52 protein-coding genes (2 of these 52 running past the window's edge) are annotated in these 56,052 nt (G+C 62.0%); 27 read left to right on the top strand and 25 right to left on the bottom strand.

The genetic code is table 11. The features are described from left to right. Positions 1–864 carry the 3' end of a dermonecrotic toxin domain-containing protein gene (locus AC3WP7_RS16360; protein WP_102592207.1) on the top strand. The gene continues 3,792 nt to the left of window position 1, outside the view, so the window shows 864 of its 4,656 coding nt (coding positions 3,793–4,656); its start codon lies beyond the left edge, outside the window; the stop codon is at positions 862–864. Between the two features lie 7 nt (positions 865–871). Here the strand turns inward: AC3WP7_RS16360 and pdxR are convergent, their stop codons facing one another. After that, the gene (pdxR, locus tag AC3WP7_RS16355) at positions 872–2,416 is read right to left on the bottom strand and encodes a MocR-like pyridoxine biosynthesis transcription factor PdxR (protein ID WP_093120294.1); all 1,545 of its coding nucleotides are present in this window, start codon (positions 2,414–2,416) and stop codon (positions 872–874) included. A gap of 87 nt (positions 2,417–2,503) precedes the next feature. Between pdxR and AC3WP7_RS16350 the strand changes: the two genes are divergently transcribed. From AC3WP7_RS16350 to AC3WP7_RS16340, 3 genes are read left to right on the top strand one after another with little or no spacing between them, the layout of a single operon-like run. After that, a complete protein-coding gene (locus AC3WP7_RS16350; RefSeq protein WP_102592206.1) occupies positions 2,504–3,142 on the top strand; it encodes an FMN-binding negative transcriptional regulator in 639 nt (212 codons plus the stop codon). Then, positions 3,139–3,585, top strand: coding sequence for a GNAT family N-acetyltransferase (locus AC3WP7_RS16345; RefSeq protein ID WP_093514226.1), 447 nt, complete (start codon positions 3,139–3,141; stop codon positions 3,583–3,585). Before AC3WP7_RS16350 ends, AC3WP7_RS16345 begins: the two co-directional genes overlap by 4 nt. 10 nt (positions 3,586–3,595) lie before the next feature. Beyond that, positions 3,596–4,267 (top strand): GNAT family N-acetyltransferase, encoded by a 672-nt coding sequence (locus AC3WP7_RS16340; protein ID WP_102592205.1) that lies wholly within the window; start codon positions 3,596–3,598, stop codon positions 4,265–4,267. Between the two features lie 70 nt (positions 4,268–4,337). Here AC3WP7_RS16340 and AC3WP7_RS16335 read toward each other — a convergent pair whose 3' ends face one another. Further along, the gene (locus AC3WP7_RS16335) at positions 4,338–4,613 is read right to left on the bottom strand and encodes a helix-turn-helix domain-containing protein (RefSeq protein WP_092241585.1); all 276 of its coding nucleotides are present in this window, start codon (positions 4,611–4,613) and stop codon (positions 4,338–4,340) included. Further along, positions 4,610–5,935: a type II toxin-antitoxin system HipA family toxin gene (locus AC3WP7_RS16330; protein ID WP_102592204.1), complete on the bottom strand. Its 1,326-nt coding sequence runs from the start codon at positions 5,933–5,935 to the stop codon at positions 4,610–4,612. The genes AC3WP7_RS16335 and AC3WP7_RS16330 overlap by 4 nt, the downstream gene beginning before the upstream one ends. Positions 5,936–6,191: 256 nt before the next feature. Between AC3WP7_RS16330 and AC3WP7_RS16325 the strand changes: the two genes are divergently transcribed. Further along, a complete protein-coding gene (locus AC3WP7_RS16325; RefSeq protein ID WP_092241581.1) occupies positions 6,192–7,484 on the top strand; it encodes an autotransporter outer membrane beta-barrel domain-containing protein in 1,293 nt (430 codons plus the stop codon). Positions 7,485–7,558: 74 nt separating this feature from the next. Here AC3WP7_RS16325 and oadA read toward each other — a convergent pair whose 3' ends face one another. Together oadA and AC3WP7_RS16315 are read right to left on the bottom strand one after the other, a co-directional pair. Next, positions 7,559–9,367: a sodium-extruding oxaloacetate decarboxylase subunit alpha gene (gene oadA, locus AC3WP7_RS16320; RefSeq protein ID WP_102592203.1), complete on the bottom strand. Its 1,809-nt coding sequence runs from the start codon at positions 9,365–9,367 to the stop codon at positions 7,559–7,561. Between the two features lie 11 nt (positions 9,368–9,378). Next, positions 9,379–10,794 carry an acetyl-CoA carboxylase biotin carboxylase subunit gene (locus AC3WP7_RS16315; RefSeq protein WP_003195732.1) on the bottom strand — a complete coding sequence of 472 codons (1,416 nt, stop codon included), beginning with the start codon at positions 10,792–10,794 and terminating at the stop codon, positions 9,379–9,381. A gap of 195 nt (positions 10,795–10,989) precedes the next feature. On the opposite strand from AC3WP7_RS16315, the gene AC3WP7_RS16310 reads away from it, so the two are divergent. Further along, the gene (locus AC3WP7_RS16310; RefSeq protein WP_093120277.1) at positions 10,990–11,964 is read left to right on the top strand and encodes a LysR family transcriptional regulator; all 975 of its coding nucleotides are present in this window, start codon (positions 10,990–10,992) and stop codon (positions 11,962–11,964) included. Here the strand turns inward: AC3WP7_RS16310 and AC3WP7_RS16305 are convergent. The 3 genes from AC3WP7_RS16305 to AC3WP7_RS16295 all read right to left on the bottom strand — a co-directional run bounded on the left by AC3WP7_RS16305 (position 11,894) and on the right by AC3WP7_RS16295 (position 16,141). Next, on the bottom strand, positions 11,894–12,091 hold the full coding sequence (locus tag AC3WP7_RS16305) for a PA3496 family putative envelope integrity protein (protein ID WP_083351517.1): 198 nt from the start codon (positions 12,089–12,091) through the stop codon (positions 11,894–11,896). The two genes, AC3WP7_RS16310 and AC3WP7_RS16305, sit on opposite strands and share 71 nt — an antisense overlap. Positions 12,092–12,239: 148 nt before the next feature. Beyond that, positions 12,240–13,106, bottom strand: coding sequence for a transcriptional regulator HexR (gene hexR / locus AC3WP7_RS16300; protein ID WP_003177007.1), 867 nt, complete (start codon positions 13,104–13,106; stop codon positions 12,240–12,242). Positions 13,107–13,267: 161 nt separating this feature from the next. After that, positions 13,268–16,141, bottom strand: a complete 2,874-nt coding sequence (locus tag AC3WP7_RS16295) for an EAL domain-containing protein (protein ID WP_102592202.1) — start codon at positions 16,139–16,141, stop codon at positions 13,268–13,270. Between the two features lie 247 nt (positions 16,142–16,388). Here AC3WP7_RS16295 and uvrD point away from each other — a divergent pair, with 247 nt between their 5' ends. The 3 genes from uvrD to AC3WP7_RS16280 all read left to right on the top strand — a co-directional run bounded on the left by uvrD (position 16,389) and on the right by AC3WP7_RS16280 (position 20,174). After that, complete coding sequence (gene uvrD / locus AC3WP7_RS16290; protein WP_093527129.1) at positions 16,389–18,572, top strand: DNA helicase II; 2,184 nt, start codon at positions 16,389–16,391, stop codon at positions 18,570–18,572. Positions 18,573–18,761: 189 nt separating this feature from the next. Beyond that, complete coding sequence (locus AC3WP7_RS16285; protein WP_071490847.1) at positions 18,762–19,631, top strand: Tim44 domain-containing protein; 870 nt, start codon at positions 18,762–18,764, stop codon at positions 19,629–19,631. A 135-nt stretch (positions 19,632–19,766) separates the two neighbouring features. Further along, entirely contained in the window at positions 19,767–20,174 is a 408-nt protein-coding gene (locus AC3WP7_RS16280; RefSeq protein ID WP_028618538.1) for an SMI1/KNR4 family protein, read from the top strand. Between the two features lie 81 nt (positions 20,175–20,255). Here the strand turns inward: AC3WP7_RS16280 and AC3WP7_RS16275 are convergent, their stop codons facing one another. Then, positions 20,256–22,019, bottom strand: coding sequence for a cation:proton antiporter (locus AC3WP7_RS16275; RefSeq protein WP_092241573.1), 1,764 nt, complete (start codon positions 22,017–22,019; stop codon positions 20,256–20,258). A gap of 291 nt (positions 22,020–22,310) precedes the next feature. Here AC3WP7_RS16275 and AC3WP7_RS16270 point away from each other — a divergent pair, with 291 nt between their 5' ends. Beyond that, positions 22,311–22,796, top strand: coding sequence for an acyl-CoA thioesterase (locus AC3WP7_RS16270; protein ID WP_033897247.1), 486 nt, complete (start codon positions 22,311–22,313; stop codon positions 22,794–22,796). A gap of 36 nt (positions 22,797–22,832) precedes the next feature. On the opposite strand, the gene AC3WP7_RS16265 is transcribed toward AC3WP7_RS16270, so the two are convergent. Both AC3WP7_RS16265 and pdxY read right to left on the bottom strand, forming a co-directional pair. Continuing rightward, positions 22,833–23,861: a hypothetical protein gene (locus AC3WP7_RS16265; protein ID WP_102592201.1), complete on the bottom strand. Its 1,029-nt coding sequence runs from the start codon at positions 23,859–23,861 to the stop codon at positions 22,833–22,835. Positions 23,862–23,943: 82 nt separating this feature from the next. Beyond that, the gene (pdxY, locus tag AC3WP7_RS16260; protein WP_102592200.1) at positions 23,944–24,816 is read right to left on the bottom strand and encodes a pyridoxal kinase PdxY; all 873 of its coding nucleotides are present in this window, start codon (positions 24,814–24,816) and stop codon (positions 23,944–23,946) included. A gap of 117 nt (positions 24,817–24,933) precedes the next feature. On the opposite strand from pdxY, the gene AC3WP7_RS16255 reads away from it, so the two are divergent. Continuing rightward, positions 24,934–25,329 carry a DUF3301 domain-containing protein gene (locus tag AC3WP7_RS16255; protein WP_092241567.1) on the top strand — a complete coding sequence of 132 codons (396 nt, stop codon included), beginning with the start codon at positions 24,934–24,936 and terminating at the stop codon, positions 25,327–25,329. On the opposite strand, the gene AC3WP7_RS16250 is transcribed toward AC3WP7_RS16255, so the two are convergent. The 4 genes from AC3WP7_RS16250 to dksA are packed head-to-tail and all read right to left on the bottom strand — an operon-like array spanning position 25,323 to position 28,614. Beyond that, positions 25,323–26,285 (bottom strand): CobW family GTP-binding protein, encoded by a 963-nt coding sequence (locus AC3WP7_RS16250; RefSeq protein WP_102592199.1) that lies wholly within the window; start codon positions 26,283–26,285, stop codon positions 25,323–25,325. The genes AC3WP7_RS16255 and AC3WP7_RS16250 overlap by 7 nt on opposite strands. Positions 26,286–26,329: 44 nt before the next feature. After that, the gene (locus tag AC3WP7_RS16245; protein WP_093120262.1) at positions 26,330–26,974 is read right to left on the bottom strand and encodes a DUF1826 domain-containing protein; all 645 of its coding nucleotides are present in this window, start codon (positions 26,972–26,974) and stop codon (positions 26,330–26,332) included. Then, a complete protein-coding gene (gene zigA, locus AC3WP7_RS16240; protein WP_092241563.1) occupies positions 26,974–28,182 on the bottom strand; it encodes a zinc metallochaperone GTPase ZigA in 1,209 nt (402 codons plus the stop codon). Before zigA ends, AC3WP7_RS16245 begins: the two co-directional genes overlap by 1 nt. A 27-nt stretch (positions 28,183–28,209) precedes the next feature. Further along, positions 28,210–28,614, bottom strand: a complete 405-nt coding sequence (gene dksA / locus AC3WP7_RS16235; RefSeq protein ID WP_058424325.1) for an RNA polymerase-binding protein DksA — start codon at positions 28,612–28,614, stop codon at positions 28,210–28,212. Positions 28,615–28,741: 127 nt separating this feature from the next. On the opposite strand from dksA, the gene AC3WP7_RS16230 reads away from it, so the two are divergent. Then, positions 28,742–29,110, top strand: coding sequence for a glutamine synthetase (locus AC3WP7_RS16230; protein WP_102592198.1), 369 nt, complete (start codon positions 28,742–28,744; stop codon positions 29,108–29,110). On the opposite strand, the gene AC3WP7_RS16225 is transcribed toward AC3WP7_RS16230, so the two are convergent. Next, positions 29,107–30,309 carry an N-acetylmuramoyl-L-alanine amidase gene (locus AC3WP7_RS16225; protein WP_093120256.1) on the bottom strand — a complete coding sequence of 401 codons (1,203 nt, stop codon included), beginning with the start codon at positions 30,307–30,309 and terminating at the stop codon, positions 29,107–29,109. The two genes, AC3WP7_RS16230 and AC3WP7_RS16225, sit on opposite strands and share 4 nt — an antisense overlap. Positions 30,310–30,436: 127 nt before the next feature. Here AC3WP7_RS16225 and folE2 point away from each other — a divergent pair, with 127 nt between their 5' ends. The 7 genes from folE2 to AC3WP7_RS16190 are packed head-to-tail and all read left to right on the top strand — an operon-like array spanning position 30,437 to position 36,062. Further along, entirely contained in the window at positions 30,437–31,333 is an 897-nt protein-coding gene (gene folE2, locus AC3WP7_RS16220; RefSeq protein ID WP_093527127.1) for a GTP cyclohydrolase FolE2, read from the top strand. After that, positions 31,330–31,998, top strand: a complete 669-nt coding sequence (locus AC3WP7_RS16215) for a metal ABC transporter ATP-binding protein (protein WP_102592197.1) — start codon at positions 31,330–31,332, stop codon at positions 31,996–31,998. The genes folE2 and AC3WP7_RS16215 overlap by 4 nt, the downstream gene beginning before the upstream one ends. Beyond that, complete coding sequence (locus AC3WP7_RS16210) at positions 31,998–32,864, top strand: metal ABC transporter permease (RefSeq protein WP_071490858.1); 867 nt, start codon at positions 31,998–32,000, stop codon at positions 32,862–32,864. Before AC3WP7_RS16215 ends, AC3WP7_RS16210 begins: the two co-directional genes overlap by 1 nt. Before the next feature lie 11 nt (positions 32,865–32,875). After that, a complete protein-coding gene (locus AC3WP7_RS16205) occupies positions 32,876–33,754 on the top strand; it encodes a metal ABC transporter substrate-binding protein (RefSeq protein ID WP_092241553.1) in 879 nt (292 codons plus the stop codon). Beyond that, positions 33,751–34,164, top strand: coding sequence for a phosphoribosyl-AMP cyclohydrolase (hisI, locus tag AC3WP7_RS16200; protein WP_093120249.1), 414 nt, complete (start codon positions 33,751–33,753; stop codon positions 34,162–34,164). Before AC3WP7_RS16205 ends, hisI begins: the two co-directional genes overlap by 4 nt. Beyond that, positions 34,161–34,721: a gamma carbonic anhydrase family protein gene (locus AC3WP7_RS16195; RefSeq protein WP_093120247.1), complete on the top strand. Its 561-nt coding sequence runs from the start codon at positions 34,161–34,163 to the stop codon at positions 34,719–34,721. Before hisI ends, AC3WP7_RS16195 begins: the two co-directional genes overlap by 4 nt. 3 nt (positions 34,722–34,724) lie before the next feature. Then, complete coding sequence (locus AC3WP7_RS16190) at positions 34,725–36,062, top strand: dihydroorotase (RefSeq protein WP_093120245.1); 1,338 nt, start codon at positions 34,725–34,727, stop codon at positions 36,060–36,062. Here AC3WP7_RS16190 and AC3WP7_RS16185 read toward each other — a convergent pair. Further along, complete coding sequence (locus AC3WP7_RS16185) at positions 36,059–36,580, bottom strand: DUF3617 domain-containing protein (protein WP_092241545.1); 522 nt, start codon at positions 36,578–36,580, stop codon at positions 36,059–36,061. The two genes, AC3WP7_RS16190 and AC3WP7_RS16185, sit on opposite strands and share 4 nt — an antisense overlap. 131 nt (positions 36,581–36,711) lie before the next feature. On the opposite strand from AC3WP7_RS16185, the gene cls reads away from it, so the two are divergent. Further along, entirely contained in the window at positions 36,712–38,151 is a 1,440-nt protein-coding gene (gene cls / locus AC3WP7_RS16180) for a cardiolipin synthase (protein ID WP_071490864.1), read from the top strand. A gap of 74 nt (positions 38,152–38,225) precedes the next feature. On the opposite strand, the gene cfaB is transcribed toward cls, so the two are convergent. From cfaB to hflK (AC3WP7_RS16140), 8 genes are all read right to left on the bottom strand, one after another. Next, positions 38,226–39,410, bottom strand: coding sequence for a C17 cyclopropane fatty acid synthase CfaB (gene cfaB, locus AC3WP7_RS16175; RefSeq protein WP_102592196.1), 1,185 nt, complete (start codon positions 39,408–39,410; stop codon positions 38,226–38,228). A gap of 87 nt (positions 39,411–39,497) precedes the next feature. Then, positions 39,498–40,286 carry an HvfC/BufC N-terminal domain-containing protein gene (locus tag AC3WP7_RS16170; RefSeq protein WP_102592195.1) on the bottom strand — a complete coding sequence of 263 codons (789 nt, stop codon included), beginning with the start codon at positions 40,284–40,286 and terminating at the stop codon, positions 39,498–39,500. Further along, the gene (bufB, locus tag AC3WP7_RS16165; RefSeq protein ID WP_092241537.1) at positions 40,277–41,122 is read right to left on the bottom strand and encodes an MNIO family bufferin maturase; all 846 of its coding nucleotides are present in this window, start codon (positions 41,120–41,122) and stop codon (positions 40,277–40,279) included. The genes AC3WP7_RS16170 and bufB overlap by 10 nt, the downstream gene beginning before the upstream one ends. A gap of 65 nt (positions 41,123–41,187) precedes the next feature. Continuing rightward, a complete protein-coding gene (bufA2, locus tag AC3WP7_RS16160; RefSeq protein WP_071490868.1) occupies positions 41,188–41,439 on the bottom strand; it encodes a BufA2 family periplasmic bufferin-type metallophore in 252 nt (83 codons plus the stop codon). A 118-nt stretch (positions 41,440–41,557) separates the two neighbouring features. Next, on the bottom strand, positions 41,558–43,444 hold the full coding sequence (locus AC3WP7_RS16155) for a cation-translocating P-type ATPase (protein ID WP_092241535.1): 1,887 nt from the start codon (positions 43,442–43,444) through the stop codon (positions 41,558–41,560). Continuing rightward, entirely contained in the window at positions 43,441–44,475 is a 1,035-nt protein-coding gene (gene hflK, locus AC3WP7_RS16150) for a protease modulator HflK (protein ID WP_092241533.1), read from the bottom strand. Before hflK (AC3WP7_RS16150) ends, AC3WP7_RS16155 begins: the two co-directional genes overlap by 4 nt. Further along, positions 44,472–45,461: a protease modulator HflC gene (hflC, locus tag AC3WP7_RS16145; protein WP_071490871.1), complete on the bottom strand. Its 990-nt coding sequence runs from the start codon at positions 45,459–45,461 to the stop codon at positions 44,472–44,474. The genes hflK (AC3WP7_RS16150) and hflC overlap by 4 nt, the downstream gene beginning before the upstream one ends. Before the next feature lie 12 nt (positions 45,462–45,473). Then, positions 45,474–47,378, bottom strand: coding sequence for a protease modulator HflK (gene hflK, locus AC3WP7_RS16140; RefSeq protein ID WP_102592194.1), 1,905 nt, complete (start codon positions 47,376–47,378; stop codon positions 45,474–45,476). Between the two features lie 320 nt (positions 47,379–47,698). Here hflK (AC3WP7_RS16140) and AC3WP7_RS16135 point away from each other — a divergent pair, with 320 nt between their 5' ends. The 7 genes from AC3WP7_RS16135 to AC3WP7_RS16105 form a co-directional block, all read left to right on the top strand. Further along, a complete protein-coding gene (locus tag AC3WP7_RS16135; protein WP_071490873.1) occupies positions 47,699–48,322 on the top strand; it encodes a CDP-alcohol phosphatidyltransferase family protein in 624 nt (207 codons plus the stop codon). Between the two features lie 11 nt (positions 48,323–48,333). Further along, positions 48,334–50,082 carry a bifunctional alpha/beta hydrolase/class I SAM-dependent methyltransferase gene (locus AC3WP7_RS16130; RefSeq protein WP_071490874.1) on the top strand — a complete coding sequence of 583 codons (1,749 nt, stop codon included), beginning with the start codon at positions 48,334–48,336 and terminating at the stop codon, positions 50,080–50,082. Positions 50,083–50,084: 2 nt separating this feature from the next. After that, the gene (locus AC3WP7_RS16125) at positions 50,085–51,383 is read left to right on the top strand and encodes a phosphatase PAP2/dual specificity phosphatase family protein (RefSeq protein ID WP_093120231.1); all 1,299 of its coding nucleotides are present in this window, start codon (positions 50,085–50,087) and stop codon (positions 51,381–51,383) included. Then, positions 51,373–51,816 (top strand): hypothetical protein, encoded by a 444-nt coding sequence (locus AC3WP7_RS16120; RefSeq protein WP_102592193.1) that lies wholly within the window; start codon positions 51,373–51,375, stop codon positions 51,814–51,816. Before AC3WP7_RS16125 ends, AC3WP7_RS16120 begins: the two co-directional genes overlap by 11 nt. A 9-nt stretch (positions 51,817–51,825) precedes the next feature. Continuing rightward, positions 51,826–52,446: a lysophospholipid acyltransferase family protein gene (locus tag AC3WP7_RS16115; protein WP_102592192.1), complete on the top strand. Its 621-nt coding sequence runs from the start codon at positions 51,826–51,828 to the stop codon at positions 52,444–52,446. Between the two features lies 1 nt (position 52,447). Further along, on the top strand, positions 52,448–53,380 hold the full coding sequence (locus AC3WP7_RS16110; RefSeq protein WP_017528659.1) for a phosphatidate cytidylyltransferase: 933 nt from the start codon (positions 52,448–52,450) through the stop codon (positions 53,378–53,380). 225 nt (positions 53,381–53,605) lie between these two features. Continuing rightward, positions 53,606–56,052 carry the 5' end (the start) of an MG2 domain-containing protein gene (locus tag AC3WP7_RS16105; protein WP_102592225.1) on the top strand. Its footprint extends 3,358 nt past the window's final position, so only the first 2,447 of its 5,805 coding nucleotides appear in the window; it begins with the start codon at positions 53,606–53,608; its stop codon lies beyond the right edge, outside the window.

Below are 56,052 nucleotides of genomic sequence, written 5' to 3'. Positions count from 1 at the left end.
CCCAAGCCAGGCCCTTCTCGCGCTGCGCCGCCGGCACGCCGCAAAATCATCAAGACACGCTTTCACGGGGTGATCGTGGGCGAACCGCGCGAGGCGGACCCGACATTGGTGGATGTCATAGCACCATTGACCGGCAATGTGATCGCCACCTTCCACGAAAAGTCGCCGACCGTCTGGGTCAAGCACATCGAGGAACGCTCCCGCCCCTCAACCTCCCGACCCGTCAACCTGGACACCAGCCTCAAGGAGGGCCAGTCCCTTCTCGACGGCGTGCCCACCGTGCTCAAACGGCTCGAGAAGTCAGGCAAACCCTGGCGCCTGCCGCTGGATGTCGAAGGGCTGTACCACTTGGAAGTGCCGCCCCTGGAGCGGGCCATCGAGCACATCGAAGATGCACTCACCCAGCGCAACCTAACGGAAATCGACCACCCCCAGGCCGCAGAACTCAAGCGCAAGCTCAATGACGCGGTGCAGCAGTTCTATGCGCAAGGTAAAAGCACGCGTATCAGGATGATCAAGCAGCAGCCGCCTGTGGCCGATCGTGTGGAGTGGCTGTACAAGCAGGGCGAGATAACCGTGAGAAAAACCCTCACGCGCAAGCGCCTGAAACGCCGTAACGACTTTCTGGACGAATATGAAGTGCTCGATCACAAGACCCGTGCCGTGCTGTGGTACGCCCACTTTCACTATCCCTCGGCGCAAGCAGAGGTGAGGGACTTTGTCGCTGGCCACTTCAAGACCGTGGAACAACAAAAACTTGGCGGGGCCGTTCAGTACACCAGGCTGAACGATAAGCAGCAGATTGAAATTGAGCGAGCCGCCATCGGCCCCTCACTGGCCACAGAGATGTTTTTCAACACTTGATGCATCGTCAGTGAACACCCTGCCATACCGTACGCAGGCGCTCCAGGGCCTGCACGATGGCAGGTTCCGGCACGGCGGCGAACCCCAGCACCAGACCGGCGCGCTGGTCCGCAGGCGGGCTGGATTGCGCGAGCCAATAACTGCTCAAGCCATTGATTTCAACCTCTACGGCCCGCGCCAGGTCGAGCAGCTGTTGCTCGCGGGCGAGGCTGTCCACGCGCACGGTCAAATGCAGCCCTGCCGCGACACTGGGCAGTTCACCCACGCCGGCCAACCCGCTTGGCCAGCCCGCCAGCAAGGCATTGCGCCGGCTCAGCGCAGCACGGCGCATACGGCGGATATGCCGCTGGAAATGCCCGGCAGCCATGAACTCGGCCATCACCGCCTGGGTGCTGACTTCGGAGTGGCGCATGTCGACGGCACGGCGCCGGGCGAACGCATCCACCAGGCCCGCCGGCAACACCAGGTAACCCAGGCGCAACGCGGGAAAGGCCACCTTGCCGAAGGTGCCGACATAGAGCACGCGCCCACTGCGATCCAGCGCGGCCAGGGGCGACAACGGTGCACCGCTGTAGCGGTACTCGCCGTCGTAGTCGTCCTCGATGATCCAACCGCCCGTGCGCTCGGCCCAGGCCAGCAGTTCCAGGCGGCGCGCCAGGCTCATCACCACACCCATCGGATACTGGTGGGAAGGCGTGACGTAAGCCACCCGACAATCCTCCAGGCTATTGAGCACCTGGCAATCAATACCCTCGCCATCCACCGGCACGCCGTGCAATTTGCCGCCCGCCAGGGCGAACGCATGCCCCGCCGCGCGATAGCCGGGGTTTTCCACCGCCACGCCGTCCCCTGGCTCCACCAGCAACTGTGCACAAAGGCTGATTGCCTGCTGCGCGCCACTGGTGATCACTATTTGTTCAGCCGTGCACTGCATGCCTCGTGAGCTGCGCAAGTAGGCGGCAATCAGGCCCCGCAGTCGGCCGTCGCCCGCGGGGTCGCCGTAGCACAGCAGCTCCAGGTCCGGCTTGCGCCAGAAGGCCCCGTTCAGCTTGGCCCAGACCTCGAACGGGAACAGATCGAAGGCTGGCACACCCACGCGAAATGCCCGTGGCGGGCCGGCTGGAGGCAGAGACAGGTGGTTGGTTTTTATCCGTGCCAAGCCCGCGCTGTGGATAACTTCACTGTCCAGGTCTTCCGGCAAATCCGTCCACTTTGTGGATAAGGCTGGGGATAAGCCTGTTGAAAACCCTGTGGATACTTTTGTGGATAGTTTTTTTGCGGTGGGCAATTGGGCGACATAGGTGCCATCGCCGACCCGACTTTCAATAAACCCTTCTGCATACAGCTGATCGTAGGCGCGTACCACGCTGTTGCGGGAAATCGACAACGCCGTCGCCAGGTCACGGGTGGCGGGAAGGCGCGTCCCGCTGACCAACCGACCGTCCAGCACCCGCTGGCGCAGGGCGTCATACAGCTGGCGCGTCAGGCCTTGGCGGCGATCCAGTTCAATACCAGCGGGGTTGAACGACAGGGGCGGCGAGACAGGCGACATATTGGACCTATGAAATGGGTGCCAGATGGCTCTTTCAACGAGCCATTAGCCTGCCTAGGATGCAGGCATTCGCCAAGGAATTTTTCCATGTACACACCTCGCGCCTTTGCCCTCGACGATTTGCCCGAACTGCAGCAACTGATCCAGCACACCCGCCTGGCGCAGTTGGTGACCTTTGGCGAGCAAGGCCTGCAAGCCAGTCACTTGCCCTTGCTGCTCAACCCGGATGAAGGCCCCAACGGCATGCTCTACGGGCACCTGGCCAAAGCCAATCCGCAGTGGAAAGACCTGCAGAACGGCAGCGAAGCGCTGGTGATCTTTGCCGGTGCCGAGGCCTACATCAGCCCGGCGTTCTACCCGGCCAAGGCCGAGCACGGCAAAGTCGTGCCTACCTGGAACTACATCGCCGTGCACGCTTATGGCAAAGCCGAGGTATTCAACGATGCCGAGCGCTTGCTCGCGGTGGTCACTGCGCTGACCGATCGCCATGAAGGCGGCCGCGCCCAGCCCTGGAAGGTCAGCGACGCTCCAGCCGATTACATCGACGGCATGCTCAAGGCCATCGTCGGCTTCGCCCTGCCGATCGAACGCCTGATCGGTAAACGCAAACTCAGCCAGAACCGCAGCGCGGCCGACTTGGCCGGCGTTCGTGCTGGCCTGGCAACCAGCGCCGATGTGCGCGACCAGACCCTCGCCCGCTTTATTCCCCAAGGAGACCCAGAATGAGCCCGATCAATATCCGCCAGGTCACCGCCGCCGACCACGCTGCCTGGTTGCCGCTGTGGCAGGCGTACTTGAAGTTCTATGAAACCGAACTGCCGGACGCGGTCAGCCAAAGCACCTGGCAACGCTTGATCGACGCCAGCGAACCGACCCACTCGGCCCTGGCCTGGCAGGACGGCAAAGCGGTGGGCATGGTCAACTTCATCTACCATCGCTCCAATTGGAGCATCGAGAATTCCTGCTACCTGCAGGACTTGCTGGTGGACCCGGCCCAACGTGGCACCGGCGTCGGTCGCAAGCTGATCGAGTTCGTCTACGCCACCGCCAAGGCCGATGGCTGCGCCAAGGTGCATTGGCTGACCCACGAAACCAATGCCACCGCGATCCAACTCTACGAACGCATCGCCGAACGCCCTGGGTTCATCCAATTTCGCAAAGGTCTTTAAGGAGCGCAGCATGACTACTTCCCTCGCCGACTGGAAAGGCGCACCGGCCCCTACCGTCACACTGCTTGAAGGACGCTTCATCCGCCTGGAAAAACTCGACCCGGCCCGCCATGGCGACGAATTGTTCCAGGCCCTCCAGGGCCCCGGTGCCGACCCCAAGCTGTGGGACTACTTGCCATACGGCCCCTTCCCGGAGCGCAGCGCCTTCAATGACTGGCTGAACAACCACGCGTCCCACAGCGACCCGTATTTCTTCTGCGTGATCGACCGCCAGACCGGCCAGGTACAGGGGCTTCTCAGCCTGATGTCCATCGTTCCCGCACAGGGCCGCATCGAAATCGGCCACGTCACCTTCGGTGCGCCCATGCAGCGCTCGCCGAAAAGCACCGAAGCGGTGTACTTGCTGGCCAAATACGCGTTCGAACAGGGCTACCGCCGCCTGGAATGGAAGTGCAACAACGCCAACGATCGCTCCAGATACGCGGCCGAGCGGTTGGGCTTCAGCTTCGAAGGGGTGTTCCGCCAGCACATGGTGGTCAAGGGCAGGAACCGTGATACCGCGTGGTACTCGATCATCGATTCGCAGTGGCCCAAGGTTGGAGCGGGGTTTGAGAAGTGGTTATCGCAGGAGAATCAGCGCGGGGATGGGCAGGTGAAAACATTGGCGGAGTGTCGCGCCTGAATCGTCAAACCTGCGTTGATCCATGTGGGAGCCAGGCTCCCACATGGATCTTCAGTGCTAGCGCCATTACCTAGAGGCTTCTGCGAACCTTCACCACGCCCATCTTCAATCCGAATGGCCGGAAGACTGCATTCAGCGATTTCAGCGTCTGATTGCCTTCGCCATGCTCGATATGCACCAAAGTGCGCACGGAAATTTTGCACATCCTGGCAAACTGGCTTTGATGCAGGCCGGTGACTTCCGTACGCAAGCGGCGTACCGCTTCGGCGATTTCCAGCGTGCCCTCTGCCAAGGCATCCTGAATGCTTTCAATCAACAGGGTTCGTTCTTCGACTGTCAAGCTCATTTCAGTCCCCATTCTTTCAACCGCTGCGGCAAATGTTTCAACGCAATGCCGGGATGGTTCATTGTCACTGCAGGCAGGCCGCTGGCATTGAGTATGTCTGGCAGGGCTGAAAGCTGTTGCGCGGCCTCCCTCAGGTCTTCGAACAGCTTCTCGCTGTCGACAAGATCACCCAGCAAATGACATACACCCCGCCAATCCACATCGCCCGCCCGTTCAAGCTCCCTGGGCCATTTGGTCGTGCGCGTGATGCCTTCGTCGTCCATTACCATCGGCGCCAAATCGTAAATGGGTGCAAGACGCAGGGCGTTCACTTCGCGAATAATCGAGATATTGCGACCATGGTTGTCCGAGTTGCCGAGGATTTTGTTCAAAAGATCGCGCTTGAGGTACTCAGAGACCAACGCCGGTACTTGATTGGACTGACCAGCCTCTCGCCACAATTCAACCAACAACGTGACAACATCGCGATGCGCCATGGCGCTGCCAGGCACCGAGACACCCGCCAAAGAGTAGATTGACTCCACGGCATAGCGTTCAACCCCCTGCGCAGTGACGCGTCGATCAAAACGGTGCATCCACACACTGGGCTTGCTCGCCTCCTCCAGCGACAACCCCGACTTCGCCACAGTATCAATACCCAAGGTCTGCAAGGCTTTGTAGTAGTGGAATTCACTACGCAGAATGTCCTGATCTGTCTGCGTGCCTTTGTTGCGTGCAAATTTCACAAACCAATGCTGCTTGACCTGCTTGTCGTCCAGCACCGCATCCGGAAATAGCAACCCATCCTGGTTTTCTGTCAGCAGTAACTTTGGCGCCTCCCCGCCCGCGCCCGTGGCCCCACCGATGGCTGCGCCTTGCTCATAGGCATACTCAAGGAAACGGTTGTCCCGTCGGACAACCTCATCACGTTCAAACCCCATGGGGGTTCGATCGTCCAAAGCCTCAATCGATTCTTTGATTCGCATATGGCCAATGGAGGCAGGCGTACTGCGCATCAACAGAAAAAGGTCTGCACTGACGTCAGCCGGCTTATCCCCACCAATACGCGCCATCAGAAACCGTTTAGCGGCACCCGCCGGTGCGATGTCATGTACAAAAGCAGGAGCACTCTGGGCTCTCCCACCCTCCCATTGCAGTGGGAACCTGGCACTCACGGAGGTGGCGAAGGGCGTCGCCATTTCATCAAGGTGTTCCACCAGATAGCGCTGGTCATAACCAAAACTGCACCGACTTTCGAAACCCAGTTGCGGCGTATCGACTGTCAGGAGCATGGCGTCCTGCCATTTTCCTTCGGCGTAGATTTGTAATGTCAGACGGACCATGGCTCTCACCTGCAATTTAATGCATTCACCAGCTGAAAAAGCGAACTGAAATTGCAATATAGTGCAGATATGGAACCCATGCACCCCCTATGAACGCAATAAAATGCAGATTCAAAAAGCACCGACCAAAGTAGGATCAGTTTTTAATCGCGCATCACTAGAGACAACTCCCGCAAACCAGGGGTCGATGGCCTGACAGTTATCACCACACCATCTCGCTAAATTCCCGGCCTCATTCATCAGAGGTTGGGATTTCATGCCTTTTACACCGCACAGAGTTGCCCTTGTCATTGCCCTTGCACTCAGCACCGCCAGCCTTCAAACCGCACAGGCGCGGGGCGATATCGAATACAGGCCGTACTGGTATCAGCCCTACGATCCGCTGGATGACGACTGGTTCTACACACCCGAACCCAAAGCGCTGCCCCTGGACGGTTATCTCATCCGCAAGGCCACCTCGCACAACGGCTTGCAAGTGGCAAAAGTGCTGGAGCCCGCATTGATTCGTTTGCTGAAGTCCGGAGAGCTGACTTCCGAACAAATCAAAGCCCTGGATAAATTCGGGGAAGCGCTGGAGAAACAGCCCGGCGGGATCGGTGCAAGCCTTGAGCAATTGGCCGGCAGCCAGAACGCCAACCTCGCGGGTGCAACGCAAAACACCACACAACACATCGGCAGCCAATTGCTCTCGAACCTACGCACACTGCCCGCCGACGACGAGGGACACTTCTGGGTTCAAGGCCTGGGCCACGACGGCCGCCTCGACGAACAAGGCGGCAGCGCCGGCTTGAAATACAGCACCGAAGGCCTGCTGTTGGGCGCCGACTGGGCGCTGGATCACGCCTGGCGCGTGGGTGTCATGGGCGCAAAATCCACCAGCCACCTCGATACCCCGCGCTTCGCGTCCGAGTTGGACAGTTGGCACCTGGGCGGTTATGCCGTGCGCCAGGACGGCCCGTTGGCCCTACGCCTGGGCGCGATCTACAGCGACCATGCGGGGCAGAACAAACGTAACGTCAACCTGCTGGATTACAAGGAGCAACTCAGGGGCCAATACAACGCCCAGAGCCAGACCCTGTTTTCCGAACTGGGCTATCAACTGGGCAGCGCGGATCTCAGCGTGGAGCCCTTCGCCGGCCTCGGTTTCCAGCGCTACCACCGTGACGGCTTCAAGGAAACCGGTGGCCTGAGCGCGCTGAACGTTGGCGCACAAACCCAGCAGAACCTGAGCAGCACCGTGGGCCTTCGCCTGGCAACGGTGTATCGATTCGATAACCAGGTCAGCCTCACACCTCATCTCAGCACCGGCTGGAAACACCTCTACGGCGAGGTCGAAAGCCAGGTGCGCCAGTCCTACCGCGCATTGCCAGGGCGGGTTGACGGCTTCACGGTCCAGGGCACTTCGCTGGATCGCAATAGCCTGGATCTGCAAGCCGGGCTGGACCTGGCCCTGTCGACACAACACACCGTCGGCCTGACCTACAGCGCCCAGGCCGGTACCAACAGCCGTAACCAAGGCCTGATGGGACAATGGAAGATGAGCTTCTGACCCACCAAATTCCAGGCAAAAAAAAGGGGGCACCTGCCCCCCCGAGGATTAAGCGGTAGTGTCGAAGGCTGTTTTCAGCCTTCGATTTCAATCAGGATTTCGCCAGGGTTGACCCGGTCGCCCTTGGCCACATGAACGGCAGTCACCTTGCCGGCAATCGCGGCCTGTACTTCGGTTTCCATCTTCATGGCTTCGGTAATCAGCACGGCCTGGCCGGCCTTGACCACATCGCCTTCCTTGACCAGCACGTCGACGATATTACCCGGCATCGCCGTGCTGACATGGCCCGGCGCGGTAGCATGCTTGCGGTTGCTGCTGCCACCGCTGACGAACTCGTTGAGCGGCTCGAACACCACTTCTTCCGGCATGCCATCGATGGACAGGTAGAAGTGGCGCTTGCCCTCGGCCTTGACGCCTACACCAGTAATGTCCACGCGATAGCTTTCACCGTGCACGTCGATGACGAACTCAGTCGGGACGCCTTCGCCACCGGCACGCGCCACGCCGCCCGCTTCCGGGATCGGCAGCAGCACTTCCGGCGCCAGGGTGCCCGCGTCGCGTTCTTCGAGGAACTTGCGCCCGATGTCCGGGAACATCGCGTAGGTCAGCACGTCTTCTTCGGACTTGGCCAACGCGCCGATCTCACCACGCAGCTTGGTCATTTCCGGCTTGAGCAGGTCGGCCGGGCGTACGTCAATCACCTCTTCGCTGCCGATGGCCTGGCGCCGCAGTTTCTCGTTTACGGTGCCCGGCGCCTTGCCGTAGCCGCCTTGCAGGTAGAGCTTCACTTCGTTGGTGATGGTCTTGTAGCGCTCGCCGGCCAGCACGTTGAAGAACGCCTGGGTGCCGACGATCTGCGAGGTCGGGGTGACCAGCGGCGGGAAGCCGAGGTCTTCACGCACGCGCGGGATCTCGGCCAGCACTTCGCTCATGCGGCTGAGGGCGCCCTGCTCTTTCAACTGGTTGGCCAGGTTGGAAATCATCCCGCCCGGCACCTGGTTGACTTGCACACGGGTGTCGACAGCGGTGAATTCGCTTTCGAACTGGTGGTACTTCTTGCGCACGGCGTAGAAGTACAGGCCGATCTCTTGCAGCAGTTCCAGGCTCAGGCCGGTGTCGAACTCGCTGCCTTTAAGAGCGGCGACCATCGACTCGGTGCCCGGGTGGCTGGTGCCCCAGGCGAAGCTGGAGATGGCGGTGTCGATATGGTCCGCACCGTTTTCAATCGCCTTGAGTTGGCACATCGCGGCCAAACCTGCAGTGTCATGCGAGTGGATAAAGATCGGCAGGCTCTGCTCGGCCTTCAACGCCTTGACCAGCTCACCCGTGGCATACGGGGTCAACAGACCAGCCATGTCCTTGATCGCGATGGAGTCGCAACCCATGGATTCCAGTTGCTTGGCTTGGGCCACGAAGGCTTCGACGGTGTGCACCGGGCTGGTGGTGTAGGCGATGGTGCCCTGGGCATGCTTGCCGGCGGCCTTCACCGCTTCGATGGCGACGCGCAGGTTACGCACGTCGTTCATGGCGTCGAAAATGCGGAATACGTCGATGCCATTTACGGCGGCCTTGGCGACGAAGGCTTTGACCACGTCGTCGCTGTAGTGGCGGTAGCCCAGCAGGTTCTGGCCGCGCAGCAGCATTTGCAGGCGGGTGTTGGGCAATGCGGCGCGCAGTTTGCGCAGGCGCTCCCACGGGTCTTCCTTGAGGAAGCGCACGCAGGCGTCGAAGGTCGCGCCGCCCCAGACTTCCAGGGACCAGTAGCCGACTTTGTCGAGCTTGTCGCAGATCGGCAGCATGTCGTCGGTGCGCATGCGGGTCGCCAGCAACGATTGGTGGGCGTCGCGCAGGATGGTGTCGGTGACAAAGATTTTCTTGGACATTGTTGTATTCCTCACAGGCCTGCGTGGGCGGCGATGGCGGCGGCGATGGCCAGGGCCAGCTCTTCGGGTTTGCGCTTGATCGAGTAGTTGGTCAGCTCAGGGTGGCTTTCCACGAAACTGGTGTTGAACTGGCCGCTGCGGAATTCCGGGTTGCGCAGGATTTCCTGGTAGTAAGCGGCGGTGGTCTTCACGCCTTGCAGGCGCATGTCATCCAGGGCACGCAGGCCGCGGTCCATGGCTTCTTCCCAGGTCAACGCCCATACCACCAGTTTCAGGCACATGGAGTCGTAGAACGGCGGGATGGTGTAGCCGGTGTAGATCGCCGTATCGGTACGCACGCCGGGACCGCCGGGCGCGTAGTAACGGGTGATCTTGCCGAAGCTTGGCAGGAAGTTGTTTTTCGGGTCTTCAGCGTTGATACGGAACTGCAACGCGAAACCACGGTGCTGGATGTCTTCCTGTTTCACCGACAGCGGCAGGCCGGAGGCGATGCGGATCTGTTCACGAACGATGTCGATCCCGGTGATTTCTTCGGTGATGGTGTGTTCCACCTGCACCCGGGTGTTCATCTCCATGAAGTACACTTCGCCCTCGGCGAGCAGGAACTCCACGGTGCCGGCGTTCTCGTAGCCCACGGCCTTGGCGGCGCGCACCGACAGGTCGCCGATGTAGGCGCGCTGTTCAGGGGTCAGTTGCGGGCTTGGGGCGATTTCGATGAGCTTCTGGTTACGGCGCTGGATCGAGCAATCACGCTCGAACAGGTGCACCACGTTGCCGAAACTGTCACCGAGGATCTGCGCCTCGATGTGCTTGGGATTGACGATGCACTTTTCCAGGAACACTTCCGCCGAACCGAAGGCCTTGGTGGCTTCGGAGATCACACGGGGGAAGGCTTGTTCAAGTTCTTCGCGGCTGTTGCAGCGACGGATACCACGACCACCACCACCGGAGGTGGCCTTGAGCATCACCGGGTAACCAATGCGGTCGCCTTCGGTGAGTGCCTCGTGGATATCCGCGACGTTGCCTTCGGTACCCGGCGTGACCGGCACACCGGCCTTGATCATGCTGCGGCGCGCTTCGGTCTTGTCGCCCATGCGGCGAATGACTTCAGCCGATGGACCAATGAACTTGATGCCGCGTTCAGCGCAGATGTCCGCCAGTTCGGCGTTTTCAGACAGGAAGCCATAGCCGGGGTGCAGCGCATCGCAGCCGGTTTCCACCGCCAGGTTCACCAGCTTGCGTGGGTTCAGGTAGCCGGCCAGGGGCTCGGCACCAATGCTGTGGGCTTCGTCGGCACGCTTGACGTGCAACGCGTGGCGGTCGGCATCGGAGTAGACCGCGACCGAGCGAATGCCCATCTCGGCGCAGGCACGCACGATTCGTACGGCAATTTCACCACGGTTGGCGATCAGGATCTTTTTTATCACTTGGAAATTCCCTTGAGCCGATTGCTGCGTTCTTCGACCCGCTGGAGCCGGGTCGGCGCGTGACCAAATGTTTCATGACAGTCGCGAGACACACACTAAGCCCGCCAAGGGATTAACAAAAATCAATAATTATTGGGTTGGGCATAAGTAAAGACTTATAGTCATCCGGACAGCTTGCGGCGAGAGCACTAAGAAATGCGTAAGTCACTGATGAGACTGACATTGCGTCAATTGCAGATCTTCCATGAGGTGTGCGATTTGCGTTCCTACAGCCGTGCGGCCGAGGAAATGTCCCTCACGCAACCGGCCGTCAGCCTGCAAATTCGCCAGTTGGAAGAGCTGATCGGCCAGCCGCTGTTCGATTACGTGGGCAAAAAGCTCTACATGACCGAGGCAGCCGAAGCCTTGCAGCGCGCCAGCCGCGATATCTTCGGACGTCTGGAAAACCTCGATATGCAGCTCTCGGACATGCAGGGCTCGTTGCAGGGCCAGTTGAAACTGGCGATTGAGTCCAGCGCCAAGTACTTCGTGCCGCACCTGTTCGCCGCCTTCAAGCGCCAGCATCCGGAAGTGCAGTTGCAGTTGACGGTGGTGAACCGCGCCCAGGTGATTCGCCGGCTTTCGGACAACCGCGACGACCTGGTGATCATGTCCATGGTGCCCCAGGACATGGGCCTGGAATTCCTGCCGTTCCTCAACAACCCGATTGTCGCCGTGGCGCCGCCCGACCATCCCTTGAGCCTGCAAGGCCCGCTGCGCCTGCAGGACCTGGAACCCTACACCCTGCTGCTGCGCGAGCCGGGCTCCGGCACGCGACTGGCCTGCGAGGAGTACTTCAAGGAAAAACGCGTGCACTTCACCCAGACCGTGGAAGTAGCCTCGGCCGAGGCGCAGCGTGAATGTGTTTGTGCGGGATTGGGCGTGGCCCTGTTGACGCGTCATGCGGTCAACATGGAACTGGCCACCGGCGGGCTCCGGGAGCTGCCGGTGGAAGAGCTGCCACTGTACCGCAGTTGGTGCCTGGTGCAGGCCAAGGCCAAGCGCCTGTCACCGGTGGCCCATGCGTTCCTGGGCTTTATCCGCAGCGAGAGGGTGCAGATCAGCGTACTGGCTGAGCGTTTCGCTGGGCTGCCGCGGGCGCCTGCCAGTGGAGTTCCGGGTAGTCGCTGATGCTCTGGAGCAACTGGCGCTCCTCACAGCGGTCTTCGATTGCGCGACGGAACGCCATGCGGCGCTGGTCTTCCTGCTGACGACGGGTTTTGACGGAGCTGTTGCTGTCTTCGTAAGTCCGGGCCATTTGGAGTCTCCCAATGCGAGTACGGGGAGTTCAGGATGGCCCTGGGCGATGACGCAGCGATGACAGCCTGATGAAGATTCTGGGTTTGCAGGAGATCCAAATGTGGGAGGGGGCTTGCCCCCTCCCACATTTTGCTCTGTGTACCGCTTTAGTCATCGAGGGCTTTGACGGACTTGGGGGACAAGCGCAGGCTGCGCAAGCTGCGCTTCACGCTCTTGAGGTGGTTGACCAGGCTCGGCCCGCGCGCCATGGCCACGCCCATCGCCAATACATCGATCACCACCAGATGGGCGATGCGCGAGGTCAGCGGGGTATAGATCTCGGTGTCTTCATGCACATCGATCGCCAGGTTGACCGTGGACAGTTCCGCCAACGGCGTCTGGCTCGGGCACAGGGTGATCAACGATGCACCGCTTTCACGCACCAGGTTGGCAGTGATCAGCAGGTCCTTGGAGCGGCCCGACTGGGAAATGCAGATGGCGACGTCAGTAGGTTTCAGGGTCACCGCCGACATGGCCTGCATGTGCGGGTCACTGTAGGCCGCAGCGGTCAGCAGCAAGCGGAAGAACTTGTGCTGGGCATCGGCGGCCACCGCACCTGAAGCACCGAAGCCATAGAACTCCACACGCTGGGCCTGGGACATGGCCGTCACGGCCTTTTGCAACTCCACCGGGTCGAGCTTCTCGCGCACTTCCATGAGCGTGTGCAAGGTGGTGTCGAAGATTTTCAGGCTGTAGTCGGCGACGGAATCGTCTTCATGGATCGCGAACTGCCCGAAGCTGGCACCGGCGGCCAGGCTCTGGGCCAGCTTGAGTTTCAAGTCCTGGAACCCGGAACAACCGATGGCGCGGCAGAATCGCACGATGGTCGGTTCGCTGATACCCACGCTATGGGCCAGGTCGGCCATCGAACTGTGCATCACAGCCGCAGGGTCAAGCAGCACGTGATCGGCAACCTTGAGTTCCGATTTGCGTAACAGGTGGCGCGACTGGGCGATATGTTGCAACAGGTTCAAAGGGCAGGACTCTTGTTATGGGCAGGGCCAGGGATGTAGCAAGCTTGTAGTTATACTACAAGAATTGCCCTTTTGCCCGTCCGACGCATCACTAAATCGCCCTGCCCCCCTTTGAATCTAAGGGCGGCCGCGTTGTAGCCACAGGGGCGCCCCCGGCGTCGTTAAGGAAATTCTGCATTTTTCCGTAACAAATCTGCCAACCCATCGGCCTGCATCGGCCGACTGATCAAATAGCCCTGCACTTCGTCACAATGCTCACCCCGCAGGAAATCCAGCTGCTGCTGATCTTCCACACCCTCGGCCACCACCTTCAGCGCCAGCCCGTGAGCCATGGCGATGATTGCCCGAGTGATGGCCGCGTCTTCGCGCCCCTGGCCAAGGCCGCGAATGAAGGTCTGGTCGATCTTCACGTAGTCCACGGGAATGCGCTTGAGGTAGCTGAGGGACGAATACCCGGTGCCGAAGTCATCGATGGCCAGCTTCACACCCAGGTCACGCAGTTGCTGGAAGGTGGCGATGATGTGTTCGACGCTGTCGAGCAGTTGGCTTTCGGTCAGCTCCAGCTCGAGGTATTGCGGGTCCAGGCCGGTTTCTTCGAGCACCTGGCGCACCAGGCTGACCAGCTTGCCCTGGCGCAACTGGTGCACCGAGAGGTTGACCGATACCCGGATCGGCGCCAGCCCCTGGCGCTGCCATTCACAGGCTTGCCAGCAGGCTTCGCGCAGTATGAATTCGCCCAGCGGTACGATAAGGCCGGTCTCTTCAGCCAGGCCGATAAATTCCCCCGGCGGCACCATGCCCCACTGCGGGTGGTCCCAACGGATCAGCGCTTCGGCAGCATTGAGCTTGCCAGTGGCCAGACACAGTTTCGGCTGATAGAACACCGTGAGCTGACGCTCTTCGATGGCCTTGCGCAGGTGGTTTTCCAGCTGCAAGCGCTCTAGGGTGCTGGCTTGCAGGCTGTCGGTGTAGAACTGGAAGTTGTTGCCGCCCAAGTGTTTGGCGTGCTGCATGGCCATGTTCGATTGGCTGACCAATGCGGAAATTTCACGCGCGTTGTCCGGCAACAGGCTGACCCCCATGGAAGCACTCACCACCAGTTCATGCCCCTCCACCGTCACCGGCACCCGCAGCTTGGCCAGCAGCCGCGTGGCGACCCGCGCCAGACTCGACAAGTTGCCGTAGGCGTCGAACAACACGGCAAACTCATCCCCGGACAGGCGTGCAATGGTGTCGGCCTCGGGCAAGGCATTGATCAGGCGTCGCGCCATTTTTTGCAGCAACTGGTCGGCCACTTCATGGCCCAGGCTGTCATTCAACAGCTTGAAGCGATCGAGGTTGATGTGCAGCAGCGCCAGGCTACGCCCACCCTGGCGGACACGCTGGTGCGCCTCGCGCAAGCGTTCGCGAAACAGCGAGCGATTGGCCAGGCCGGTCAGTTCGTCGTAGTGAGTGAGGTAGCGCATACGCTCTTCGGACTCACGCCGCGCCGAGAGATCGGCGAAGAAGCCTACGATATGGCTTACTTTGCCTCGAATATCCCGCACTACGTTCAACTGCAGCCACTGCGGGTAAAGCTCACCGTTCTTGCGGGTCTCCACCAATTCGCCCTGCCACGTGCCGTGGCTGAGCAACGCCTGGCGGATCACCGGAAAATGGCGGCGGGCGTCACGACTGCTGGGCAGCTCCACTACATTGCGGCCAATCATGTCATCGGTTTCGAACCCCGTAACGCGGCTGAAAGCCTGGTTGACGGCGATCAGCTTGTAGTCCGGATCAAGGATCACAATGCCTTCGCTGGCGGCTTCAAATACGGTCGAGGCCAACCGCTGCTGTTCCTCCAGGGCCTTGCCGGCGCTGATATCGCGGCGCGTACCGAGCATGCGCGTGACCCGGCCGCTGGGCGCACGCTCCACGGCGCGGCCACGGTCTTCGATCCACACCCAGTGCCCGTCACCATGGCGCACGCGGTATTCCACCTGATAGTCCTCGCTGCGGCCCTTGAGGTGTTCCACCAGGGCACGCTTGAGCAGCGGCAGGTCGTCGGGGTGCAGGCGCGGCTTGAGGTGGCTGAGCATTGCCGTGACGTACTCCGGCTCCAGGCCGAACAGCTCCTTGAGCTGGGTGTGATGGACCTCATCGGTTTGCAGGTTCCAGTCCCACAGGCCCAGTTCACTGGCTTGCAGCGCCATGGCCAGGCGTGCTTCGCTTTTGTTCAAGGCCAGGCTGGCGGCGTCCAGTTCCTGGCTGCGCTGTGCTACGCGGTCTTGCAGGCCGATCTGGGCTTCGCGCAACTCCTGTTCGACCTGACGGCGCTGCTCGACTTCACGCACCAGGTCCTGATTGAGTTGCTCGCTACGCTGCTGCGCCTGTTGCAGGTGTTCGATCAGCGCCTGGTTCTGGAAGCGGCGCAACAGCCCGCGCTGGATCAGGCGATTGACCTGCCACGCCACCAGGCTCAAGGACGCCAGCAGGATCAGGCCAAGTACACCCCAACCACGCTGCTGCGGGTCGCCGCTCCAGAACAGGTAGAAGATGGACGGCACCAGGCACGGCAAGGCAAAGGACAGGAACGCCGGCAGGCTCACGGCGTACGCCACGCTGGCCGACAAGGTCGCTGCGCCGATCAGGCCGAATACCCAGGCCTGCTGCATGAAGCTGTCACCCGGCACCAGGGCGATGGCGGCCGTTGCCAGCGTCAGGCCACTGACCGCCGAGCCGAGCAGGAACATGCGCTGCCACACCGGCTGGGCCTGGCGGCTGGGCATCGCCGAGTCGAACGCGGCCACCTGGATCACGCGCATTGCCACCAGGGCCAGCAGCCAGATCAACCAGATGCTGTCCAACAGGTATTGCTCAGGGTTCCACAGTAGCCAGGCGCAGACCAGGCCATTGACCAACATCAACAGGGTCGGCAGCAGTGAGCCTTGATACAGCAGGCGTGTGCGCTCGACCGCCATCTCCGTGGCGTAGTGTTTACGGATAACCTGCGCGGGAGCCGCCGAGGGGCCAAGCAGGTCGGTGCTAAGGGTCATAGGCAGTGTTCTTATAATGGTGAGCCCGAAACGTCGACGGAGCATACACAAGCAAGCGCTTGGGCCAAACTGCTCCATGTCATAAAAACTGCGCGGTCATGCAGCGCAAACTTCCGGGCCAGACGGCTTGAGCGAGACGCTGCGCGGGCTGCGACCATCGACCGACCGGTCATCACCCCGAAGGTTTTCCGTCGACCAGCCGGCATTGGCATTTGCCCCACTTCCCCGGGGGCCATAGAATGCGCCGATGCGCGATGATCTCTCCCTTTTGCTGAACTCCCTCAACGATGCCCAACGCCAGGCTGTAGCGGCCCCCGTTGGCCGTCAGTTGGTCCTGGCCGGTGCTGGCTCCGGTAAAACCCGAGTGCTGGTGCACCGTATCGCCTGGTTGATCCAGGTCGAGAACGCGTCCCCGCATTCCATCCTGTCGGTGACCTTCACCAACAAGGCCGCTGCCGAGATGCGCCACCGCATCGAACAGCTGATGGGCATCAGCCCGGCCGGCATGTGGGTGGGCACCTTCCACGGCCTGGCGCACCGCTTGCTGCGGGCGCACTGGCAGGAAGCGGGCCTGGCCCAGACCTTCCAGATTCTGGACAGCGATGACCAGCAACGCCTGGTCAAGCGGGTGATCCGCGAGCTGGGCCTCGACGAACAACGCTGGCCGGCGCGCCAGGCGCAATGGTTCATCAATGGCCAGAAAGACGAAGGCCTGCGCCCGCAACATATCCAGGCCAGCGGCGATCTGTTCCTGGCCACCATGCGCAGCATCTATGAAGCCTATGAGGCCGCCTGCGTACGCGCCGGGGTTATCGACTTTTCCGAGCTGCTGCTGCGCGCCCTCGACCTGTGGCGCGATAACCCAGGCCTGCTGGCGCATTACCAGAAACGCTTCCGCCATATTCTGGTGGACGAGTTCCAGGATACCAACGCCGTGCAGTACGCCTGGCTGCGCCTGCTGGCCAAAGGTGGCGACAGCCTGATGGTGGTGGGCGACGACGACCAGTCGATCTACGGCTGGCGTGGCGCGAAAATCGAGAACATCTACCAGTATTCCGAAGACTTCCCGGACGCGGTCACCATCCGCCTGGAGCAGAACTATCGCTCCACCGCCGGGATACTCAAGGCGGCCAACGCCTTGATCGCCAACAACACCGGGCGCCTGGGCAAAGAACTGTGGACCGACGGCGGCGAAGGCGAAGCGATCAACCTGTACGCCGCGTTCAACGAACACGATGAAGCGCGCTACGTGGTGGAAACCATCGAAAGCGCGCTGAAAACCGGCCTGGCGCGCAGCGATATCGCCATTCTGTACCGTTCCAACGCCCAATCGCGGGTGTTGGAAGAAGCCTTGCTGCGCGAACGCATCCCGTACCGCATCTATGGCGGCCAACGCTTCTTCGAGCGGGCGGAAATCAAGAACGCCATGGCCTACCTGCGCTTGCTGGAAGGCCGTGGCAACGATGCAGCGCTGGAACGGGTGATCAATATCCCGGCCCGTGGCATCGGTGAAAAAACCGTCGAAGCCATTCGCGACCACGCCCGCCACGCCGATGTGTCGATGTGGGAAGCCATGCGCCTGCTCATCGACAACAAGGGCCTGACCGGTCGTGCGGCGGGTGCGCTGGGTGTGTTTGTCGAGCTGATCGAGAACCTGGCGGCCAAGTGCGCGCAAATGCCCCTGCATTTGATGACCCAGACCGTGATCGAGCAATCCGGGCTGATCGCCTATCACGAAGCGGAAAAAGGCGAGAAAGGCCAGGCCAGGGTAGAAAACCTTGAGGAACTGGTGAGCGCAGCCCGTGCGTTCGAAAATACCGAGGAAGACGAAGAGCTGACACCGCTGGCCGCGTTCCTCGGCCATGCTTCGCTGGAAGCCGGCGATACCCAGGCCGACGAGCATGAAGACAGCATCCAGCTGATGACCTTGCACAGCGCCAAGGGCCTGGAATTCCCTTACGTGTTCCTGGTGGGCATGGAAGAAGGTCTGTTCCCGCACAAGATGAGCCTGGAAGAACCCGGCCGCCTTGAGGAGGAACGCCGCCTGGCCTACGTGGGCATCACCCGGGCGATGCAGAACCTGGTGATGACCTACGCCGAGACCCGACGCCTGTACGGCAGCGAGACCTACAACAAGGTGTCGCGCTTCGTACGTGAAGTACCGAAGGGGCTGATCCAGGAAGTGCGCCTGTCCAACAGCGTCAGCCGCCCGTTCGGCGGGGGCCAGCAGCAGAACTCCAGCAGCATGTTTGCGGGCTCGGAGATTCCGCAGACCCAGTTCAGCCTGGGCCAGCAGGTCAGGCATTCGGTGTTCGGCGAAGGGGTGATCCTCAACTTCGAGGGTGCCGGTGCCCAGGCGCGGGTGCAGGTGAATTTCGCCGAAGGCAGCAAGTGGCTGATGATGGGTTACGCGAAACTCGAAGCCGTTTGAAACATTTGCCTACATGAAGGTTCTTGGCCCACCCTTGTTTTTAACAAGCGCGGGCCAATATCTGTAATAAGTCCTACAGACTGTTCTGAATCGGTCCTACGCAAAAGCCCGAAACATTATGCCGCTAGCCACTGTCACCACACCTGTGCAACATGGCGCGCGTGCAATCCACAAATGGGAATTCCCTTTATGAAACGTTTTCTTAGCATCGCCATGGCGTTGTGCATCGGCCTGACGATGAGCCTCGACGCCAACGCCAAACGCTTCGGTGGCGGCAAAAGCTCAGGCGCAGCACCGACTCACCAGACCAGCCAAATGGCTCCATCCGCCGGTGCCGGCGGTGCTGCGGCCACCGCAGGCGCCGCCGGTGCTGCAGGCGCTGCCGCCAAGGCCGGCGGTGCTTCGCGCTGGTTGGGCCCTCTTGCCGGCATCGCCGCCGGTGGCCTGCTCGCCTCCATGTTCATGGGCGGCGGCTTCCAGGGTATGCAGATCTTCGACATCCTGATCATGGCGGTCATCGCCTTCCTGGTCTTCCGCTTTATCGCCGCTCGTCGCCGCAAGCAGCAGGAGCACCTGGCTCCAGCCGGCGCGCCAATGCAGCGTGAAGTGTTCGAGCAAAAACCAGCCATGGGTTCGATCTTCGGTGGTTCGGCAGCACCTGCCGCGGCCCGTCCGGTGATCAACGCACCGGCCTGGTTCAATGAAGAACGTTTCGTCGAGGCGGCTCGCAGCCACTTCCAGTCCTTGCAGCAGCACTGGGACGCCAACGAAATGGACAAGATCGCCGAGTTCGTGACCCCGCAACTGCTGGAGTTCCTCAAGCGCGAACGCGCCGAGATTGGCGATGCATTCCAGTCGACTTACATCGACGACCTGCGCGTGCAACTGGACGGTGTGGATGATCGCGCCGACAAGACCATCGCCACCCTGACCTTCAGCGGTGTGTCGAAGACCTCGCGTTTCGACCAGGGCGAAGTGTTCAGCGAAAGCTGGAACATGGAACGTGCACAGGGCGACAACCAGCCATGGCTGGTCGCCGGTATCCGCCAGAACGGCTGATCCCTGCACGCTTGGTAAACAGATACAAAAAACCCCGGACCTGTCCGGGGTTTTCTATTTCACGGTTGCACTTATAGCGAGCTACTGTATAAAACGCCCCTATAAACCGCGCCATCTAGCAAGAGGATCCCGGCCGTGGAAGAAATCATCGAACAATTGCGTGAAGCCAACGAACCGGTCCCGGTTCCCTTGGAGCTGCCTGACGAAGACCAACTGGTGGAGATCGAGGAACAACTGTTCATCGACATCCCGTTTGTCTTCCGTGAATTCCTGCTGACCGTCAGCGACGTGGTGTACGGCAGCCTGGAGCCGGTGACCGTCACCGACCCGCAGTCCCATACCTACCTGCCGGACGTGGCCGCCAACGCCTGGGATGCCGGTGTCGACCGCAGCCTGATCCCGATCTGCCAGGACGGCGACGACTACTACTGCGTCGAAGAAGACGGCACCGTGGTGCTGTGGTCCGGCGAAGAAGAAATCGTCACCGAAGAAACCTGGGAATCGGTGTGGCACTGGGCACGGGACGTCTGGCTGGAAAGCTGACAGAGCTGTTTGGCTGACCGGGCTCGCTGTGGCGAGCGGGCTTGCCCCGCGTCGGGCTGCGAAGCAGCCCTCCCAAGCCCCTCAATGCTCCGGCGTATCCTTATGGTTATCCAGCGTCTCCAACAAGGCGACCTGCATCCGCGTATGCACGCGGATGAACCACCGCCAGAGCACCGCCGCCACCGCCGCCGTCACCACGGCAATCAGCACCAGCAACTTGTTGGTCGGTAAAATACTGGCCGACAAGGCTGCCAAGAGCAGGAAGATCACCAGCAACGAGAGGATCGGGATCAGTTCCGCGATCACCCTCCGCACCCGCTGGGTATGCCGCCCGGCCATTTCCGGCTTCACGCTCATCTCCGCCAGCAGCATCGATAGCGCCTTGAGCTTGCGGTATGCCGCAATCAAGAACGGCAGCGACAACAGCAACGCCCCGCCCCAGATCAAGGCCTTCTGCCAGCTTGCATCGCTGATCCACCCCTCCAGATACCCACCGATGCGCACCGCGAAAAAGCTGCCGGCAAAGAAGATCGCCACCACCAGCGCCAGGTTCACCCCGACTTGCAGGATGATCTTGCGGATCATCGATGCCAGCATCGCGCCTTCACCTTGAGGCTGGATACTGCGCAGCCATTCGCCGTACATGCCGAAAACCCGGCTCAATCGCTTGGGCATAACCGCTGCGATCTTCAAGGACAGCGGGTCGGCGCCGCGAATCAGGTACGGCGTGAGCAGTGTGGTGATGGCCGAAACCGCTACCGCGACGGGGTATAGGAAATCGCTGGTCACCTGCAGCGTCATCCCCAGCGCCGCGATGATGAAGGAAAACTCGCCAATCTGTGACAGCCCCATGCCCACGCGCAGTGAGGTACGGCCATCGTTGCCGGCGATAAACGCGCCCAGGCCGCAGGACAGCATCTTGCCCAACACCACGGCCACGGTGATCACCGCAATCGGCCAGGCGTATTGCAGCAGGATCTGCGGGTCGATCATCAAGCCAATGGCCACAAAGAAGATGGCGCTGAACATGTCGCGAACCGGCTCGATCAGGCGCTCGATCTTAATCAACTGCCGGGATTCGGCCATGATTGCGCCGATCAGAAACGCGCCCAGCACCATGCTGTATTCCAGCTTGACCACCAGCAGGCAGAAACCGAAACACAGGCCCAGTACGGTGATCAGCAACATCTCGTTGCTTTCGAACTTGGCCACGTACGCCAGCAAGCGCGGCACCAGCAAAATGCCGATGACCAGCGCGACAATCATGAACAGCGAAAGCTTGCCGACGGTGGAGAACACTTCGCCGGAGCTGACCGTACCGCTGACGGCGATGCTCGACAGCAAGGCGATGATGCCAATGCCGAGGATGTCCTCGACGATCAGCACGCCGAAAATCAATTGGGCGAAACGCTGGTTCTTCATCTTCAGGTCATTGAGCGCCTTGACGATGATGGTGGTCGAGGAAATCGCCAGGATCGCGCCAAGGAACAGTGAGTCCATGGTGTTCCAGTCGAACCAGCGGCCGATTTCGTAGCCGATCCAGATCATCAGGATGATTTCCAGGAAGGCCGCGATAAACGCCGTGGCGCCGACCTTGAACAGCTTGCGCAGGCTGAATTCCAGGCCCAGGCAGAACATCAGGAAGATCACCCCGAGCTCGGCGAGGGTCTTGATGGTGTCTTCGTCGTGGATCAGGCCGAACGGCGGGGTGTGGGGGCCGATGATGAACCCGGCAACGATGTAGCCCAGCACCACCGGCTGCTTGAGGCGGTGAAACAGGATGGTGACAACCCCTGCCACCAGCATGATCACGGCCAAGTCCTGGATAAAGCTGATGGCGTGCATGGCGAGGGGCTCCTTGAGGGTACTGGCGCTTTTCCCACTTCCGCGCGCGCCTTTGAAATGTCGCAAAGTGCGGAAGGAAAAGTCTGCCTTGATCGTAAGAAATGCCCTGAGATGGGCTTTTGAAGGTTAACACCGCGACTTCCGCCGGAAAGCCGGTGCAATATATGGAAACAGATCGGTTCGCGCGTGACGGCTAGCCGCCCACCGGCGTCCCGTTATGGATGGTCCTGCAAAGATTCCAGCACCCGCAGAGGTGCCCCCCAACCAATGCCTACAACCCGTGAGTGTGCTATGGAACCCGGAAACGCCCAGCTGTCGATGACGGTATTGATGACCCCTGACATGGCCAACTTCTCAGGCAATGTCCACGGTGGCACCCTGCTCAAGTACCTCGACGAAGTGGCCTATGCCTGCGCGAGCCGCTATGCCGGCCGCTATGTGGTCACACTGTCGGTGGACCAGGTGATCTTTCGCGAGCCGATCCATGTCGGCGAGCTGGTGACCTTCCTCGCGTCGGTCAACTACACCGGCAACACCTCGATGGAGGTGGGCATCAAGGTAGTGACCGAGAACATCCGCGAACGCTCCGTGCGCCATACCAACAGCTGCTTCTTCACCATGGTCGCCGTGGACGACCAGCGCAAACCGGCCGCCGTGCCCCCGCTGCAACCGCAGAACAGCGAGGACAAGCGCCGATTCGTACAGGCTCAGCAGCGTCGGCAGATCCGACAGGAACTGGAGAAGCGCTACCAGGAAATCAAGGCAGACGCGCTGTAGGCCATTTCCCGCCTTTAGGAGCGAGCAGCTGCGCTCCTACAGCCGCCAGCACTGATCATCGTGGGCACAGACATCAAAGCGCTGGTCCAACTGGCTCATGCGCTCCATATGATGATTCACGATGTCCACCATCACCGCTTTGCTGGTGTTCTTGTAGTACTGCGCCATCAACTTGTCGTTCGCCTTGACGCGCTCCACCACGGCGGCGTCCGTCGGGTTCTGCCATTGCTCCAGGATCGCATCTTCGGTGCCGCTCAGGCGCATGCGGTAAACCCGCTCATACAGCTCGAGGGTACGCGCCTTGCGGCCGGCCATTTCCTGATTTACCCGTGCGTAGTTCTCACGGTATTGAGTCCAATAGGCCTCAGGCGGAGTGAACTGGCCGAACCGCGCCTTGCGCTCGGCGATTGCCTCCTCGACGGCTTGCGGGCGCTGCGCCGTGTCAGGCTCCATCAACGTGATGAGTTGCATATGGGTTTCAACGATTGCGTTGATCAACGCAGTTCGGTGTGGCGTATCCGGGATCACCTTGCCGAATATCGGGCTTTTGCCCGCGCACGATGGCATGCCGTTCTCGAATATCGGCTGTGGAATGCGCACGTCCTTGCCATCGGAGCGCGTCAGGCGCTGCAACGAGGTCGTGCAGATGCCCCGCGCCATATCGAAGGTCACTTCGTACTCTTCCCCGGCCTTTGGAGTGATACTCATTGATTTGCCGCAGACATAGCTGCCGCCATTGGTGTTGATCATCAGCATGGTTTCCTTGCCGGGAGCCAGCTTGAACTCCAGCAAGCCCCTGGCCTTGGCCGGAGGGGGCACCGACATGCCGACACGCCGCCGGGTATCGACCAGGAAAATATTATTGAGCATGCCGGTGGTCTGGCCCATGCAATGTTGCGCATCGTAGACGTCGATGGTGGTGTTGGACGTATTGGAGATAAAGCGCAGTTTCGCAGCGTCCGGCTCGGTGGCGTCAGGGTAAGTGCCGTTCACACTGCAACCGCCCAGCAACGACGTCAGCACCAGAGCGGTCAGCGCCCGTGGCGAAGGGAATACGGGAGACATGGTTCTTCCTTGAAAAGCACAGGGGACTAAGAGGCGCCCGATAGTACCGGACGCTCTTTGCCTGACTCAATCAGGAATATTCCTACAATCCAATGGGAGTGGCTTCGAAACGCACGCGAGGATGGGCAATACGATCCTGGGCGCGCACCAGCTCCAACTCGTAACTGGCGCAGGCCTGGGTTTCCAACAACACTTCGTGGACCGCTGCAGCGGTGAATTCGAAGGCGGCCAGCAGGCTATCGCCCAACAGAACACGTGCCAGGAACAGCCCCGAGGTCAAATCGCCCACCCCCACCGGCTGACGTGGGAACGCCAGCAGCGGCCGTCGCAGGTGCCAACTGCCTTCGAGGGTCACCAGCAGCATCTCGAAACCGTCCGGCAGCTTGCCCGGATAATCCAGGTGTTTGACCAATACGGCCTTCGGCCCACGCGCCAGCAACGCCTTGGCCATGGCCAGGCAATCGAACAGCGATTGCGGCTTGCGCCCGGCAAAGCTGTCCAGTTCCAGTTGGTTGGGGCACAGGAAGTCGGCCATGGCCGCGGCTTCGTCCAGCAGGAAATCGCTGACTTCCTGGGGAACGATGCAGCCTTTTTCCGGATGCCCCATCACCGGGTCGCACAGATACAGAGCCTTGGGGTTGATGGCCTTGATGCGCGCCACGCCAGTCAGGATCGCCCTGCCCTGATCGGCGCTGCCCAGGTAGCCGGACAGAATCGCATCGCAATTGCCCAGCTCGCCGATGGCGGCAATGCCTTCCACCAACGCGGGAATCTGCTGTGGCGCCAACACTTCTCCCGCCCATTGGCCATACTGGGTGTGGTTGGAGAACTGCACCGTATTCAGCGGCCACACGTTCACCCCAACGCGCTGCATGGGGAACACGGCGGCGCTGTTTCCGGCGTGGCCAAAGACCACATGAGACTGGATCGCAAGCAGATGAGGTGTGCGTTTCATGCGGGAGATTTCCGTAAAACCAATGAAATTCTGGCCGCGCAGTATGCGACTAAACGCAGCCTGTACGACAGACCGGCGACACAGTTAAGCTGCTCTCACTTTGTTGGAGTTTTTCGCATGCTGACCCTGGGAAACATGTTCGTGTTGATGCTACTGGCGACCGGTGCCGCCTGGGTTTGGCACAACCATGGCCTGCGCGAACGGGCGCTGGAGCGGGTCAAGCAGCATTGCGCCAAGCTCGACATCGAACTGCTGGACGGTGCGGTGGCACTCAAGCGCATCGGTTTTGTAAAGGATGCCAACGGTCGGCGGCGCCTGGCGCGCATCTACAACTTCGAGTTCACCGTGACCGGCGAAACCCGCCATCCGGGGACCATCACCCAGTTTGGTGCCCACAGCGCACAGATCGAACTGGCGCCCTACCCGTTCGAGATCAAGACGCCGTTGCCCAGTGCCGAGGTGATCGAGCTGAGCCAGTGGCGCCAGGACCACGCGTCCAAGAAGCGTCACTGACGGCTGGCGGCCAGCGCACGCTGTAACACGCCCACGTCCTGTGGCTCGCTGAAGATCAATTCGATACGCGAATCGCGGCGCCATTCGCTGGGTTGCCAGGTGAGGGGGCCGTTATCCACAGCATTGGCGGACACCCAGCCTTCGGCACTGTGGATAACCAGTTTGGCGCGGCGCCAATCAAGGCTTGTAAGCCAGTTATGCAGCTGCGGGGTGTCGAACTGCTGGCTGGGGTGCCAGCGCCAGCCAATGCTCCAGCCGCCCTCTTGAGCCTGGCTCAGGCAAATGGGCTGGTCAGGATCGGTCCAGATGGCCGGCATTTGCGCCAGGCCTTTGGGTACGGCGAAGTTGTCCACAGCCGCAGCAGCCCGCGCGTCAAGGCCAGGTAAATGCGCCAGCGGCAAATACGCCTGGCGGGTCCAGTAAAGCGGGCAGTCGGGTAACTGCCGCTCGATCACCTCGCGCTGCGCTGCATCCAGCGCTTCATCCTTGTTCAATACCAGCAAACCGGCATTCGCCAATGCCTCATGTTGTGCTTGGGGCAAGGGCTTGCCCGCCGCCAACGCTTGCGCATCCAGCACCATCACGCACGGCTGGACGGCCAGCACGTTCTGCCACGGCGCTTCGCGCAACTGCCCGAGCAACTGCGCCGGATGCCCCAGGCCCGAGGGCTCGATAAACAGCCGATCAGGCTTGGCCTTACGCAACAAGCGACCCAGGCCGACCTGGAACGGGGCACCATTCACACAACACAGGCAGCCTCCGGCGACTTCGCCGAGGGCAATGCCATCGTCATCCTGAGTGAGCAAGGCGGCATCCAGGCCGATCTGCCCGAACTCGTTGATCAGCACGGCCCAGCGCTCGTTGGCCGGGCGCTGGGCAAGCAGGTGCTGGATGAGGCTGGTCTTGCCGACGCCCAGGGGCCCGGCAATCACGTGGGTAGGAATGTTCTGCAACATGAGGGGCATCGTTCGGACCGTGTAGAGCGTTTGATCCTACGCGGTTATGCGAGCCAATCCAGTGTCAGGATCAAGCGGCGCTCGTCGGCCCTCAGTGCGGGTGAACGGTGAATCAGGCCATGGCCTTCATTGCCATGCCATTTGGTGCCCTTGAGCAAGGCGACTTCGCCGCAGTGGATCTGCTCGATACGCTCGGTGGGTTCGGCATCCGGCTGGCTGAGCTTGCGACGGTCCATCACGCCTTCACGCAACCACTGGCTGCCGACCCCGGCATAGGTGGTGATCAGGCGCACCGGCACGTGGTCGACGTGAAAACGCGGGCACATGGCTTTATCCAACAGACGCAGGCGCACGCCGATACGCTTGGCACCAAGCAGACAGGCGAACGCGCTGATCAGCCACGACACATCGGCGATGAAGCCTTCGTAGCCCTCAAGATCACGACAACTCGACGCCAAACCCTGCAAGTTTGGCTCGGCGTCGTCGTTGTTGAGCTCGATGACCATGGAGTCGGCCAACGGCTCGTTGAGCGCCACCAGCAAGGCGCCGAACTCGGCGATGTGCAGCGGCAGCTGGCGCTGCCACAGCGCCAGGTTGACGCCGTCTTCGAGGATGTCGGACAGCGCCAGCGGGGTGTCACCGCAAGTCTGGCGAATCACGGGACGCAGGGGAATCACCGGGGCCAGCATCAGGCGGCTGCCTCCTCATACCAGGGGCCAAAAGGGTCGGCCAGCAAGCGCCAGCCTTCGACGCCCAGGGCCATTTCTTCATCGGTGAGCAAGCACGCATCCAACTCGGCGCGCATGCGGGTGAAGTCGATGTTCTGGCCGATAAACACCAGCTCCTGGCGGCAGTCGCCAGTGCTCAGTTGCCAGTTGCCCATGATCGCCGCGATGCTCTCTTCGTCCTGAGGCCATTGGCTTTTGGGCACAAAGCGCCACCAGCGGCCGGCAAACCCATGACGCATCAGGCCACCGGCCTGGGACCAACTGCCCGCATCCTGGTGTTTGCTGGCGAGCCAGAAAAAACCCTTGGAACGCAGCAGTTTGCCGTTGACCCACGGGCGGTCGATAAAGTCGAAAAAGCGCTGCGGATGAAACGGGCGGCGAGCTCGATAAGCGGTGGAGGCAATGCCGTACTCTTCGGTTTCCGGCACATGTTCACCGCGCAATTCCTGCAGCCAGCCCGGCGCCTGGGCGGCGCGCTCGAAGTCGAAACGGCCGGTGTTGAGGATCTTGTTCAGCGGCACCTCCCCCATGACCATCGGGATGATTTCCGCCTGGGCGTTGAGGCGTTCGAGGATTGCCATCAATTCTTCACGTTCGCGGCTGCTGATCAGGTCGATCTTGCTGATGAGGATCACGTCAGCGAATTCGATCTGCTCGATCAACAGGTCGGTGATGGAGCGCTCGTCTTCTTCACCGAGGGTTTCACCGCGCGAGGCCAGGCTTTCGGCGGCCTGGTAGTCGAGCAGGAAGTTCATGCCATCGACCACGGTGACCATGGTGTCCAGGCGGGCGATATCGGCCAGGCTTTGCTCGTTTTCATCACGAAAGGTGAAGGTCTCGGCCACCGGCAAGGGCTCGGAGATACCGGTGGATTCTATCAGCAGGTAATCGAAGCGACCTTCCTTGGCGAGTTTTCCGACTTCTTCCAGCAAGTCCTCGCGCAAGGTGCAGCAGATGCAGCCGTTGCTCATCTCCACCAGTTTTTCTTCGGCGCGGTTGAGGGTGACGTCGCGCTGGACTTCACTGCCATCGATATTGATTTCGCTCATATCGTTGACGATCACCGCCACCCGCAGATTTTCGCGGTTGCGCAGGACGTAGTTGAGCAGCGTGCTTTTACCGGCGCCGAGAAAGCCGGACAACACAGTAACGGGGAGGCGATTGGGCATCAGGTATTCCTCATCAGGGTTGGCCGGTCAAATCGCCCGTTTATGGCGTTCGCGCAGCTCTTCACGTTCTTTGGCTTCGATACACAGGGTGGCGGTAGGACGCAGCAACAAGCGCTGCAGGCCGATGGGCTCGCCGGTCTCGCGGCACCAGCCGTACTCGCCGCGTGCCAGCAATTCGAGGGCGTCGTCGATCTTGTCCAACAGCTTCTTTTCCCGCTCCAGCAGGCGCAGTTGCCATTGGCGCTGTTCTTCGGCGCTGCCCACATCGGCAGGGTCGCTGTTGGTTTCCTGCTCGCGCAGCAGCAGGAATTCGGCGTCGATACGCGCTTGCAGCTCATTGCGTTGCGCCAGCAGCAACTCACGGAAGAAGCCTTGCTGGGCTTCATTCATATAGTCGGCGGGCGGTTGGGCCAGCAGGTCTTGTTCGGTCATGGAGAGCGGTTCACGGGTCAGGCTGTGTTTTAATGTTATAGTATAACAATACAAATAAGCCAATCCCCTCTTGCTCACCACGACGAAGGGCGCAATGCTTGAACACTTCCCTGCCACGAGAAACCTGATGAAATACCTGGTGTGCGCCCTGGTTTTGGCTGCGGCGGGACCTGCCTGCGCCCAGGCCCCCAACCTGTTGGCCCACTGCACGCGCAGCGCCAACCTGCTGGCTTGTGTCGACCCATTGGGCAATGCCTACAGCGTGGCGACGGTCGGCAGTACCACGTATCTGCGCGGATACGAGGTGATAGGCAAGCGCTACTGGGCACAGACCAACAGCCGCTACGGGCAGCTGACCTTTTTTACCGGGTTGGCGTCGGACGGTGAGGCGTGGGTCGGCTACACGCGGCGCGTGGGCTGGACCACCCTCAACCGGTTTTCCAGTTCGGGTGGTGCCCGCGCAAAATTCACCTGCAGCCGTATAACGGGTTGCTAGACTTGGGCGTTCTTCTGTTCCTGCACCCACGCCATGTAGCTGTTCATCGGTGGGTTCTTCTGGAAATACTTTTTCAAGCCTTCGAACAACCCATCGGCAACCGCTTGTTGATGCCGCGCGGTAACCAGCCGCGCACTGTCACGCGCATTGGAGATAAACCCGGTTTCCACCAGGATCGACGGCACGTCGGGTGACTTGAGCACCGCGAATCCCGCCTGTTCCACGCGTTTCTGATGCAGGCTGGTGATGCCTTCCAGGCTGCCCAGGATCGAGTGGCCCAGTTGCAGGCTGGAGGCGATGGTAGCGTTCATCGACATGTCCAGGATTACCCCGGCCAGCATCGGGTCCTTGTCCTTGAGATTGAGCAGGCTGGTGGCGCCGAGCAAGTCGGCACCGTTTTCCCGTTGCGCCATGAACCGCGCCGTGGCGGACGTCGCGCCGCCTTCGGACAGGGCATACACCGACGCGCCCGAGGCGGTGATGCGTGGTGCCGCGTCCGCATGCACGGAGATGAACATGTCGGCATTGTGCTTGTGGGCGATCTCCACCCGTTTGCGCAGCGGTACGAAGAAATCGTCGTTGCGCACCAACTTCACGTCAAAGCCTTTCTCGCGCTTCAAGCGTTTGGCCAACAGTTGCGCAATGGACAGCACCACGTCTTTTTCACGCTGGCCCTTGGAGCCGACTGCACCCGGGTCCTTGCCGCCGTGGCCGGGATCCACCACCACGATGATGTCGCGCTTGGGGTGGGCCTTGTCCACGCGCGGCGCAGGTTCAGCGGCCATCTGGCGAGGCACCTGGGTGGCGCTGGTCAGGTCCAGCACCAGGCGATGACCCTGGCCGTCCTGAGGCGGCAATAGAAAGCTGTTGAGCTGCATCGGTGCGACCAGGTCCAGCACGATGCGTGTATCGCCTTTACCAAAATGCCCCGAGCGAATCGAGGTGATGCCGCTGTTCTTCAACGCCAACTGAGAGAAATCACCGCTGAGCCCGGCCCCGCTCAGATCAATGATCAGGCGCTCCGGCGCGCTCAGGGTGAAGGTCTTGTATTGCACCGGGCCGCTGAGGTCGAACACCAACCGCAGCTTGTCGTCCGAGCGCCACAGGCGAGCATTACGAATCTGTGTGGCATGGGCGGCAAACGGCAAAGTGAACAGCGGACTGGCCAGAAGCAGGTTAAGAAGCTGACGTCTGTGCATGAAAAGTTACCGCAAAAAGGAGCGTCCCTGCTCGACATGACTGAAAAAAGGCTGGCGCAGAAAAACCATCGTCGACACAATAGTTATACTATAACATGTCTTTTTATTTCCAATGATGGACCTGCTCATGAATGCGCTGACTCTGCCGGATATCGCCGCGCAGGCTTCACGCCAAGCCTTGCCACTCGACTGGGTAGGCATGTGCGGCATCGCCCTGCCGATCCTCATCGACGGCGAGCGTCTTGCTGCTACTGCCGATGCCGGCGTAAGCCTGGATGATGGCGCCGCCCGTGGCATTCATATGTCACGCCTGTACCTGGCGCTGGAGATGCTCGACCAGCAGCCGCTTACACCTGCACTTCTGCGTAATGTACTGCAGCGTTTTCTCGACAGTCATGAAGGTTTATCTAATAACGCCTACCTGCGTATCCATACCGATCTGCTGCTCAAGCGCTCGGCGCTGGTCAGCCCGTTGGCTGGCTGGAAAGGCTACCCGGTGAGCATCCAGGCCCGCCTGGAAAACCAGATGTTCCACGTGGAACTAAAAATTGACGTTACCTATTCCTCAACCTGCCCGTGCTCCGCCGCCCTCGCCAGGCAATTGATTCAGCAGCAATTTCTGCAAGACTTCGGCAACACCCCGCTGCAGCATGAAGACGTGTTGACCTGGCTCGGCAGCGCCAACGGCATCGTCGCCACACCTCACAGCCAGCGCAGCAGCGCGCAGTTGCTGATCGAGCTGGACGGCGACCAACCCAGCCTGCCCATCACCGAACTGATCGATAACGTCGAAGCCGCCCTCGGAACCGCCGTACAAACCGCTGTAAAACGCGCGGACGAACAGGCCTTCGCCCTGGCCAATGGGCAGAACCTGATGTTCTGCGAAGACGCCGCCCGCCGCCTGAACCTCGCCTTGAAACGCTCGGATGCGGTCAACGCCTTCCACCTGAAAGTGATCCACGCCGAAAGTCTGCACGCGCACGATGCCGTGGCGGAAAGCCGCTGGACGAGAAACCCTGCATGATCACCTGCACCGCCTTACGCTGGGGCGCCCCAGGCCAACCGCTGACGCCCGCCCTCGACCTCACTCTGGAAAAAGGCAGCCTCACCGGCATCATCGGCGCCAATGGCACCGGCAAAAGCAGCCTGCTCAAGGTCATCGCCGGCCTGCAAAAGCCCTTGGCGGGCAAGGTCACGGTGGCGGTTCCACGCCGTGGCGGTCTGTCGTTTCTGCCGCAGCAACAGCACCTGGACCGCCAGTTCCCCATCAGCCTGCAAGAGCTGGTCTCCGCCGGCTTCTGGGGCACCCAGCTCTCCCCGCAACAACGCAGCCGGCGCCTTGAAGCCGTGCTGGAAGACTGGTGCCTCAGCGGCCTGGAACATCGCCCGCTGATGGCTCTCTCCGGCGGCGAACTGCAACGCGCCCTGCTCGCGCGCATGAGCCTGGCCGAAGCGCCGGTGCTGCTGCTCGATGAACCCCACGCCGCCCTCGATGAAGCAGGCCAGGCGCTGTGCTGGAAACACATCCACGCCTGGCACGATCAAGGCCGTACGCTGATCGTGGTCTGCCATGACCTTGCCTCCGTGCGCCATCACACCCAGCACGTGGTGCAGATCAAGAATACCGGCTGCCTGTTCGGCCCCAGCAAAGAGCTGATCCGCCCACAGCCCCAAATGCAGGTGGCCTGATGCACTTCGCCGCCCACCTGTGGATGCCCTTCCTCGACTTCGTGTTCATGCGTCGTGCGTTGATCGGCGGACTGGTACTTGCCTGCAGCACCGCGCCGCTGGGCGTGTTCCTGATCCTGCGACGCATGAGCCTGATCGGTGACGCCGTGGCCCACGGCATCCTGCCCGGCGCCGCACTCGGTTTCTGGTTTGCCGGCCTCAGCCTGCCGGCCCTGACCATCGGCGGCCTCGGCGCCGGCTTGAGCATGGCCGGCCTGTCCGCGTGGATCACCCGTCGCACCGGCCTGCGTGAAGACGCCAGCCTCGCCGCCATCTACCCCATCTCCCTCGCCGCCGGCGTGTTGATCCTCGGCATCGCCGGCAAGCGCCTGGACTTGCTGCACCTGCTGTTCGGCTCGGCCCTGGCGGTGGATGAAACCACCCTCACCGGCATGCTCTGGGTCTCCGGGTTCAGCCTGATCGCCATGGCGGTGATCTACAGACCGTTGCTGCTGGACACTCTCGATCCGCTGTTCCTGCAAACCGTCAGCCGCCTCGGCCCACTGGCCCACGGGTTGTTCCTGACCCTGGTGGTGCTGAACCTGGTGATCGGTTTCCAGGCCATCGGCGCCTTGATGGTGGTGGGCTTGATGATGTTGCCGGCCATCGCTTCACGTTTCTGGAGCCGGCGCCTGCCGGTGTTGATCGCGGTATCGGCGGTGCTGGGAAGCCTGTCGGTGTGGCTGGGTTTGTTGTTGTCGTTCTACTACTCGTTGCCCAGCGGCCCGGCCATCGTGCTGGTGGCGGGTGCCGGGTATCTGCTGTCCGTGGTCTTCGGTCCGGTGCACGGCTTGCTGCGCCGCCCGCCCTCCCTTACATCCCAATGAGGTGTTTCCCGATGCGCGCTTTACTCGTGCTGTTCAGTCTGCTGCTGCCGTTGTCGATGGCCCAGGCCGCCGACAAACTCCAGGTGGTGACCAGTTTCAGTATTCTCGATGACATCACCCACCAGATCGGCGGCGATCACATCCAGATCAGCAACATGGTCGGCCCTGACGCCGACGCCCATACCTACGAACCAACGCCGGACGACGCCAAGGCGCTGCTCAAGGCCAAGCTGATCATCAAGAACGGCCTGGGCTTCGAGCCGTGGCTGGACCGGCTGGTGGCCAGCACTGAAACCAAGGCGACCGTGGTCACCGCCAGCAAAGGCGTGATTTCCCACACCATGGAAGAGGACGGCGAAACGATCCCCGACCCCCACGCCTGGCACAACCTGGCCAACGCCGAAATCTACGTGAACAACATCACCAAGGCGCTGGTCGCCGCCGACCCGGCGAACAAGGCTGACTACCTGCGCAACAGCCAGGCCTACCTGAAAGAAATCTACCGCTTGCTGGCCGAAGCCAAGGCCAAGTTCGGTGAGCTGCCAGCAGGCAACCGCCGCATCGTCACCTCCCATGACGCCTTCGGCTACCTGGGCCAGGCCTACGGCATTGAGTTCCTTGCGCCCCAGGGGCTGTCCACCGAACGTGAACCGTCCGCCGCCGAGGTCGCCGCGCTGATCACCCAGATCCGCAAAGACAAAGTCAAAGCGGTGTTCATGGAAAACATCAAGGACTCGCGCCTGCTCAAGCAGATCGCAGACGAAAGTGGCGCGCAGATCGGCGGCACGCTCTACTCCGACGCCCTCGCCGCGCAAGGTCCGGCCAGCACCTTTACCGGGCTGTTCGAATACAACCTCAACACCTTGTGCGCGGCCCTGGGCAAGCCATGACCCTGAGCATGCTCGATCTGGAAGGGGCTGCCGTGGGCAGCCGCTTTCCACTCGGACAGGTGCTCGACGCCCTGCCCTGGAACAGCGACGGCCTGATCGCCGCCATCGCCCAGCAACACGGCAGCGGTGAAGTATTGATGCTGGCCTGGATGAACCGCCAGGCCCTAAACGAAACCCTGGCCACCGGGCAAGTCTGCTACTGGTCACGCTCGCGTCGGCAGCTATGGCGTAAAGGCGAAAGCTCCGGCCATTGGCAACAACTGGTCGAAGCGCGCCTGGATTGCGACGGCGACGCCGTGTTGCTGATCGTCGACCAGCAGGGCCCGGCCTGCCACACCGGTCGCCCTACCTGCTTCTACAACGCTATCGATGGCGACTACGTTCACATCCTCACGGAGCCCTCAGCATGATCCGCAAGAACCCATCCGGCGATCTTCCCGTCATTGCCGAATCAGCCTACGTCGACAAGACCGCAATCATCTGCGGCAAGGTCATCATCGGCGAGAACGTCTTCGTCGGCCCCTACGCGGTGATCCGCGCCGATGAAGTCGACGCCAGCGGGGGCATGGACCCGATCACCATCGGCGCCAACTCCAACATCCAGGACGGCGTGGTCATCCACTCCAAGTCCGGCGCGGCGGTGACCATCGGCGAGTTCACTTCCATCGCCCACCGCTCCATCGTCCACGGCCCCTGCAGCGTCGGCGACCGTGTGTTCATCGGCTTCAACAGTGTGCTGTTCAACTGCGCCGTGGGTGATGGCTGCGTGGTGCGTCACAACTCGGTGGTCGACGGTCGCGATTTGCCCGCCGCCTTCTACGTGCCCTCCACCACCCGCATCGGGCCCGCCACCGACCTGTCGCAATTCCCGCCGGTCAGCGTAAGCGCCTCGGAGTTTTCCGAAGACGTGGCGCGTACCAACGTCGATCTGGTGCGTGGCTACAAAGCCCTGCAAAACGAGTTCTGAGCCATGAGTCGCGTGCTGATTCGCAATGCCCGCCTGGTGAATGAAGGCCAGGAGTTCGACGCCGATGTACTGGTCGCCAATGGCCGTATCGAGAAGATCGCCGCCAGCCTTGACGGCTATAACGAGCCGGTGGAAATCGACGCCCAAGGCCAGTGGCTGCTGCCGGGCATGATCGATGACCAGGTGCACTTTCGCGAACCCGGCGCGCCGGACAAAGGCAGCTTCTACAGCGAATCCCGCGCCGCGGTGGCCGGCGGCATCACCAGCTTCATGGACATGCCCAACACCAACCCGGCCACCTTGAACCTGCAAGCGCTGGCCGACAAGAAACGCCGTGCCGCCCTGCACTCGGTGGCCAACTACGGCTTTCACTTTGGTGTCAGCAACGAAAATCTGGACACCGTCGCCGCCCTCGACCCGCGTGAAGTCGCCGGGGTGAAAGTATTCATGGGAGCGTCCACCGGCAATATGCTGGTGGATGACCCGCGGATCCTGGAGCGCCTGTTCGCCGAAGTGCCAACCATCCTGCTGGCCCATTGCGAACACACGCCGAGTATCCAGGCCAACGAACAACGTCTGCGCGAGCGCTTCGGCGACAATATTCCCGCCGTCGCGCATCCACTGATCCGCGATGCTGAGGCGTGCTATCGCTCCTCATCTTTTGCCGTGGAGTTGGCCAGGCGCCATGGCACGCGCCTGCATGTGCTGCACCTGACCAGCGCCCGCGAACTGGCGCTGTTCGACGACAAGCCCCTGGCCGAAAAACGCATCACCGCCGAAGTCTGCCTGCACCACCTGCTGTTCGACGACCGCGACTATCACCGCCTCGGCCACCAGATCAAATGCAATCCGGCGATCAAGAGTCGTGCCGACCGCGACGCCTTGCGCCAGGCCTTGCTGAGTGATCGATTGGACGTGATTGGCAGCGACCATGCGCCTCACACCTGGGGGCAAAAACAATTGGGTTACCGAGAGGCGCCGTCCGGACTGCCGCTGGTGCAACACGCGCTGCCGGCACTGTTGGAACTGGTGGCTGACGGGCATCTGCCGCTGACCACGCTGGTGGCGAAGACCAGTCATCGCGTGGCCGACCTGTTCGCCATCCCGGATCGGGGTTACCTACGCGAAGGCTATTGGGCCGACCTGGTGCTGATCAAACCCGAGCCCCACGGCAAGCCGGTGAGCAGCGAGCCGATCCTGGCCCGCTGCGGTTGGACCCCCTTCGCCGAGCGCAGCTTTCGTCATAGCGTCGGCACCACGCTGGTCTCCGGCCACTTGGCCTGGCACAACGGTCAGGTAGTCGACAGTTGCCAGGGCCTGCCATTGCATTTCCTGCGTTAAGCGCGAGGCTTGACCGTACCGCAATCGTTGCCCAGCCACTGGGCGTGACTGTCGAGGCTGCCCTTTTGCTGAATACCAGTGGCATTGAAGGTGCCGTTGATGGTGGTGGTGAATTCCTTCTGACTCTGGAAGGTCGCCACGCCCGTGCCCTGGGCTTTCGGGCAACTGAAGCGGAATTTCCACTGGTTGCCGGTCTTGTCCGTCACTTGCTGTTTGCAGCCCGATTGCGGGTCGGTCAACGGGATAGAATCAGAGGCGACCTGCGCCGGTGTCAGGCACACCTGCACGCCTTTGCCGGCCATGGTGATGCCTTGTTTTTCCAGCATGGCGCGCTGTTCGGGGGTCATTTGTTGCTTGAGTTGACCAAGGATCAGCGACAGGTCCGGCAGGTCCTGGTTATCGACTTTCATATTGCTGGTGGTCAATTCCCACAAGCCTGGCGCCAGCATCTGCGCCTGTGCGGCCACCGGCAGCGACAACCCCATAACCATGGCTAAAGACAGCAGACGTGCATTCATCGGGTAACTCCTGGTTGATGTTGGGCGTTAGACGCCGCCAGGGCGCCAGTGTTGCACGGCAAATAAAATAGCGACATTCGTAAGCAGACATGGTCTGTTAGGCACTTGGATTGCCTGGAGTACCGTCGTCCATGGATTTCTTTGGCCCGCACCTGCTCGCCTACTTCATCGCCACGCTGCACTTTCTCGGGACTCTCGCCGCGATCCACGCGGTGCTGACCGTCAGGACCGCCCAAGGCTCGATCGCCTGGGCCTTGTCGCTGATGTTCATGCCCTACCTCACGTTGATCCCCTACCTGATCTTCGGCCGCAGCACGTTCGACGCCTACATCCAGGCCCGCCGCCAGGCCAACCAGGAAATGCACACCGCGATCACCGCGCTGAACTGGCGCCCCTGGGTCGAGGAAGCCCTCGCGGCGCGCAACTCCAGCGCGTACACCTCTTTGCGCGCCATGCCCAAGCTGGGCCGCATGCCGTGCCTGGCCAACAATGAAGTGCGCTTGTTGATCAATGGCGAGGCCACGTTCAGCGCAATCTTCGAGGCCATTCGCAACGCCAGGACGGCGGTGCTGTTCCAGTTCTTCATCATTCATGACGACGAGCTTGGCCGCCAACTGCACGCGCTGTTGAAGGAAAAAGCGGCTGAAGGCATAGACATCCACGTGCTCTATGACCGCATCGGCAGCCACGCCCTGCCCCACCGATATGTGCAATCGCTGCGGGACGCCGGGGTGAAAGTCAAAGCGTTCGCCACCCGCGGCGGCTGGCTCAATCGCTTCCAGGTCAATTTCCGCAACCACCGCAAGATCGTGGTCGTGGACGGCATCACCGGGTTTGTCGGCGGGCATAACGTCGGCGATGAATACCTGGGCAAGAAACCACCGCTGGCGCCGTGGCGCGATACCCATGTGCAGGTGACCGGCCCGGTGGTGGCGTGTTTGCAAGAGTCGTTTGCCGAAGACTGGTTCTGGGCTGCACGCGAGCTGCCGCCGCTGATCCTGCCGGACGCCTACCCGGAAGACGGCGTGCTCTGCCAATTGCTCGCCAGCGGTCCCGCCGACCCGTATGAAACCTGCTCATTGTTTTTTGTCGAGGCCATTCATGCGGCGACCGAACGCGTATGGATCACCAGCCCGTACTTCATCCCCGACGAAGCGGTGTTCGCCGCCCTGCGCCTGGCAGTGCTGCGCGGGGTCGATGTACGCCTGTTGCTGCCCTCACGGCCCGACCATCGCATCGTCTACGCGGCATCGAGCCTTTACGCGATCGAAGCCGTGCGCGCCGGTGTACGGGTGTTCCGCTACACGCCGGGCTTCCTGCATCAGAAAGTCGTACTGGTGGACAGCGAAATCAGCGCCATCGGCAGTGCGAACATGGACAACCGCTCGTTCCGGCTGAATTTCGAAGTGATGTTGCTGACGGTCGACGAAGCCTTCGCCCGGGAAGTGGAGCTGATGCTGCTGGACGACTTTGCCCTGGCCCATGAGGTCAGCCAGCAAGAGAGCCGCGAGACGCGCCGCCTGCAACAACTGGGCATGCGAGTCGCGCGGCTTATTTCACCGATTCTTTAACACACTGCGGTGAACCCTGTGGGAGGAGCTTGCCCCCTCCCACACTTGGACCTTCATTTTTCGCAGAAACGGGGTTAGCGGTAGATATCTTCCCGCGTCCACGGCAGGTCATGGCTGCCATCGGCATGGGGTTTCACCGCCAGGATCTGGTGCAGGTTGATCCAGCCCCGGGCAAACGCATAGGCGCAACCGGCCAGGTACAGGCGCCAGATGCGTAGCGCCTGCTCCGGCACCATCTTCGCCGCCGCCTCCAGGTTGTCTTCCAGGCGCTCGCTCCAATGGTCCAGGGTACGCGCGTAGTGCAGGCGCAGGCTCTCGACGTCGACCACTTCCAGCCCGACTTCACTGATCTCGGCGGTCATCATCGCCAGGTGCGGCAGCTCACCGTTGGGGAACACATAACGCTCGATGAACTCCCCGGCGCCACGACCGACCGGGCGGCCATCGGTGTGCTTGGCGGTAATGCCGTGGTTCATCACCAGGCCGCCTTCGCGCACGGCGCCGAACAGGGTCTTGCAGTACTGCGCCAGGTTGGCGTGGCCGACGTGTTCGAACATGCCCACGCTCACCACTTTGTCAAAACGGCCGTCTTGCGGCAGGTCGCGGTAGTCGAGCAATTGCAGGTCCACCTGGTCTTCGAGGCCCTCGGCCTTCACCCGTTCCCGGGCCAGGGCCAACTGCTCCTTGCTCAGGGTGATACCAAACACCTTGACCCCGAACTCCCGCGCAGCAAACCGCGCCAACCCACCCCAACCGCAACCTACGTCGAGCAAATACTCGCCCGGCTGCAGCCGCAGCTTGCGGCACAGATGGCGGAATTTGTCTTGTTGCGCCTGGTCGATGGATTCGCTGCCGGTTTCGAAATAACCGCAGGAGTACGCCATGTCCTGGTCCAGCCACAGCTGGTAGAACTCGTTGGACAGGTCGTAATGGTAGGAAATAGCCGCTGCGTCAGTGGCCTTGTCGTGGATCGAGCGCACCGGACGACTCCCCTCGTCGTCTTCGATCAGGGCGTGACTCAATTCGTCACACACCCGGATGACCTCGGAGATGGAGCCTTCCAGCTCCAATTTACCCTCGACGAAGGCTTCGCCCAATGAATCGAGCGTGGGATGGGTCAGTTTCTTAACAACCGTGGGGTCCTTCACCACGATGGTCACACTGGGCTCGGGGCCCAAGTTGAATTCATGGCCATCCCAGAGTCGAAGACGCAGCGGTAGCTGAAGATTCTGTAAGGCCGGTGGAAGTTGCGCGAGCATGAGTAGTCCCCCCTTGTTTCAGACGTCTGCTGTGAGGGTAGACCATCCGAAGACAAAGTAGGAGGCTATCGATTTGATAGCGGTCCTCTATGGGGCTCGGCGCTCGAGCAAACCATCCTGGACCCACTGTTTCAGCCACGTCACGGCTTGCAGTGGAGCACCCTCTGCATAAGTGACTGCCAGTTCCGCGCACAGTTCTGAAAAACGCCAGCCGGTGGTCACCATGCCTGCCAGGGCGCAGATTTCTGCAGGTTCCAGGCTGCGGTAGTGGCACACATTCTGGTGCCGCCATACCAGACAGATCTGCACCGGATCCAGGGTCTGGCTATGGGGGAAGTCTGACTCATCCTTGCTGGCTCGCCAGATCGCCACGGTATTGAAGCGGCAGAAGACCTGTTGCACGGAGGGCGCCAGCGTCACCTGCAGGCCCGGCCAGTCTTCAGGGGCCAGGCTTGCCATGTCGTGAAGGGTCAGCGGTTCGCCCTGCGGCGCGTCGAATGCCAGGGTAAACGCCCACTCCAACCGCGCCAGCTCCGCCAGCGGCACACCTTGCTCCGCCACCAGATGCTCAAGGATAAACGTCGGGAAACGCTCGCCCAGCCAGCGCAGGCTGTAATGGGCCGAGGGGTAGCGCCGCACATAGGCTTCGGTCAGCGCGGCAAACTCGTCATCCCCCAGCCAATAGAGAATGGCGCTGAAGTCATGCCGCAAGACGTCCTGCAACCGCGAGATATAGGCGTTGTGATAAATCGCCAGGCCCGTGTCCACATCCAGCGTCGGCCCGCCCAGCAGGGTCGCGGCGAAGCCACTGTTGGCGACAGGTGTTTCGGATAAAAGGTGCTGTTCGAAGGCCAGCTGCCAATCGGTCAGGCGCATAACGATCTCCTGGCCAACGCCATGGCGCCCAGTTCACGGGCTTTGCTGAGCTCGGTAAGCAACTCTTCGAAGGGTGGGAAATGGTCGTCCCGCTCCAGTAGCGTCGACACCGGCCCCAGGTGCTCCAGCGTCTGTTGATAGAGGTCCCACACCGGGTCACACACCGGATGGTCATGGGTATCGACCACGTAGTCGCCGTAGTCCATGTGCCCGGCCAGGTGCAGCTGGCGGATGCTCTGCGGCGGCAGGTTGCGGATAAACGTCCAGGCATCGAAGCCATGATTGCGCGAGCTGACGTACACATTGTTGACGTCCAGCAACAACTGGCACCCCGACAGGTGGGCCAGGGCGTTGAGGAATTCCCACTCGGTGAACTCATCGGCCTTGGAACGCACGTAACTGGAGACGTTTTCCAGCACCAGCGGGCGTTCCAATGTGTCCTGCACTTGGCGCACGCGGGCGGCTACGTGATAGAGGCTTTCTTCGGTGTAAGGCAACGGCAGCAGGTCGTGCAACTGGTGGGCGCTGCCGCGGCTCCAGCACAGATGATCGGACACCCACGCCGGCTGGATACGCTCGGCGAGCTGTCTGATCTGCTTAAGATAGTCGGTGTCGAGGGCATGGGGCCCGCCGATGGACAGGGACACCCCATGCATCACCAGCGGATAACGCTCGGCTATCGCGTCCAGGTAGTACAAGGCTTTACCGCCCTGGACCAGGTAATTCTCGGAGATCACTTCGAACCAATCCACAGCCGGCGATTGTTCAAGGATCTGTTCGTAGTATTCGTTGCGTAAACCCAGGCCGTAACCCAGGAAGGGAAGAGACATGGCCATTGCGGACTCCTGGAAAAGTGTCCGCAGCGGCTTGAAGGCTCGCTGCGGTTGCACTCGGCTTGCGATTACTCGCCGACCTTGCCGCCGGCGGCGTCGCAGGCGGCCTTGGTCATGGCCTTGAAACCGTGACCTTTGCAGACAGCCTGGCCTTTACAAGCGTTTTCAGCGGTCTTGCAATCGTTCATGCCTTTGCAGGAGGTGACGCCGTAGCAATGAACAGTAGCGTCGGCGGCCTGTGCCTGGGTAGCGACACCGGCGAACATGGTGGCGGCAGCGATAGCCAGGGCAGCACCGGAAACGGCATTTTTGATGTTCATTTTTTATATTCCTCAACGATCAGTAGGGGTGTCGGGCTGAACGGATTGTTCAGTCTCGACACACCACTAGAGTGAGGCCCCTCATCCGCGTTACAGGGGTGCGCAAAAATTTCTGAAATTATTCTTCAAGCTTTAAAAGGGGCTCCTGGAAGCGCAGCAAGCGCCCGGCATTACCCAGGACCAGCAAGGTGCTGAGGTTATGCAACACCGCAGCAATCATCGCCCCGGCAGCGCCCAACCAGCCAAACGCGGCGAATATAACGATCGCCAAGGTCCAGCCCAGACCGATGATCACGTTGACCTGCAACGTCTGCCGGCACTGACGACTCAAGCGCACGCACGTCCCCAGGCGCCGCAGGTCGCTGCCGATCAACACCACATCCGCCGATGCCAGGGCGATATCCGCCCCGCCCGCGCCCATGGCCACGCCGACCACACCGGCCTTGAGCGCCAGCGAATCATTGATGCCATCCCCCACGACCATCGGCCGGAAACCGCTGCCGATTTCACCCAGCACGCGGTTGAGCTTGTCTTCCGGCAGGGCCTGGGCTTGGACGTCACTGATGCCCACATCCAGCGCCAGGCTGTCGGCGACGCTCTGGCGGTCGCCGGTGAGCAACAGTTGACGACCGAGGCCAAGGTCGCGCAGCTCTTGCAGGGCCTGGCGGGCCTCCGGCTTGACGCTATCGGCCAGCAACAGCCAGGCCAGAAACTGACCGTCCAACGCCAGCCCGGCGATGGGCCCATCGTGGTTCGGCACCGGCGTGGTCGCGATGCCCAACTGCTCGAACAATTCCGGGCGGCCCAGAGCCGCTTCGCCCTGATCGGTCTGCGCCACCACGCCGAGGCCCTGGCGTTCGCGGATATCCGTCAGCGCCAGCCTGTGTTCCTGCGTCGCCAACCCCGCCAACGCCCGGCTGACCGGGTGGCTGCTGGCCGAACCCAGGCTCGCCGCCAGGTTCAACAACACCTGCCGGTCCGGCGCCGTGGTGTCGATGGCGTGCAGACGCAGAGCGCCATAGGTCAGGGTGCCGGTCTTGTCGACCACCAGGGAGGTCAGGTCCGCCAGTTCTTCGAGGAACGCCGAGCTGCGAATCAGAATCCCATGCCGTGCCGCCACGGCGATCCCGGCAATCGCCGTGGCCGGCGCCGACAGCACCAACGCACACGGACACGCCGCCACCAGCACGGCAAGCATCGCCTGGGCATCATTGGTCACAAACCAGGTCACCGCCGCCAGCAGCAGCACCAGCACCATATAGCTGCCGGCGTACCGCTCCAGCAACCGCGTGATCGGCGGCTTGGAACGCTCGGCGTTCTGCATCAGTGCGATGACTTTGCCCAGGGTGGACTCGTTACCGGTGCGGGTCACTTGCAGGCGCAGCAACCCATCGAGGTTGATCGCCCCACCAAACACCTGCACACCCACGCTGGCTTCCAACGGCACCGACTCACCGGTAATCGGCGCCGTGTCAAGGCTCGCCTGGCCTGACAGCACCACGCCATCCGCCGGCACTCGGTCGCCGGCACGCACCTCGACGATGTCACCGGTATTCAGCGTGCCATTGTCTACTTCCCGGATGCTGCCATCGGCCTGCACCAAACGCGCATGGCTGCGGGTCAGCTTGCCCAGGGCATGGATCGCCTCCTGGGAGCCGATCACGCTGCGCTCTTCCAGCACATGACCAAAAATCATGATGATCGGCAGCAACGCGGCGGTCAGCAGGTCACCCGTGGCCCAGGCGCCGAGCATGGCCAGGGCGATCAGTTGGTCGGTGATGCCATGCAGGCTGGGGAATCGCAGGCTGTACCACGCCGAACGCATCACCGGCACTGCCACCAACAGCGATGCGACACCCAGCAGCAACTGGCTCACACCGCTCTGGTCCGGCGCCAGCCAGCGCCACACCAGGCCCAGCGCCAGCAACCCCAGGGCCAACATAGCCAGGGTCAATTGCCGGGCAGCGCTGCGCTGTTCTGCAGAGGTCAGCATGGGTGCGCTCATTGTTCGGCTCCCTGGATGATCAAGCGAGCGTCGTCTTTCGGATCGACCGTGGTCACGGAACCAGCCTGGCCGAGAATCTTCGGCAGGCGCTCGCGGTACAGGCGCAGCAGCAAGCCCGGGTCTTTCACCTGGGCCAGGCTGGCGACGGTGGCGGTCTGCGCCTGGGCATTGGCCAGGCGTTCACTGGCCTGGGCATGGGCGACTTGCACCAGGCGGTCGGCCTGCTGGGTCGCGGTCTGGGTGAGTTTCTCGGCGTCGGTGCGCGCATTGGCCACCGCCTTGTCGGCCTGCTGGCTGGCGGTGAGTACCGCATTGAAGGCATTCACCGCCGGGCCCGGCAGGCTCGACTGCACGTCGACGCGAGTCACTTCGATGCCCAACCCCAAGCCTGTGGACGCTAGCTCCACGAGGCGCTTGTTGATGCCTTGCACCAGGTCGCCGCGCAGCCGTTCGCGACGTTCGGCGGCGCCGTTGTCGGTGCCGATCAGTTCGGGGCGAGCCACCAGGATCGTGTCCAGGTCACGTGCGGCGGCCAGGGCCACGGCGCTGCGGGTCACCAGTCGATCCAGGGCGGGCAGCACATGCTCACCCTGCAACACAAAGGCGTAAGGCTCGGTGACTTTGTAGAACACCCGCACATCCAGTTGCACCACGCCGGCATCGCCGGTCAGCAGGTACCCGGAGCCGGCCAGTGCATCACTCAGCGGCGTGGCGAAACTGGCTACGCGGTCGGCCTGGGTCGCCGCATCGGAGCGCAACAGGTTCTCCACCCGACGCTCGATCACCCGGTCAGCCGCCGGCAACAGCACCACCTGCTCGAACGGCTGCGGCCACGCCAGCAACAGCCCGGCATTCTGGATGCGGTCGAGGGCGCCGAAGTGCAGCACCACGGCACGGTTCTGCGGGTCGATCTGGCGCACATTGGAAAACGCCCAGGCCAGTGCCGCCAGCACCGTCACTGCGTACAGAGCCAGGAACGTCAGGCGCCCGGCCTGTATCCATGGGCTGTCCGGGCTCTCACGCTCGGTCATGGCTGGATGTCCTTCGGTCCGTCTACCAAGGCACGGAACGGCGCAGCGTCGGTGCGCAGGATGATCTTGGTGCCCGGCGTGACCACGGTGCCCAGGGTATCCAGCGAGCGCAGCAGGTTATACAGCTGTGGATTGCCGGCGTAGGCACGGCCGTAGATCTGCGCGGCTTCGACCCGGGATTGCGCTTCGATATCGGCGGCTTTCACCGTGGCATCGGCCTGCATGATGCGCGCATCACGCTCGGCGGCAGAGCGGATCTGCGCCGCCTCGCGCTTGCCCACGGCGGTGCGTTCGGTGGCGATGGTTTCACGCTCGGCACGCATGCGGTCGACGGTGGCCGTCAGGGTGACCGACGGCAGCGTCAGCCGTTCGATACCGACCTGTACCACACGCACCCCGTAAGTATTGAGCAATTGTTGATCAATCTGCTGGCGCAGTTGTGCTTCGAAATCAGCGATGCGCACCTGGCTGGCGTCGGTGTTGATCAGGCTCGACAGGTCGAAGCTGGCCGCCGTGGTTTCCAGCGCCGAGCCGACGAAGGTGCGGATCTGCCGCGCCGCTTCATCAGGCTGGTTCTGCACCGCACGCATGAAGCGCTGCACATTGTCCGCATCGCCCTGTACCTGCCACGCCACGTAGGCCTGCACGATGATGCGCAGGCCATCGCGGGTGCCCACATCCTGCAGACCGCTGGAGGTGGTGCGCAGGCGCAAATCCACCGGGATCGCCGCTTCGAACGGTGCCGGCCAACGCCAGCCCAGGCCGGGCTCCAGCAGCACCCGCGCCGGGTTGCCGAACCGGGTAATCACCGTGGCCTCGCCGGACCGCACCTGCACCAGGCTGGCGGCTGCAACTGCAAACAGCACCAGCAACGCCGCCCAGGCCATGCGCCGCCAGGGGAATGGGCCGGCAGCGTGCTCGTCACCGTGATGATGATGGTGGTGATGGCCATGATGATGACCGTGATCGTGGGAATGAGCGCTCAACGGACCGACTCCTTATTGAACGGCTTTACGCGGCAGCGAAGGATCGGCCGGCAAGGTAAAAGAACGCAGATCGATCGTCGGCGCGCCATCGGCGCCCAGGCGGTGATCCAGGATAAGCAGCTTGGCGTGGGCCAGGCCCTGGCTGAGTAGACCGAGGTACTGTTCCAGCACGAACGCCTGCCCGGCGGTGGCATAGGCCTTTTGTTCAGCGGCAAAACGCAGGTCGGCCGCCTGGGCGCCAGCGTTCACTTCACGGGCGCTGGCCGTGGCCTGGTCGCGGGCGGTACTGGCTTGCAACAAGGCCTGGTTGGTTTGCTCGCTGGCCGCGCCGCGCTCGCGGGAGATCAGCGCCTGGGCGCCGATCTGCGCGGCTTGCACGCCGTGGTAGGCGTTGGCGGCACCGGCCGGCGGGTGGATCGCCTCGACCACCGTGGCGAGGATTTCCACGCCACTGTCGAGTTTTTGCAGATCGGCCTGTACGGCGCGGCCGATTTCGTCGGCCAGGCTGGTGCGTTGTTCGCCGAGCAATTCGTCGAGGGTGCGCGAGGCAAAGTCATGTACGAGGATGCGGCTGGCGGTGCTGCGGATCAGGGTCGGCACGTCCGCGCTGTTATAAGTGGCGGCGAGCGCGGCCTGGTCGCTGAGGCCGATGCGGTAGACGAAACGCACGTCCATGTTGACGATCTGGAAGCCCTGCTTGTCGCCGCTGCTGCTGGCGATCACCTGGGACTTATCGTTCACATGGCTGGCGTCCCACAAGCGGTTGGCGATCAGCGGCGCCGGGCCTTCGGCGGGCGTCAACGCCGGCGCGGCGGCGTCGCTGACACTGGTGGCCAGCTCGTGCACCACGCCGTTTTCGACGCTGATCACGCGGCCCAACGGCCAGGGCAGGCCGGCATGCAAACCGGGGCCGAATACCTGGATGGGTTTACCGAAGCGTTCATAAATCCCACGGCCTTGCAGCGGCACTTCATGCACGCCGGTCAGTGCCCAACCTACTGCCAGCACCACCAGCAGCACCGGCAGGAACGCCCGGCGCATGTAGGTAAACGCCCAGATCTGGCGCAGGTCGATGCCGAAGCGGTTATGCAATTCGTGCTGCAAGGCGAGCAAGGGTTGAGGCGGCCAGCGCAGCAGCCCGGCGATAAAACTGTGCGCCATCAGGCGGGGCTCAAGGCGGGGCTGGCGTGGGCTGAACAGCGACAACACGGCCCTCAGTACAAACTCCAGCGAGACCAGCGCGGGCAGCAGGCCGATCAACACCGCCAGGCGCAATGGCCAGATGGACTCGGCACCAGCGAACAGCAGGCAAATCGCACTGAGCACCAGGCACACAATCGCCACCCGACTCAACTGCGCGAGCTGCCCGGCTTCCGGCCATTGCGCGACGGTTTCCTGGGCCAGGCGACGTTCAAATACCAGCAAGCCAAACGCCAGGGCCAACGCCAGCGCGGCGCCGATGCTGGCCGACTGGCCGACCGGTGCAGCGGGCAACCCCAGGTTCCAGAACTCGACAATGCTGATCAACGCCAGCCACGCCCAGCCGCCAAGCCACAACACGGGCGTGCCGATCTGCGTGCCAAAACGCTGCATCAGCCGTGCATAGCGGCCGGGGTCTTCAAGCGGCACTTCAGCCGCGGGTTGCTCCATCGCCTGGGCGCGCCAGTCCGCCACCCACCACGCCGATTGCAATCCGGCCACCAGCAGCAGCAACGCCGACGCACAGTTGATCAACACAACCGGCCAGATCGACAGCGGCGCAAACAGCGCGACAAACAGCGCCAGCACCCAACCGGCAACGGCCAGCACCGTCAGGCTGATACCAGCCTGGCGCAATCGACGGGCATGAAACGACCCTTGTTGAAAACGCGGAAGGCCTTCCACCGAAGCGCCGTCAGCTTCCAGATCCACTTGCATCCACTCAACGCTCACGTGTACATAATTCGTTACGATATAACACGGAGCGTGAAATTTTTGTTCGAAAAACATTGCTTTAAGCGGTACACCGTTCCCGTGTGGGAGGGGGCTTGTCCCCGACAGCGGTGTGTCATCCAACACCGGTATCAACTGGCCCACCGCCATCGGGGGCAAGCCCCCTCCCACATTTGATCTACCGCACCGTCAAGATCGTGATTAACCCCCCATAAACGCGAGCCATCACTAGTGCCGGCAACGAATTATCGTCACACTCCAGAACAGTTTTTCGCGGGCTCACGGACAAGGAAGCGTCACCCCCCATGATTTCGATCTATCAGCTCAAGCCGCGTTTTCAAAACCTGCTGCGTCCACTGGTGCAGCGCCTCTACGACAACGGCACCACCGCCAATCAGATCACCGTTTTGGCCGGCGTGATTTCGCTGCTGGTCGGCCTGCTGATCGCCAGCTTCGCCACCCACCTGTGGCTGTTCGCGCTGATCCCGCTGTGGATGATCCTGCGCATGGCGCTCAACGCCATCGACGGCATGCTCGCCAGGGAATTCGGCCAGCAATCGCGCCTGGGCGCCTACCTGAATGAGCTGTGCGACGTAATCGCCGACAGCGCGCTGATCCTGCCATTCGCACTGATCCCAGGTGTGAGCCTGGTGCCGGTGCTGCTGGTGGCGCTGCTGGCGGTGTTCAGCGAGTACGCCGGTGTGCTCGGTCCGATGGTCGGTGCTTCGCGCCGCTATGACGGGCCGATGGGCAAGAGTGATCGTGCCTTTGTGCTCGGCGTACTGGCCACCGGCGTGGCGCTGGGCTGGCTGGGCGTCGGCTGGGTCGACGCGGTGATGTGGCTGGTGGCCGCCCTGCTCGCCTACACCCTGGTCAACCGGGTGCGCCAGGGCCTTAAAGAACAACAAGAAACCTCACCGATTGCATAAGGATTTTTGCGATGCGCGAACAGCAAGAGCACACCTTCAGTACCCATGATGGCGTCGAGCTTTTTTATCGCCACTGGCCGGCCACGGAAACCACCGGTCAGCGCCAGGCCATCGTGCTGTTCCATCGCGGCCACGAGCATTCCGGGCGTATCGCCCACCTGGTGGATGAGCTGAACCTGCCGCAATTCGACTTCTTCGCCTGGGACGCCCGCGGCCACGGCCAATCCCCCGGCGAGCGCGGCGACAGCCCCAGCTTCGCCACCAGCGCCCGCGATGTGCAGACCTTCTGCGACCACATCGGCGCCACTTACGCCATCGAGGAAGAAAATTTTGCCGTCGTCGCGCAAAGCGTCGGCGCGGTGATTGCCGCGACCTGGGTGCATGATTACGCACCGAAAATCCGCGCGCTGGTGCTTGCCTCCCCGGCGTTCAAGGTCAAGCTCTACGTGCCCTTCGCCCGGCCGGGCCTGGCGTTGATGCGCAAGTTTCGCGGCAACTTTTTCGTCAACAGCTACGTGAAGGCCAGGTTCCTCAGCCATGACCCGGAACGCGTGGCGTCCTACGACAGCGACCCACTGATCACCAAGGCCATTTCGGTCAATGTGCTGCTGGGCCTGTACGAAGCCGCCGACCGGGTCGTAGCCGATGCCCAGGCGATCCAGGTGCCGACCCAGTTGCTGGTCTCCGGCTCCGACTTTGTGGTGCACCGCAAGCCCCAGCAACAGTTCTTCGACCGCCTGGGCAGCCTGAAAAAAGAGCTGCACATTCTCCCCGGTTTCTTCCACGACACCCTCGGCGAACGTGATCGCGCCACCGCTGTGAGCAGCGCCCGGCGCTTCATCCTGCAGAACTTCGAACACCCGCTGGATCGCGCTTCGCTGCTGGACGCCGACAAACTCGGCGCCACCTGCGCCGAATCCGAAGCCCTGGCCGCACCGCTGCCGCGCAACTCCCTGCGCGACCTGTACTGGCGCATGACCCGCGCCAGCATGGGCCTGGGCAAGAACCTGTCGGACGGGGTGAAACTGGGCTTCGATACCGGTTTCGACTCCGGCAGCACTCTGGACTACGTGTACCGCAACACGCCTACCGGCAAAGGCGGGCTGGGGCGGATGATCGACACCAATTACCTCAACTCCATCGGCTGGCGTGGTATTCGCCAGCGCAAGCTGAATGTGGAGGAACTGCTGCGCCTGGCCATGGCCAAGTTGCGCGGTGAAGATCGGGAAGTGCGCATCGTGGATATCGCCGCCGGCCACGGTCGCTACATCCTGGAAGCCTTGCAGGGCGTGTCGCCGCTGCCGGAATCGATCCTGCTGCGCGACTACAGCGACATCAACGTGCGCGACGGTGGCGCGTTGATTCGCGAGAAGGGTTTGGGGGATATCGCGCAGTTCGTCAAAGGTGATGCGTTTGATCGCCTGGACCTGGCGGCACTCGACCCCAAGCCGACCCTGGCGGTGGTGTCCGGGCTGTATGAGTTGTTTGCCGATAACGGCATGGTCGGCGGTTCGCTGGCCGGGCTGGCCGAAGCAGTCGAGCCCGGCGGTTACCTGGTCTACACCGGCCAACCCTGGCACCCACAGTTGGAATTGATCGCCCGTGCCCTGACCAGCCACCGCCAGGGCCAGGCCTGGGTGATGCGCCGGCGCAGCCAGGCGGAAATGGATCAACTGGTGGAGGCGGCCGGTTTCCGCAAAATCACCCAGCGTGTGGATGAGTGGGGCATTTTCACCGTGTCCCTGGCACAGAAGATCTGAACATGCGCGAACCCGGTTTATTGAAACCCGCGGTGCTGTGGCTGCTGCTATTGGCGCCGCTGTTCTTCAGCACCTACGGCTTTGCCACCTGGGTCACCAGCCAGCGCAGCGACGTCGGCACGCTGGTGTTCGGCTGGGAAACCCATATGCCGTTCTGGGCATGGACGATCGTGCCTTACTGGTCCATCGACCTGCTATATGGGTTTTCGTTGTTGTTGCCCAACACCCGGCATGAGCTGAAGCAACATGCACTGCGCTTGCTGAGTGCCCAGGTGATTGCCGTGAGCTGCTTCCTGCTCTGGCCGTTGCGCTTTACCTTCGAACGGCCGGAACTGGATGGTGTGTTTGGCTGGCTGTTTGCGGTGTTGGCCGGGTTCGACAAACCGTTCAATCAGGCGCCCTCGCTGCACATCGCGCTGCTGGTGATCCTGTGGGTCATGTACCAGCGCCACACCCAAGGCGTATGGCGTTGGCTGGTACATGGCTGGTTCGCGTTGATCGGTATTTCGGTGCTGACCACTTATCAACACCACTTTATCGACTTACCCACAGGCGCCCTCGCCGGGTGGATTTGTGTGTGGCTGTGGCCGGTGGAACATCCGAGCCCGTTGTTGAGTGCACGGCTGACGCGAGATCCCAAGCGCTGGCGGTTGGGCGTGCGCTATGGGCTTGGCGCGGTACTGTTGGCGATTCCAGCGTTTGTACTGGGCGGTTGGTGGCTGTGGCTACTGTGGCCGGCGGTTTCCCTCGCCTTGATCAAGGCCAATTACTTGGTGCTGGGGGCTTCGGGCTTCCAGAAACGCACTGACGGCCAACAGACGCCCGCTGCACGCTGGCTATATGCACCCTATCTGGCCGCCGCCTGGATCAACTCGCGCCTGTGGACACGCAAGCATCCACAGCCCGACCTGATTGTGGATAACGTCTGGCTCGGGCGTATTCCTGCCACAAGCGAGCAAGTGCCCTTCAAGGCCATCGTCGACCTGTGTGCCGAATTACCGATTAATCCACAGGGGCGGGCCTATCAATCCATCCCGGTACTCGACCTGATCGCGCCCACGCCTGCCGAATGCCTGCAAGCCGCCCAAGCCATCGAACGTCTGCGCGCCAGCGGCCCCTTGCTGGTGTGCTGCGCCCTCGGCTACTCGCGCAGCGCTACCGCCGTCGCCGCCTGGTTGCTGCACACCCGGCGCGCCGCGACGGTAGAGCAAGCGCTGTCTATCATTCGTACAGCACGGACCGATGTGGTCCTGCGCCCCGCACACCGAGAAGCGTTGGAGGGATTGCCCCATGCCCGCTGATATGGAACTGCAGGTGGTCGCCAGCCTGCTGCGTCGTGGCCGTTCGCTGGATCAGTTATCCACAGGCCTGACGCTGGCCGGTGTGCTGTTCGGCATGGCGCAGTTGTTGATGGCGAGTATTTCGATCATCTGCCTGCTGCTCAGCCTGTGGATGATTATCCTCGGGCTGCTGCAAAAGTACTGGGCGCTGCGCGTGGCGTTCGACGCCGACCTGTTCGCCCTGCTGGCTCGCGACATCGAGCGCACGCCGGACCTCGACCAGGCCCTGGTGACGCTCGGCCTGCAATCGGCCAAGCGCATTGGCCGGCCCTGGGCTGAACGCCGTCGCGGCGCGCTCAAACTGTTGCGCAAACAAGCCTGGCTGCTCGGCGCGCAAGCGCTGCTGAGCCTGGGCGTGATCCTCGCCAGCCCTTGGCTGCCTTTCGCCGGATAAGGAATCCCCATGTTCGAACCCGTGGTCGCCACGCTGATTACCTCCATGGCCCGCACCGTCACCGGCGCCCGCAGCCTGTGGCTTGGGTGCGCGCCGGTGCCGGTGCAACGCATCTACTTCGCCAACCACAGCAGCCACGGCGACTTTGTGTTGCTCTGGGCGTCATTGCCGCAAAACCTGCGCAAATTCACGCGCCCGGTGGCCGGCAGTGATTACTGGAACAAAAGCGCCCTGCGCCGCTACATCATCAACCGGGTGTTCAACGGCGTGTTGATCGACCGCGAACGCAAGGACCCTGTGGATAACCCTCTACAGCCGATGCTCGACGCCCTGGAAGGCGGCGACTCGCTGATCATCTTCCCGGAAGGCACGCGCAACCTCGAAGACGGCCTGCTGGCGTTCAAAAGCGGCCTTTATCACCTGGCGAAAAGTTACCCACAGGCCGAGTTGATCCCCGTGTGGATCGCCAACCTCAACCGCGTCATGCCCAAGGGCCGCGTGCTGCCGCTGCCTTTGTTATGCACCACCAGTTTCGGCGCCCCGCTGCAATTGGAAGACGGCGAAGACAAAGCCGCCTTCCTGGCCCGTACCCGCGATGCTCTGCTCGCCCTTGCTCCGGAGCACGTCTGACATGGATAGCCAAACCCTGATGTTGTTCGGCGGTATCGGCGCGATTCTGGTGCTGGCCTCGCTGATCGGCCTGATCCTCAAACTGCGCACCCGTGGTACGCCCAACGCGGTGATCGACAACCTCAACGCCCGCATCAACGCCTGGTGGGTGATGGTGGTGGTCATCGGCATCGCCTTCTGGCTCGGCACCGGCGCGGTGATCTTGCTGTTCTACGCCGTCTCGTTCTACGCCCTGCGCGAATTCCTCACCCTCACCCCCACCCGCCGCAGCGACTATCCCGCGCTGGTCGCCGCGTTTTACCTGGCGCTGCCGCTGCAATACCTGCTGATCTATTCGGACTGGTACGGGCTGTTCTCGATTTTCATCCCGGTGTACGTGTTCCTGCTGCTGCCGATCCTCGCCTCCCTGGGTGGCGACAGCACGCACTTCCTCGAACGTGCCTCGAAAGTGCAATGGGGCCTGATGATCGCAGTGTTCTGCGTATCCTTCGTGCCCGCCCTGCTCACCCTCGACATCCCTGGCTACGAAGGCCGCAACCTGTTGCTGATTGCCTACCTGGTGATCGTGGTGCAACTGTCGGACGTGCTGCAGTACGTGTGTGGGAAGTTGTTCGGGAAGCACAAGATCGCACCCAACCTGTCGCCCTCCAAAACCGTCGAAGGCTTCGTCGGCGGGATTCTCCTGTCATCCCTGATCGGCGCAGCCCTGTGGTGGACCACGCCGTTCAACCCGTGGCAGTCGTTCCTGATTGCGCTGCTGATCAACCTGCTCGGCTTTGCCGGCGGCATCGTGATGTCGGCGATCAAGCGCGACCGGGGCGTGAAGGACTGGGGGCATATGATCGAAGGGCACGGCGGGATGCTGGATCGGTTGGATTCGGTGTGCTTTGCGGCGCCGATCTTCTTTCATCTTGTGCGCTACTGGTGGACCTGAGGTCCGCTCTAAAGCCAGATAACGATCTGGCAGGTGGTGAGCGGGCTTGCCCCGCGTTGGGCTGCGCAGCAGCCCCATGACAAACCGCGCCTCGGCGGCGCGGCGTATCGGTTATGAGGTGCGCCTCACTTTTGTGCAACACGCCTGGCGGGACGGTGTATCGCCGTCATCTTTTGTATCAAAGACGCGTGTAAGATACGCCGCACTTAGCCAGGGATGCTCACCATGTTCGATTCGTTCAAAGCGATCAGCCGCCGTATTCTCGGTGCGTTATTGACTGTGGTGGGGGCCGTCTTTGGCCAGTGGCATCCGCCGGTCTGGCTGCGTGCCGTGGGCCGTGGGCTGGCTAACCTGGGCAGCCAAGCCCGCGCTTATCCACGTCAAACCGGTGCCGGCGTAGTAGGCCTGGCGTTGCTGGCGGCCGCTGGTTTCTATGGCTGGCACTGGTACTCCAACCTGCCGCAACCACATACCGCGAGCTATTCGCTGCACAAACCGAACCTCACCGACTACACCCAGCCCACGCCGGTTGTGGATAACTTGCAGGTGCGCTTCGGCGAATCCGTGGCCCCGCTGGCGGCCATCGGCAAGCCGGTCACTGAGGGTATCACCCTGAAACCTGCGGTCGCAGGCACCTGGCGCTGGGCGGACGACCGCAGCCTGTTGTTCGTCCCGGAAAAAGACTGGCCCATCGACGCCCATTACACCCTCGACCTGGCGAAGAAAAACCTGCTGGCCGATGGCGTGTTGCTGGACCAATACAGCACGCAGTTTTCCACCCAACCGTTCCGCGCCACCCTGGCGCAAAACGAGCTGTATCAGGACCTGTCCAACCCGACGCTGAAACAGCTGGTGGCGACCTTCCATTTTTCCCACCCGGTGGATGAAGACACCCTACGCAAGCGGGTGAGCGTGACCCTCGGCAAAGGCCTGGCCTACCGCGACGCCCAGTTGCCCAACCGCCCGGAAATTACCTTCGACGAGAAGAAACTCAACGCCTACGTACGCTCCGCCGCCCTGGCCACGCCACTGGAAAGCACGCCAGTCAGCGCCCGGCTCGACGAAGGCATCAAGGCCCGCGACGGCGGCAACGCCAGCACTGCGCCGCTGGTGGCGGAAGTCACCGTGCCCGGTCGCTATCGCCTGACCTTCACCGGGGCCGAAGTCAGCTTTGTCGACAACCAACGTGGTGAGCCGGAGCCCGTGCTGATGTTCAGCAGCTCCAGCGCCGTGGCCGATGAGACCATCGCCGGCAAGGTACAGGCCTGGCTCCTGCCGGAAAAAGCCCAGGACGACACGCGCCCCTATAACAGCAACGACATCGATGACGCCCTGCTCGCCCGCAGCACCAAGGTCAACCTGACCCACGTGCCCAGCGTCGAGCCGCTGAACACCCTGCACGCCTTCAAATTCAAGGCCCCGGCCGGTCGCGCCCTGTATGTGCGAGTGCCCGCCAACCTGGAAGCCATCGGCGGCTACCTGGCAAAAAATCCTACGGCGTCGCTGATCAGCATGCCGGCGTATCCGCGTACCTTGCAGTTCCTGTCCGACGGCGCCTTGCTCAGCCTCAACGGCGAAAAACGCCTGGGCTTCATGGCCCGTGGCGTGCCCGGCGCCCATGTGGAAATCGCCCGCCTGCTGCCCAACCAATTGCAACACCTGGTGGACCAGAGCAGCGGCAGCTTTGCCCGGCCGAATTTCGGCAATGAGTATTTCGATCGCATGGTCGAGCGTCAGGCGTTGGATATCCCGCTGTCCTCCAATGACCCGGCGAAAACCGTCTACGACAATGTCGATCTCAGCCACTACCTCACCGCCAACGGCGGTCGGCGCGGCATTTTCGTGCTCAAGCTCAGCCCCCAGGACGACCCGGCCACGCGCACATTCGAGTACGAGCGCAGCAGCACCAGCGACCTGCGTTTCATCGTGGTGACAGACCTGGGCATCATCGCCAAGCGTTCCAGTGATGGCAGCCATGACGTGTACGTGCAATCCATCGGCAATGGTTCACCAGTGTCCGACGCGCAAGTCGACATCATCGGGCGTAACGGTTTGCCGGTGAGCAGTGGCCGCACCGACGCCGAAGGCCACGCGCACTTCGCCAAGCTGGATGAACTGCGTCGTGAGAAAACGCCATTGATGTACGTGGTCACCCGCGGCAATGACCAGTCGTTCCTGCCGATCGCCCGCCAGTCCCAGCAGTTGGATTTGTCGCGTTTCGACGTAGGCGGCCTGGAAGAAGACGGTGCGAGTGATCGTCTCAGCGCCTACCTGTTTACTGACCGCGGCCTGTACCGGCCCGGTGAAACCGCGCACCTGGGCATGATCGTGCGCAGTGGCAACTGGAAGGGCATGCTGCAAGGCCTGCCGGTGGAGCTGCAAATCACCGACCCGCGTGGGCTGGAGGTGATTCGCCAGCCGTTGAAACTGTCCGCCAGCGGCTTTGAAACCTTTGATTTCCCCAGCAGCGAAGTCGCCCCCGCCGGGGAGTACACCGCGACCTTGCAGTTGATCGGCCAGAAGCAGACGCGCACCGACCTGGGCAGCGTGAACTTCAAGGTCCGCGACTTCGAGCCGGACCGCATGAAAGTCAGCCTGAGCCTGCATGACACGCCGGTGCAGGGCTGGATTGCACCGGACCAAGTGGTGGCCAAGGTCACCGCCATGCACCT

The sequence above is a fragment of the Pseudomonas sp. FW305-3-2-15-C-LB1 genome (genome assembly GCF_058787615.1).
This window is presented reverse-complemented; position numbering and strand designations above follow the sequence as displayed.

What these genes read in the sequence shown, in the direction of transcription:
- pdxR (WP_093120294.1), bottom strand. Translation starts at nt 2,416, where the DNA reads ATGTCGCCTGTCTCGCCGCCCCTGTCGTTCAACCCCGCTGGTATTGAA.
- AC3WP7_RS16350 (WP_102592206.1), top strand. Translation starts at nt 2,504, where the DNA reads ATGTACACACCTCGCGCCTTTGCCCTCGACGATTTGCCCGAACTGCAG.
- AC3WP7_RS16345 (WP_093514226.1), top strand. Translation starts at nt 3,139, where the DNA reads ATGAGCCCGATCAATATCCGCCAGGTCACCGCCGCCGACCACGCTGCC.
- AC3WP7_RS16340 (WP_102592205.1), top strand. Translation starts at nt 3,596, where the DNA reads ATGACTACTTCCCTCGCCGACTGGAAAGGCGCACCGGCCCCTACCGTC.
- AC3WP7_RS16335 (WP_092241585.1), bottom strand. Translation starts at nt 4,613, where the DNA reads ATGAGCTTGACAGTCGAAGAACGAACCCTGTTGATTGAAAGCATTCAG.
- AC3WP7_RS16330 (WP_102592204.1), bottom strand. Translation starts at nt 5,935, where the DNA reads ATGGTCCGTCTGACATTACAAATCTACGCCGAAGGAAAATGGCAGGAC.
- AC3WP7_RS16325 (WP_092241581.1), top strand. Translation starts at nt 6,192, where the DNA reads ATGCCTTTTACACCGCACAGAGTTGCCCTTGTCATTGCCCTTGCACTC.
- oadA (WP_102592203.1), bottom strand. Translation starts at nt 9,367, where the DNA reads ATGTCCAAGAAAATCTTTGTCACCGACACCATCCTGCGCGACGCCCAC.
- AC3WP7_RS16310 (WP_093120277.1), top strand. Translation starts at nt 10,990, where the DNA reads ATGCGTAAGTCACTGATGAGACTGACATTGCGTCAATTGCAGATCTTC.
- AC3WP7_RS16305 (WP_083351517.1), bottom strand. Translation starts at nt 12,091, where the DNA reads ATGGCCCGGACTTACGAAGACAGCAACAGCTCCGTCAAAACCCGTCGT.
- AC3WP7_RS16295 (WP_102592202.1), bottom strand. Translation starts at nt 16,141, where the DNA reads ATGACCCTTAGCACCGACCTGCTTGGCCCCTCGGCGGCTCCCGCGCAG.
- uvrD (WP_093527129.1), top strand. Translation starts at nt 16,389, where the DNA reads ATGCGCGATGATCTCTCCCTTTTGCTGAACTCCCTCAACGATGCCCAA.
- AC3WP7_RS16285 (WP_071490847.1), top strand. Translation starts at nt 18,762, where the DNA reads ATGAAACGTTTTCTTAGCATCGCCATGGCGTTGTGCATCGGCCTGACG.
- AC3WP7_RS16275 (WP_092241573.1), bottom strand. Translation starts at nt 22,019, where the DNA reads ATGCACGCCATCAGCTTTATCCAGGACTTGGCCGTGATCATGCTGGTG.
- AC3WP7_RS16270 (WP_033897247.1), top strand. Translation starts at nt 22,311, where the DNA reads ATGGAACCCGGAAACGCCCAGCTGTCGATGACGGTATTGATGACCCCT.
- AC3WP7_RS16265 (WP_102592201.1), bottom strand. Translation starts at nt 23,861, where the DNA reads ATGTCTCCCGTATTCCCTTCGCCACGGGCGCTGACCGCTCTGGTGCTG.
- pdxY (WP_102592200.1), bottom strand. Translation starts at nt 24,816, where the DNA reads ATGAAACGCACACCTCATCTGCTTGCGATCCAGTCTCATGTGGTCTTT.
- AC3WP7_RS16255 (WP_092241567.1), top strand. Translation starts at nt 24,934, where the DNA reads ATGCTGACCCTGGGAAACATGTTCGTGTTGATGCTACTGGCGACCGGT.
- AC3WP7_RS16250 (WP_102592199.1), bottom strand. Translation starts at nt 26,285, where the DNA reads ATGTTGCAGAACATTCCTACCCACGTGATTGCCGGGCCCCTGGGCGTC.
- AC3WP7_RS16245 (WP_093120262.1), bottom strand. Translation starts at nt 26,974, where the DNA reads ATGCTGGCCCCGGTGATTCCCCTGCGTCCCGTGATTCGCCAGACTTGC.
- zigA (WP_092241563.1), bottom strand. Translation starts at nt 28,182, where the DNA reads ATGCCCAATCGCCTCCCCGTTACTGTGTTGTCCGGCTTTCTCGGCGCC.
- dksA (WP_058424325.1), bottom strand. Translation starts at nt 28,614, where the DNA reads ATGACCGAACAAGACCTGCTGGCCCAACCGCCCGCCGACTATATGAAT.
- AC3WP7_RS16230 (WP_102592198.1), top strand. Translation starts at nt 28,742, where the DNA reads ATGAAATACCTGGTGTGCGCCCTGGTTTTGGCTGCGGCGGGACCTGCC.
- AC3WP7_RS16225 (WP_093120256.1), bottom strand. Translation starts at nt 30,309, where the DNA reads ATGCACAGACGTCAGCTTCTTAACCTGCTTCTGGCCAGTCCGCTGTTC.
- folE2 (WP_093527127.1), top strand. Translation starts at nt 30,437, where the DNA reads ATGAATGCGCTGACTCTGCCGGATATCGCCGCGCAGGCTTCACGCCAA.
- AC3WP7_RS16215 (WP_102592197.1), top strand. Translation starts at nt 31,330, where the DNA reads ATGATCACCTGCACCGCCTTACGCTGGGGCGCCCCAGGCCAACCGCTG.
- AC3WP7_RS16210 (WP_071490858.1), top strand. Translation starts at nt 31,998, where the DNA reads ATGCACTTCGCCGCCCACCTGTGGATGCCCTTCCTCGACTTCGTGTTC.
- AC3WP7_RS16205 (WP_092241553.1), top strand. Translation starts at nt 32,876, where the DNA reads ATGCGCGCTTTACTCGTGCTGTTCAGTCTGCTGCTGCCGTTGTCGATG.
- hisI (WP_093120249.1), top strand. Translation starts at nt 33,751, where the DNA reads ATGACCCTGAGCATGCTCGATCTGGAAGGGGCTGCCGTGGGCAGCCGC.
- AC3WP7_RS16195 (WP_093120247.1), top strand. Translation starts at nt 34,161, where the DNA reads ATGATCCGCAAGAACCCATCCGGCGATCTTCCCGTCATTGCCGAATCA.
- AC3WP7_RS16190 (WP_093120245.1), top strand. Translation starts at nt 34,725, where the DNA reads ATGAGTCGCGTGCTGATTCGCAATGCCCGCCTGGTGAATGAAGGCCAG.
- AC3WP7_RS16185 (WP_092241545.1), bottom strand. Translation starts at nt 36,580, where the DNA reads ATGAATGCACGTCTGCTGTCTTTAGCCATGGTTATGGGGTTGTCGCTG.
- cls (WP_071490864.1), top strand. Translation starts at nt 36,712, where the DNA reads ATGGATTTCTTTGGCCCGCACCTGCTCGCCTACTTCATCGCCACGCTG.
- cfaB (WP_102592196.1), bottom strand. Translation starts at nt 39,410, where the DNA reads ATGCTCGCGCAACTTCCACCGGCCTTACAGAATCTTCAGCTACCGCTG.
- AC3WP7_RS16170 (WP_102592195.1), bottom strand. Translation starts at nt 40,286, where the DNA reads ATGCGCCTGACCGATTGGCAGCTGGCCTTCGAACAGCACCTTTTATCC.
- bufB (WP_092241537.1), bottom strand. Translation starts at nt 41,122, where the DNA reads ATGGCCATGTCTCTTCCCTTCCTGGGTTACGGCCTGGGTTTACGCAAC.
- bufA2 (WP_071490868.1), bottom strand. Translation starts at nt 41,439, where the DNA reads ATGAACATCAAAAATGCCGTTTCCGGTGCTGCCCTGGCTATCGCTGCC.
- AC3WP7_RS16155 (WP_092241535.1), bottom strand. Translation starts at nt 43,444, where the DNA reads ATGAGCGCACCCATGCTGACCTCTGCAGAACAGCGCAGCGCTGCCCGG.
- hflK (WP_092241533.1), bottom strand. Translation starts at nt 44,475, where the DNA reads ATGACCGAGCGTGAGAGCCCGGACAGCCCATGGATACAGGCCGGGCGC.
- hflK (WP_102592194.1), bottom strand. Translation starts at nt 47,378, where the DNA reads ATGCAAGTGGATCTGGAAGCTGACGGCGCTTCGGTGGAAGGCCTTCCG.
- AC3WP7_RS16135 (WP_071490873.1), top strand. Translation starts at nt 47,699, where the DNA reads ATGATTTCGATCTATCAGCTCAAGCCGCGTTTTCAAAACCTGCTGCGT.
- AC3WP7_RS16130 (WP_071490874.1), top strand. Translation starts at nt 48,334, where the DNA reads ATGCGCGAACAGCAAGAGCACACCTTCAGTACCCATGATGGCGTCGAG.
- AC3WP7_RS16125 (WP_093120231.1), top strand. Translation starts at nt 50,085, where the DNA reads ATGCGCGAACCCGGTTTATTGAAACCCGCGGTGCTGTGGCTGCTGCTA.
- AC3WP7_RS16120 (WP_102592193.1), top strand. Translation starts at nt 51,373, where the DNA reads ATGCCCGCTGATATGGAACTGCAGGTGGTCGCCAGCCTGCTGCGTCGT.
- AC3WP7_RS16115 (WP_102592192.1), top strand. Translation starts at nt 51,826, where the DNA reads ATGTTCGAACCCGTGGTCGCCACGCTGATTACCTCCATGGCCCGCACC.
- AC3WP7_RS16110 (WP_017528659.1), top strand. Translation starts at nt 52,448, where the DNA reads ATGGATAGCCAAACCCTGATGTTGTTCGGCGGTATCGGCGCGATTCTG.